Origin of the sequence: Azospirillum endophyticum (assembly GCF_016595245.1) — a bacterium.
GTDB classification, from domain to species: domain Bacteria; phylum Pseudomonadota; class Alphaproteobacteria; order Azospirillales; family Azospirillaceae; genus Azospirillum; species Azospirillum endophyticum.
In genome coordinates, this window is sequence record NZ_JAENHM010000086.1 from 1 (window position 1) to 43,381 (window position 43,381).

48 protein-coding genes are annotated in these 43,381 nt (G+C 68.6%); 28 read left to right on the top strand and 20 right to left on the bottom strand.

What is annotated here, in order from left to right:
- Both JHL17_RS36850 and JHL17_RS33725 read left to right on the top strand, forming a co-directional pair.
- On the top strand, nucleotides 1-252 hold a 252-nt coding region (locus JHL17_RS36850; RefSeq protein ID WP_211113671.1), incomplete at its 5' end, for a hypothetical protein.
- A 112-nt stretch (nucleotides 253-364) separates the two neighbouring features.
- Entirely contained in the window at nucleotides 365-1,747 is a 1,383-nt protein-coding gene (locus JHL17_RS33725) for a peptidoglycan DD-metalloendopeptidase family protein (RefSeq protein ID WP_200199036.1), read from the top strand.
- Nucleotides 1,748-1,794: 47 nt separating this feature from the next.
- Here JHL17_RS33725 and JHL17_RS33730 read toward each other — a convergent pair whose 3' ends face one another.
- The 4 genes from JHL17_RS33730 to JHL17_RS33745 all read right to left on the bottom strand — a co-directional run bounded on the left by JHL17_RS33730 (nucleotide 1,795) and on the right by JHL17_RS33745 (nucleotide 4,675).
- Nucleotides 1,795-1,968 carry a hypothetical protein gene (locus tag JHL17_RS33730; RefSeq protein WP_158281987.1) on the bottom strand — a complete coding sequence of 58 codons (174 nt, stop codon included), beginning with the start codon at nucleotides 1,966-1,968 and terminating at the stop codon, nucleotides 1,795-1,797.
- 88 nt (nucleotides 1,969-2,056) lie between these two features.
- Entirely contained in the window at nucleotides 2,057-3,016 is a 960-nt protein-coding gene (locus tag JHL17_RS33735; RefSeq protein WP_200199037.1) for a lipid II:glycine glycyltransferase FemX, read from the bottom strand.
- Nucleotides 3,017-3,060: 44 nt separating this feature from the next.
- A complete protein-coding gene (gene motA, locus JHL17_RS33740; RefSeq protein WP_200199038.1) occupies nucleotides 3,061-3,921 on the bottom strand; it encodes a flagellar motor stator protein MotA in 861 nt (286 codons plus the stop codon).
- Nucleotides 3,922-4,300: 379 nt separating this feature from the next.
- Entirely contained in the window at nucleotides 4,301-4,675 is a 375-nt protein-coding gene (locus JHL17_RS33745) for a hypothetical protein (RefSeq protein WP_247894018.1), read from the bottom strand.
- 199 nt (nucleotides 4,676-4,874) lie between these two features.
- Between JHL17_RS33745 and JHL17_RS37805 the strand changes: the two genes are divergently transcribed.
- Both JHL17_RS37805 and JHL17_RS33750 read left to right on the top strand, forming a co-directional pair.
- Nucleotides 4,875-5,000: a hypothetical protein gene (locus JHL17_RS37805; RefSeq protein ID WP_282189399.1), complete on the top strand. Its 126-nt coding sequence runs from the start codon at nucleotides 4,875-4,877 to the stop codon at nucleotides 4,998-5,000.
- Nucleotides 5,001-5,067: 67 nt separating this feature from the next.
- Complete coding sequence (locus JHL17_RS33750) at nucleotides 5,068-5,673, top strand: glutathione peroxidase (protein ID WP_200199039.1); 606 nt, start codon at nucleotides 5,068-5,070, stop codon at nucleotides 5,671-5,673.
- A gap of 17 nt (nucleotides 5,674-5,690) precedes the next feature.
- Here the strand turns inward: JHL17_RS33750 and ccmB are convergent, their stop codons facing one another.
- Nucleotides 5,691-6,356, bottom strand: coding sequence for a heme exporter protein CcmB (gene ccmB, locus JHL17_RS33755; RefSeq protein ID WP_200199040.1), 666 nt, complete (start codon nucleotides 6,354-6,356; stop codon nucleotides 5,691-5,693).
- Nucleotides 6,353-7,036 carry a heme ABC exporter ATP-binding protein CcmA gene (gene ccmA / locus JHL17_RS33760; protein ID WP_200199041.1) on the bottom strand — a complete coding sequence of 228 codons (684 nt, stop codon included), beginning with the start codon at nucleotides 7,034-7,036 and terminating at the stop codon, nucleotides 6,353-6,355. Before ccmA ends, ccmB begins: the two co-directional genes overlap by 4 nt.
- A gap of 561 nt (nucleotides 7,037-7,597) precedes the next feature.
- Between ccmA and JHL17_RS33765 the strand changes: the two genes are divergently transcribed.
- The 5 genes from JHL17_RS33765 to JHL17_RS33785 all read left to right on the top strand — a co-directional run bounded on the left by JHL17_RS33765 (nucleotide 7,598) and on the right by JHL17_RS33785 (nucleotide 12,726).
- On the top strand, nucleotides 7,598-9,277 hold the full coding sequence (locus tag JHL17_RS33765) for a putative transporter (RefSeq protein ID WP_247894019.1): 1,680 nt from the start codon (nucleotides 7,598-7,600) through the stop codon (nucleotides 9,275-9,277).
- 137 nt (nucleotides 9,278-9,414) lie between these two features.
- Complete coding sequence (locus JHL17_RS33770; RefSeq protein ID WP_200199042.1) at nucleotides 9,415-10,221, top strand: ABC transporter ATP-binding protein; 807 nt, start codon at nucleotides 9,415-9,417, stop codon at nucleotides 10,219-10,221.
- A gap of 80 nt (nucleotides 10,222-10,301) precedes the next feature.
- Nucleotides 10,302-11,156, top strand: coding sequence for a lysine/arginine/ornithine ABC transporter substrate-binding protein (locus JHL17_RS33775; protein WP_345773931.1), 855 nt, complete (start codon nucleotides 10,302-10,304; stop codon nucleotides 11,154-11,156).
- Nucleotides 11,157-11,327: 171 nt separating this feature from the next.
- Nucleotides 11,328-12,032, top strand: coding sequence for an ABC transporter permease (locus JHL17_RS33780; protein WP_200199044.1), 705 nt, complete (start codon nucleotides 11,328-11,330; stop codon nucleotides 12,030-12,032).
- A 4-nt stretch (nucleotides 12,033-12,036) separates the two neighbouring features.
- The gene (locus JHL17_RS33785; RefSeq protein WP_200199045.1) at nucleotides 12,037-12,726 is read left to right on the top strand and encodes an ABC transporter permease; all 690 of its coding nucleotides are present in this window, start codon (nucleotides 12,037-12,039) and stop codon (nucleotides 12,724-12,726) included.
- 197 nt (nucleotides 12,727-12,923) lie between these two features.
- Here the strand turns inward: JHL17_RS33785 and JHL17_RS33790 are convergent, their stop codons facing one another.
- Nucleotides 12,924-14,081, bottom strand: coding sequence for a penicillin-binding protein activator (locus JHL17_RS33790; RefSeq protein ID WP_345773932.1), 1,158 nt, complete (start codon nucleotides 14,079-14,081; stop codon nucleotides 12,924-12,926).
- Between the two features lie 206 nt (nucleotides 14,082-14,287).
- On the opposite strand from JHL17_RS33790, the gene rsmI reads away from it, so the two are divergent.
- The 4 genes from rsmI to gshB are packed head-to-tail and all read left to right on the top strand — an operon-like array spanning nucleotide 14,288 to nucleotide 17,355.
- On the top strand, nucleotides 14,288-15,115 hold the full coding sequence (gene rsmI, locus JHL17_RS33795) for a 16S rRNA (cytidine(1402)-2'-O)-methyltransferase (RefSeq protein WP_211113674.1): 828 nt from the start codon (nucleotides 14,288-14,290) through the stop codon (nucleotides 15,113-15,115).
- Nucleotides 15,112-15,480 (top strand): YraN family protein, encoded by a 369-nt coding sequence (locus JHL17_RS33800; RefSeq protein ID WP_109096902.1) that lies wholly within the window; start codon nucleotides 15,112-15,114, stop codon nucleotides 15,478-15,480. The genes rsmI and JHL17_RS33800 overlap by 4 nt, the downstream gene beginning before the upstream one ends.
- A gap of 55 nt (nucleotides 15,481-15,535) precedes the next feature.
- Nucleotides 15,536-16,378: a SirB1 family protein gene (locus tag JHL17_RS33805; RefSeq protein WP_200199048.1), complete on the top strand. Its 843-nt coding sequence runs from the start codon at nucleotides 15,536-15,538 to the stop codon at nucleotides 16,376-16,378.
- Nucleotides 16,379-16,407: 29 nt separating this feature from the next.
- Nucleotides 16,408-17,355 carry a glutathione synthase gene (gene gshB / locus JHL17_RS33810; RefSeq protein WP_200199049.1) on the top strand — a complete coding sequence of 316 codons (948 nt, stop codon included), beginning with the start codon at nucleotides 16,408-16,410 and terminating at the stop codon, nucleotides 17,353-17,355.
- 112 nt (nucleotides 17,356-17,467) lie between these two features.
- On the opposite strand, the gene JHL17_RS33815 is transcribed toward gshB, so the two are convergent.
- Nucleotides 17,468-18,337 carry a LysR family transcriptional regulator gene (locus JHL17_RS33815; RefSeq protein ID WP_200199050.1) on the bottom strand — a complete coding sequence of 290 codons (870 nt, stop codon included), beginning with the start codon at nucleotides 18,335-18,337 and terminating at the stop codon, nucleotides 17,468-17,470.
- Between the two features lie 113 nt (nucleotides 18,338-18,450).
- Between JHL17_RS33815 and JHL17_RS33820 the strand changes: the two genes are divergently transcribed.
- From JHL17_RS33820 to JHL17_RS33830, 3 genes are all read left to right on the top strand, one after another.
- Nucleotides 18,451-18,819, top strand: coding sequence for a cupin domain-containing protein (locus JHL17_RS33820; protein ID WP_200199051.1), 369 nt, complete (start codon nucleotides 18,451-18,453; stop codon nucleotides 18,817-18,819).
- 92 nt (nucleotides 18,820-18,911) lie between these two features.
- On the top strand, nucleotides 18,912-19,910 hold the full coding sequence (gene trpS / locus JHL17_RS33825) for a tryptophan--tRNA ligase (protein ID WP_200199052.1): 999 nt from the start codon (nucleotides 18,912-18,914) through the stop codon (nucleotides 19,908-19,910).
- Between the two features lie 13 nt (nucleotides 19,911-19,923).
- Nucleotides 19,924-20,586 carry a pyroglutamyl-peptidase I family protein gene (locus JHL17_RS33830; RefSeq protein ID WP_200199053.1) on the top strand — a complete coding sequence of 221 codons (663 nt, stop codon included), beginning with the start codon at nucleotides 19,924-19,926 and terminating at the stop codon, nucleotides 20,584-20,586.
- 9 nt (nucleotides 20,587-20,595) lie between these two features.
- Here the strand turns inward: JHL17_RS33830 and JHL17_RS33835 are convergent, their stop codons facing one another.
- On the bottom strand, nucleotides 20,596-20,970 hold the full coding sequence (locus tag JHL17_RS33835; RefSeq protein WP_045581268.1) for a MarR family winged helix-turn-helix transcriptional regulator: 375 nt from the start codon (nucleotides 20,968-20,970) through the stop codon (nucleotides 20,596-20,598).
- A 933-nt stretch (nucleotides 20,971-21,903) separates the two neighbouring features.
- Here JHL17_RS33835 and JHL17_RS33840 point away from each other — a divergent pair.
- Nucleotides 21,904-23,442, top strand: coding sequence for an alpha/beta fold hydrolase (locus tag JHL17_RS33840; protein ID WP_345773934.1), 1,539 nt, complete (start codon nucleotides 21,904-21,906; stop codon nucleotides 23,440-23,442).
- Nucleotides 23,443-23,464: 22 nt separating this feature from the next.
- On the opposite strand, the gene JHL17_RS33845 is transcribed toward JHL17_RS33840, so the two are convergent.
- A complete protein-coding gene (locus JHL17_RS33845; protein WP_200199054.1) occupies nucleotides 23,465-24,997 on the bottom strand; it encodes a YifB family Mg chelatase-like AAA ATPase in 1,533 nt (510 codons plus the stop codon).
- 208 nt (nucleotides 24,998-25,205) lie between these two features.
- Between JHL17_RS33845 and JHL17_RS33850 the strand changes: the two genes are divergently transcribed.
- From JHL17_RS33850 to JHL17_RS33865, 4 genes are all read left to right on the top strand, one after another.
- Nucleotides 25,206-25,952 carry a creatininase family protein gene (locus tag JHL17_RS33850; RefSeq protein WP_200199055.1) on the top strand — a complete coding sequence of 249 codons (747 nt, stop codon included), beginning with the start codon at nucleotides 25,206-25,208 and terminating at the stop codon, nucleotides 25,950-25,952.
- 155 nt (nucleotides 25,953-26,107) lie between these two features.
- Nucleotides 26,108-27,148, top strand: coding sequence for a heat-inducible transcriptional repressor HrcA (gene hrcA / locus JHL17_RS33855; RefSeq protein WP_200199056.1), 1,041 nt, complete (start codon nucleotides 26,108-26,110; stop codon nucleotides 27,146-27,148).
- Between the two features lie 55 nt (nucleotides 27,149-27,203).
- Nucleotides 27,204-27,806 (top strand): nucleotide exchange factor GrpE, encoded by a 603-nt coding sequence (gene grpE, locus JHL17_RS33860; RefSeq protein WP_200199057.1) that lies wholly within the window; start codon nucleotides 27,204-27,206, stop codon nucleotides 27,804-27,806.
- A gap of 158 nt (nucleotides 27,807-27,964) precedes the next feature.
- Entirely contained in the window at nucleotides 27,965-28,330 is a 366-nt protein-coding gene (locus tag JHL17_RS33865; protein ID WP_200199058.1) for a response regulator, read from the top strand.
- Nucleotides 28,331-28,344: 14 nt separating this feature from the next.
- Here the strand turns inward: JHL17_RS33865 and JHL17_RS33870 are convergent, their stop codons facing one another.
- The 6 genes from JHL17_RS33870 to JHL17_RS33895 all read right to left on the bottom strand — a co-directional run bounded on the left by JHL17_RS33870 (nucleotide 28,345) and on the right by JHL17_RS33895 (nucleotide 32,917).
- Nucleotides 28,345-29,214, bottom strand: coding sequence for a DUF1848 domain-containing protein (locus JHL17_RS33870; RefSeq protein ID WP_200199059.1), 870 nt, complete (start codon nucleotides 29,212-29,214; stop codon nucleotides 28,345-28,347).
- Nucleotides 29,215-29,278: 64 nt separating this feature from the next.
- Nucleotides 29,279-29,836, bottom strand: coding sequence for a NifU family protein (locus tag JHL17_RS33875; protein WP_200199060.1), 558 nt, complete (start codon nucleotides 29,834-29,836; stop codon nucleotides 29,279-29,281).
- A 163-nt stretch (nucleotides 29,837-29,999) separates the two neighbouring features.
- Nucleotides 30,000-30,524, bottom strand: a complete 525-nt coding sequence (locus tag JHL17_RS33880) for a universal stress protein (protein WP_200199061.1) — start codon at nucleotides 30,522-30,524, stop codon at nucleotides 30,000-30,002.
- Nucleotides 30,525-30,542: 18 nt separating this feature from the next.
- Entirely contained in the window at nucleotides 30,543-31,328 is a 786-nt protein-coding gene (locus JHL17_RS33885; protein WP_200199062.1) for a TIGR02186 family protein, read from the bottom strand.
- Nucleotides 31,325-32,242: a sulfite exporter TauE/SafE family protein gene (locus JHL17_RS33890; protein ID WP_200199063.1), complete on the bottom strand. Its 918-nt coding sequence runs from the start codon at nucleotides 32,240-32,242 to the stop codon at nucleotides 31,325-31,327. Before JHL17_RS33890 ends, JHL17_RS33885 begins: the two co-directional genes overlap by 4 nt.
- A 102-nt stretch (nucleotides 32,243-32,344) precedes the next feature.
- Nucleotides 32,345-32,917, bottom strand: a complete 573-nt coding sequence (locus JHL17_RS33895) for a hypothetical protein (RefSeq protein WP_345773935.1) — start codon at nucleotides 32,915-32,917, stop codon at nucleotides 32,345-32,347.
- Nucleotides 32,918-32,980: 63 nt separating this feature from the next.
- Here JHL17_RS33895 and JHL17_RS33900 point away from each other — a divergent pair, with 63 nt between their 5' ends.
- A complete protein-coding gene (locus tag JHL17_RS33900; RefSeq protein WP_200199064.1) occupies nucleotides 32,981-33,460 on the top strand; it encodes a hypothetical protein in 480 nt (159 codons plus the stop codon).
- Nucleotides 33,461-33,655: 195 nt separating this feature from the next.
- Here JHL17_RS33900 and JHL17_RS33905 read toward each other — a convergent pair whose 3' ends face one another.
- The gene (locus JHL17_RS33905) at nucleotides 33,656-34,666 is read right to left on the bottom strand and encodes an adenosine kinase (RefSeq protein WP_200199065.1); all 1,011 of its coding nucleotides are present in this window, start codon (nucleotides 34,664-34,666) and stop codon (nucleotides 33,656-33,658) included.
- 166 nt (nucleotides 34,667-34,832) lie between these two features.
- Between JHL17_RS33905 and JHL17_RS33910 the strand changes: the two genes are divergently transcribed.
- From JHL17_RS33910 to JHL17_RS33925, 4 genes are all read left to right on the top strand, one after another.
- A complete protein-coding gene (locus JHL17_RS33910; protein WP_200199066.1) occupies nucleotides 34,833-35,306 on the top strand; it encodes a winged helix-turn-helix transcriptional regulator in 474 nt (157 codons plus the stop codon).
- A complete protein-coding gene (fabF, locus tag JHL17_RS33915) occupies nucleotides 35,303-36,559 on the top strand; it encodes a beta-ketoacyl-ACP synthase II (protein WP_200199067.1) in 1,257 nt (418 codons plus the stop codon). The genes JHL17_RS33910 and fabF overlap by 4 nt, the downstream gene beginning before the upstream one ends.
- A gap of 109 nt (nucleotides 36,560-36,668) precedes the next feature.
- The gene (locus JHL17_RS33920) at nucleotides 36,669-37,364 is read left to right on the top strand and encodes an EI24 domain-containing protein (RefSeq protein WP_200199068.1); all 696 of its coding nucleotides are present in this window, start codon (nucleotides 36,669-36,671) and stop codon (nucleotides 37,362-37,364) included.
- Between the two features lie 136 nt (nucleotides 37,365-37,500).
- Nucleotides 37,501-38,355, top strand: a complete 855-nt coding sequence (locus JHL17_RS33925) for a bactofilin family protein (protein ID WP_200199069.1) — start codon at nucleotides 37,501-37,503, stop codon at nucleotides 38,353-38,355.
- 135 nt (nucleotides 38,356-38,490) lie between these two features.
- Here the strand turns inward: JHL17_RS33925 and nth are convergent, their stop codons facing one another.
- Nucleotides 38,491-39,126: an endonuclease III gene (gene nth / locus JHL17_RS33930; RefSeq protein ID WP_200199070.1), complete on the bottom strand. Its 636-nt coding sequence runs from the start codon at nucleotides 39,124-39,126 to the stop codon at nucleotides 38,491-38,493.
- A gap of 310 nt (nucleotides 39,127-39,436) precedes the next feature.
- Here nth and JHL17_RS33935 point away from each other — a divergent pair, with 310 nt between their 5' ends.
- Both JHL17_RS33935 and JHL17_RS33940 read left to right on the top strand, forming a co-directional pair.
- On the top strand, nucleotides 39,437-39,913 hold the full coding sequence (locus JHL17_RS33935; RefSeq protein ID WP_200199071.1) for a hypothetical protein: 477 nt from the start codon (nucleotides 39,437-39,439) through the stop codon (nucleotides 39,911-39,913).
- Nucleotides 39,914-39,966: 53 nt separating this feature from the next.
- Nucleotides 39,967-40,539, top strand: a complete 573-nt coding sequence (locus JHL17_RS33940) for a DUF2244 domain-containing protein (RefSeq protein ID WP_200199072.1) — start codon at nucleotides 39,967-39,969, stop codon at nucleotides 40,537-40,539.
- Between the two features lie 8 nt (nucleotides 40,540-40,547).
- On the opposite strand, the gene JHL17_RS33945 is transcribed toward JHL17_RS33940, so the two are convergent.
- Together JHL17_RS33945 and JHL17_RS33950 are read right to left on the bottom strand one after the other, a co-directional pair.
- Nucleotides 40,548-41,012: a low affinity iron permease family protein gene (locus tag JHL17_RS33945; protein ID WP_200199073.1), complete on the bottom strand. Its 465-nt coding sequence runs from the start codon at nucleotides 41,010-41,012 to the stop codon at nucleotides 40,548-40,550.
- Nucleotides 41,013-41,132: 120 nt separating this feature from the next.
- Nucleotides 41,133-43,381 (bottom strand): mechanosensitive ion channel domain-containing protein (locus JHL17_RS33950; RefSeq protein ID WP_200199074.1); only part of this gene is annotated, 2,249 nt, incomplete at its 5' end.

Here is a 43,381-nt window from a genome sequence, read left to right on the forward strand (position 1 = left end):
CCGCGCTTCGTTCTGCGCCCCGCCGTCGGTGGAGCGGTTTATAGGCGCCTCGCCCCGAACCACGCAAGCGCTTTTTTGCGCTTCGATGAAAAATTCCTGACGGTTCTTAATTTCACCGAAGCCGGTGACGGATTCAGTGTAAGGGAACGACCCACCAACCGCGGCGTGGCCGGCGACCGTCCGGACGCGTCAATCCATAGTGTTCCCATAGGGTTCACCCAGAGTTCACCCCTGCGGTCTTGTGTCGGTTGACAGGGTCGGACCGGTCCAGCATCGTCCGATCGATAGGCTTAACACCTTAATGGTGATGGCCATCGCCGACAGCCTGCTGGGCGGCCCCAGGGGTTACAGGAGGAGAACGACGGTGCGTTCGAGGCTTTCCCGCCTTCCCACGCTCGCCTTGCTTGCCATCATCACGGCCGGTGCCCTGACGCCTGCGACGGTCGTCGCACGCAGCACCGATGCGCCGAATGGCCGGGGCCCCCTCGCCTACAAACCGGCGGTGAAGCCGAACACCGGTGGGGAGGGTACCGCCGAAGCCAAGGACGATGCAGGGGATGGAGGTCCCGCCGCCGGACCGGTCGACCGTCAGACCCTCTCCATCGGCCGCGGCGACACGCTGATGGATTTGCTTGCGACGGCCAAGGTGCCGACCAACGACGCCCACGATGCCGTCGCCGCCCTGCGCGAGCTCTACAATCCGCGCCGCCTCCAGGTCGGCCAACATGTGACGGTCCTGTTCGAACCGCGCCGTGGCGGTGCCCGCAAATTCGTCGGCTTCGAATTCGCTCCGGATCCGCTGCGGTCGGTGTCGATCGCGCGCAAGGGCGATGCCGGCTTCACCTCCAGCCAGACCGAAAAGCCGGTGACGCGCAAGCCGGTGGCGGCCCAGGGCGTCATCCGTTCCAGCCTGTTCGAGGCGGGGGCACAGGCCGGTGTTCCGATCTCGGTCATGATGGCCTTCATCCAGAACTTCTCCTACGACGTCGATTTCCAGCGCGACCTGCAGCCGGGCGACCGCTTCGAAATCTTGTATGAGAAGCTGGTCACCGCCGAAGGCATCCAGGCCGGCGAAGGCGAGTTGCTGTATGCCTCGCTGACGCTGAGCGGCGACGACATGCCGATCTACCGCTTCAAGACCCGTGACGGGCGGATCGACTATTACAATGGCGACGGTGAAAGCATCCGCCGCGCCCTGCTGCGCACGCCCGTCGACGGCGCCCGCATCACTTCGGGTTTCGGCATGCGCCACCATCCGATCCTGGGCTTCAGCAAGATGCACAAGGGCGTGGATTTCGGGGCGCCGACCGGAACGCCGATCTATGCGGCCGGTCGCGGCACCATCGAGATCGCGGAACGCAGCAGCTCCTACGGCAATTACGTCCGTATCCGCCACAACACCGAGATCTCCACCGCCTACGCCCATATGAGCCGCTTCGCCAAGTCGATCCGGCGCGGCGGAAAGGTCGACCAGGGTGACGTCATCGGCTATGTCGGTACCACCGGCCGGTCCACCGGGCCGCACCTGCATTACGAAGTGCTGAAAGCCGGGCATCAGGTGAACCCGCGCTCCATCGATCTGCCCACCGGCGAAAAGCTGGAGGGACGGGAGCTCCAGGCCTTTCAGCAGGCGCGGCGGTCGATCGAGAAGATGTTCGAAGACAGCCGCGGCGGCCTGCAACTGGCGCGCACCCCGGCTCCGGCCTCGGCAGAGGAAAAGGGCTGCAACAAGGCGAGCAGCTGCTGACCGGCAGCTAGCTGACGTGGCGCCGGCGGCAGGGACCGCCGGCGCGCCTACTCCTTGTTCATCATGTTCCGGATGGCGCCGACGAACTGGCGGGCGGTGTTCTCGTCTTCCAGCATCTTCTGCAGCTTGTCGCGGATGATCATCGCCTTCGGCCGCTGCTGCATCGCGCGCTCGATGGCGACGTCGGCTTCGCCGGGCTTCAACGGTTCGAGGTCTGACATGGCGGACATCCCGTGCGGAAGAGCCGATTGAGGCGGCATCCAGGTAAGGATAGCCGGAAGCGCCCCGGCCATCATCAGGCAAAGCGTGTCAGCGGTATTGCCCGACGGTCTCCACCGCTTCGCCACCGGTGCCGAGCTTGAACTCGGTGACGCCGGGGGCGGTATCGGGGTTGATGCCGCCGAGATCGAGGGCACGGACGCCACGCCGCTTCAACTCCTGCATCGCCTTCCACAGCACCAGCCGGGTGGCGCCGTTCCTGCGCCCCGCCTCGCTGGCCCAGCTGACTTGGCTGGTGGCGCAGACGCCATGGCGGAAGAACAGCCAGCAGGCGACCGGCGTGCGCCCGTCGAGCGCCGTCACCATCACCGCTCCGTCGTTGCTGCTTCCACTTTTGACCATGGCATTGCGCAGGCGGACGGCCAGCGGCCCGGTCATGGCGCGGAAGCCTTTGTCGAGCGCCTGGTCATGTTCCAGCTTCATCAGCCAGGGAAGGTTGTCGGCCTTCCAATCGATATCCATGACGAGGCCGGCCTTCTCCGCCCCGCGCAGGCGCTTGCGCCAATCGCGGGCGAGGCCGGCATGCAGCGCCTCCTCGTCATGGGTGAGGTCGAGCCAGACCGTCCGGTAGCCGGGAGCGACCTTGCGGAAGCCGCAGCGGGCGAGCATCGCTTCGTTCTCCGGGCCGGCGGGGAGTTCCGGCAGCAGGCTGGCGCGGCTGAGCGGGTTGCGCGGGCAGGCGCGGCGCAGCAGACGGAACACCGCTTCCAGGGTGTCGATATCAGGGATCCTGCCGTCGAGCCACAGCGGGCCGCGGTAACACTGGCGGTCATGGAACAGCTTCAGCATGCGGCGGTCGAGCGTCTGGACGAGACCGAGCGGCTCGCCGGCGCGGCGGATCACGCCAAGGCGCGGAACATGGCCATAGCTGCGGCCCATGGCACGGCCGTAGGCGAAGCTCTGCAGCAGGGTGGACCGCGGAATGCGGGCGAACAGAGCGCCCCAGTCGCCGACCGTGCCTTCGTTCCAGGCAATGTCGATGTCCGGCATCGGCGTTCCCCAATGGATTTGGATGGGCGGATCAGATGGGCGGATCAGGCCGGCGGCAGGGCGGACGTCGCCTCTTCCACCTGGACGAAGGTCGGGCGGTATTCCGGTTCGAGCACATTGCGGGCGTATTCCACCGAAATGGCCGGTGCATATCCGGAAAGATGAGCGATCAGGCCGGTCTTCATCGCCTGATAGTATTTTCCTTCGGCGTGATAGACGTTCTTCAGACCGCTGGCGATCGGGGCAAGAAAGCCGTAGGCGACCAGAATGCCGGTGAAGGTGCCGACCAGCGCGCCGCCGATCAGCTTGCCCAGCACCTCCGGCGGCTCGGTGATCGAACCCATCGTGTGGATCACGCCCAGCACCGCCGCCACGATGCCCAGCGCCGGCACCGCGTCGGCCACCGCCTGGATGGCGTCGGCGATGCGCTGGTGTTCGTGGTGCATCGTCTCGATGTCCTCGTCCATCAGGTCGACCAGTTCGTGCGGGTTGTCCGCCCCCAGCGACATCAGACGAAGATAGGTGCAAAGGAAATCGATGGCATGATGGTCGCCGTAGAATTTCGGGAATTGCTGGAAGAGCGGCGAGTCTTCCGGCTTTTCGATATGCTGTTCCAGCGCCAGCAGGCCCTTGGTCTTCGCGATCTTGAAGACCTGGTACATCATGGTGAGGACCTCCAGGAAGTCCTCCTTCTTGTATTTCGGGCCTTTGAACAGGTGGCCCAGCTCCTTGCCGGTGTGGGTGACCACCGATTTCGGATTGGCGATGAAGAAGGCCCCGGCACCGGAGCCCAGGATGATCATGAACTCGAACGGCATCCACAGCACGCCCATATGGCCACCGCCGAGGATGTAGCCGCCGAACACACTGAAGATCACGATGCCGAAGCCGATCATCACGAACATTCGGTCTTTCCCTCCCCGATACCGACCACGGGCCGCAAGACGCTCCCGGCCGACAGATGGCCGGACATCGGTTGAGTTTCCGTGAATCACCCGAACGGCCTACCGCCTTCGCGACAGGCCGCGCGATCCTACCGGGGTGGGCCGGTCCTGTCACGAAAGGACTGCCAAATCAGGGTTTTCAACGGGTGCGCCATGGGTGGACGGTGCAGGAGCGGCCGGGTGCGAGGCCGGGGCAGGTCCGGCCGCGATCGGAATGCGAAAGAAGGGCACAGGATGGTCACAGCCTGGACAGGCCATGCCAGAATGCGAAACGCCCCGGCCGCCGGGTTCGACCGGATCGCCGGGGCGCTTGGAAGCCGATGATCGAAGCCGATGAGCGTCAGCGAAGCGGAATATTCATCTGGACGCTGACGCCCGGTTGCGGCGGCGGCGGGGCATAAATGACGGCGGGCGGTGCGTAGGAGGGAGCATAGACGACTCGCGGCGGGGGCGGCGGGGCGGGAACCACGACCACCGGCGGCGGCGCGCCATAGATGACGACCGGACCGTCGTCATGGCGATGATGCTTCTTGTGGTGGCCCCAGCCATGGCCACGGCCATGCTCGCCTGGGTCGGCCAGTGACGGCGTCGACAAAGCCGCGCCGAGAAGCAGGACGGCGGCGGCGGCACCGGCGGCTTTCGCGGCGGCACGGACCATCCGGTTCGCTGCCGTTCCCGGAATCCGGGGGTGCTGCATGGTGGCTCCGGCATTCATCGGCCTGTTCTCCTGGAAAGGACTTGCATCGGCGGCGGGAGCGGCGAAAACCGGACTGGCGGCCGCATACCCCTTTCGATAGGAAAGCTTTTTATGCTCAGGCTGAGGCTCGACCGGGTGGGACATATTTCGGACGCTGCGCGGTGGACAGGGACGGTTGAGGGGACGAGGGGCAAGGGATCGCCGCGCATCCTTGCTTATGAAGCTGTTGATCGGCCGGCGCCTTGACTACCCGTCCGAAGGGGTTAGGCCCGATGCGGTGAAGAACCGGCTGCTTCTTGATGATCCGGTGGGCGTCGATCCTCGTATCGGGCATCGTATGTAAGGATGCTGCCGATCCCAACTCGGAAACCTGAGTCCTCTCGGAATTCCATGTCCAATGAGCCGCGCAGATGACCGTTCGAACCAGCCTTCGTACCATCGCCCTGGCGGCGGTCTTCTCCATGACGGGAGCCGCCGGCACCATGGCCGCAGACAGCGCCGCCGCAAGCAACGCCCCCGCAAGCAACGCCTACGACTTCGCCTTCCGGGGCATCGACGGTCAGCCACTGCCGCTGTCGCAGTTCAAGGGCAAGGCGATCCTGGTGGTCAACACCGCCTCGCAATGCGGCTTCACCCCGCAATACAAGGGGCTGGAAGCGTTGTGGCAGCGCTACCGCGACCGCGGGCTCGTGGTGGTCGGCGTACCCTCCGACGATTTCGGCGGGCAGGAGCCGGGGAATGCCAGCCAGATCAAGGATTTCTGCGAGGTCAATTACAGCATCGATTTCCCGATGGCCGACAAGACGGTGGTCTCGGGCGACAACGCCCACCCCTTCTACCGCTGGGCGGCCGGCGAGTTGGGTTTCCTCGCCAAGCCGCGCTGGAACTTCCACAAATATCTGGTCGGGCCGGACGGCAGGCTCGTGTCCTGGTTCTCCACGATGACGGACCCCGAGTCGGACAAGGTGCGCGAAGCGATCGAGACGCTGCTGCCGGAGAAGGAGCGGAAGTCGTAAGGGGGTGATCCGACTCCCTACTCGACCGCCTGCCGCAAGGCCGCAGCCCCCGCCCAGGGGGCGAGCGGCAGGGCGGCGGCGAGGATGCCGGCGAGAAGCAGCAGGTGCGGGCGCGGAGTCAGCCCGTTGATGGCGGCGTCGATGGCACCGGCACCGAAGATCAGCACGGGGATGTAGAGCGGCAGGATCAGCAGCGACAGCAGCACGCCGCCGCGCCGCGCCCCCAGGGTCAGCGCTGCACCGATGGCGCCGATCAGGCTGAGGATCGGCGTGCCCAGGGTCAGCGTCAGCACCAGGACGCCGAACCCCTCCGCATCCATGTTCAGCAGGACGGCCAGCAGCGGCGCGGCGACGATCAGCGGCACGCCGGTGACCAGCCAGTGGGCCAGCGTCTTCGCCAGCACCGCCGCCTCCAGCGGCAGGGAGGACAGCGACAGCAGTTCCAGCGAGCCGTCCTCGTAATCGGTCTGGAACAGACGCTCCAGCGACAGCAGCGAGGCGAGCAGCGCCGCCACCCAGATCACGCCGGCGGCGATGCGGGCGAGGATGTTCGGCTCCGGCCCGACCCCAAAGGGGAACAGCACGACGCACAGAACGAAGAACATGACGGCGATGGTGGCGTCCGACCCCTGGCGCAGCGCCAGCCGCAGGTCGCGCGCGACCAGGCGCAGGAAACGGCTCATGGCACGGCCCCCTCTTCCTCATAATCCTCGCTGCCGGCCTCTTCGTCGTCGGCATAGGGGGTGAAGTCGTCCAGATGCAGTTCCTCGCCGCCGGGGGTGGCGATGTCGGTGTGGGTGGACAGCACCACCATGCCGCCCTGGGCACGGTGTTCGGCGATCAACCCTTCGAACAGGGCGATGGCGGCACGGTCGAGCGCCACGGTCGGCTCGTCCAGCAGCCACAGCGCCGCCGGTGCGGCAAGCAGCCGCGCCAGGTTCAGCCGGCGCTTCTGCCCGGCCGACAGGTAGCGGCCCGGCACGCCGGCGATGTGCGGCACCCCCAGCCGGTCGAGCGCCGCCCGCGCATTGGCGGCCGGGTCGGCGGCCCCGGCCAGCGCCGCCCAGAAAGCGAGGTTCTCCACCGCCGTCAGCACCGGCTTCACCGCGTCGAGGTGGCCGACATATTGCACCCGCGACCGGTGGAGGTCCGGATCCTCGGCGACCGCCACCCCGTCCCAGCCCAGAGTCCCGCGCAACGGCTTCAGCAGCCCGGCCATCACCCGCAGCAGGCTGGACTTGCCGCTGCCGTTGGGGCCGAGCAACACCAGCGCGCCGCCGGGGCCGATGCGAAACTCCAGCCCGGTGAAGACCAGCCGGTCGCCACGCAGGCAGGTCAGTTCTGATCCGGCGAAGACGGGCATGGGGAAAGGTCGCGATTCCGGTTGAGGGAGGCGCTGCTATAGCACAGGGGGACAGGAAAGCCGGAGCGAGAATGCTGCCGCCATCGTCGCAGCCGCCGATAGGAAATGAGCCGAAAGAAAAGGCCACCGCGAGGGGGTTCTCGCGATGGCCTTGCGTCCGGCCGGGTCCGGCCGGTCGATACCTTGTGGAACGGCTTCGTTCGTCGCTGCGGTGGCGCTAGGGGGAACGCCGGTGCGCGACCTGCGGGGCCGGTTGCTTGAGTTATCGTCTAAGGGAAGAAAGTGGCAAAATTTGGATGGAGTTCGAGGAATTGGACGCCATCCGGTGACCGGCCGCGGGCCTCGCAGCGCTGCACTCCCATGCGTGCACCGCAGCACCGGGTGCCGGGATTGTCAGGGCTAAAGGCCGGGCACTTGTTCTGAATCAACGCCTTGTCCCCCATCCTGCCCCATCGTGGCATCGTCATCCCCCCGATCGATCGGAGGGTCGCCGCCTCCATCCGAAGCTCTTTTCGACGGCGGCGGCGTCTGCCCAAATGTGTTCAGGAAGCGAGTTGTCCCATGTCGGCCTTCGCAGACATCCTCCAGGCCATGCCGCCGATCGCACGGGTGGTCCTCATGCTCGGCCTCGTGTCGGCGGCCGGCGTGGCGCTCGGCCATATCAGGATCCGCGGGGTCGGGCTCGGCATCGGCGGCGTGCTGTTCTCCGGCATCGCCGGCGGCCACGTCGCCAAGCAGGCGGGCATCGCCTTCAACCCGGAGATGATGGACTTCATCCGCGACTTCGGCCTGATCCTGTTCGTCTACACCATCGGCATCCAGGTCGGTCCCGGCTTCTTCGCGGCGCTGCGCCGCACCGGGCTGGCGCTGAACGGGCTGGCCCTGCTGATGGTCGGATCCAGCATCCTGCTGACGGCGCTGCTGGTGTCGTCGGGCGCGCTGTCGCTGGGGTCGTCGCTGGGCGTGTTCGCCGGCGCGGTGACCAACGCCCCGGCGCTCGCCGCCACCCAGCAGGTGCTGACGGAGGTCGGGGCCGACGCCGCGGTGATGGCCCTGCCCGGCCTCGCCTTCGCCGTCACCTACCCGTTCGGCATCGCCGGCAACCTGCTGGCGATGGCCGCCGTCCGCATCCTGTTCCGCATCGACCCGGAAGCCGAGGCCGCCCGCTTCGAGGACTGCCGCCGCGCCGAGGTGTCGAGACTGGAGACCATGGATCTCGCCGTGCGCAATCCGGAGCTTGCCGGCCGGCCGCTCGGCTCGATCGACCTGCTGTGTGGCCAGGGGGTGGTCGCCTCGCGCCTGCTGTGCGACGGCAAGCTCTGCGTCCCGCATGACGACACCCGCCTGAAGCTGGGCGACGTGCTGCATGTGGTCGGGCCGCGGCCGAAGCTGGAACAGGTGCGCTCCCTGCTGGGACACGAGTTCGACCGGCCGCTGACCACCAAGGGCACCGACCTGAAATGGGAGCGCATCGTCGTCACCAGCAACGCGGTGCTAGGCAAGTCGATCGCCGCGCTGAATTTGCAGGAGGCCCACGACGTGGTGGTCAGCCGGGTCAACCGGTCGGGCGTGGAACTGGTGCCGACCCCGGCGCTGAAGCTGCAATTCGGCGACATCCTGACGGTGATCGGCCGGCCGGACAGCCTCGCCGCCGTCGGGCAGGTCTTCGGCAACTCCGCCCGCAAGCTGCAGCAGGTGGAGATGATCCCGATGTTCCTGGGCATCGCGCTGGGGGCGGCGCTGGGCGCCATCCCGATCTTCCTGCCGGGAATGCCGGCGCCGCTGCGCCTCGGTCTTGCCGGCGGCCCGCTGATCGTGGCGCTGATCCTGGGCCGCGTCGGCCATGTCGGGCCGCTGGTCTGGTTCATGCCGCCGGCCGCCAACCTGGCGCTGCGCGAGATCGGCATCGTCCTGTTCCTCGCCGTGCTGGGCATCGCGTCGGGCGACCGCTTCGTCGCCACGCTGGCGAGCGGCGCCGGCTGGCCCTGGATGATGTGGGGCGTGCTGGTGACGCTGGTGCCGCTGCTGCTGGCCGGGCTGGTGGCACGCGGGGTGATGAGGCTGAATTTCCTGACGATCTGCGGCGTGCTGGCCGGGGCGCAGACCAATCCGCCGGGGCTGGCCTACGCCAACGCGCTGGTCGCGTCGGAGGCTCCGGCGCTGGCCTACGCCACCGTCTACCCGCTGGCGATGTGCCTGCGCATCCTGGGACCGCAGATCCTGGTACTATTGTTGTGGTAGCGCACCATTTTCCGACACAAGCGGCACAACGTGCGAAGTGTGTGAAATCCGCGTTGCGGAACCCCTGCACCCCGGTCTAGCCTATGCCGCAATGGTCAGGCCATGGCCAGTCCCCACAACCCAGCCGGTTCCTCCGCATGCATCGTCACCCGCCCGTCAGCGACTCCGCACCTGCCGCCGTCGTCGTGGAGGATCTGCACAAGCGGTTCGGTGAGCTGGAGGTGCTGAAAGGCGTGTCGCTGACCGCCCACGAAGGCGACGTCATCACCCTGATCGGCTCGTCCGGTTCGGGCAAGAGCACGCTGCTCCGCTGCATCAACATGCTGGAGATCCCGGACGACGGGCGCGTGGTCATCGGCGGCGAGGCGATCGCGCTGAAAAAGACGCGCGGCGGTGCCAGCGTTCCCGCCGATTCCCGGCAGGTGGAGCGCATGCGCACCCGGCTCGGCATGGTGTTCCAGAGCTTCAACCTCTGGACCCACATGACCATCCTGCAGAACGTGATCGAGGCGCCGGTCCATGTGCTGGGCGTGCCGAAGGCCGAAGCCGTCGACCGCGCCCGCATGCTGCTGGACAAGGTCGGCATCCTGGCCAAGGCCGACGCCTACCCGGTCCAGCTGTCGGGCGGCCAGCAGCAGCGCGCCGCCATCGCGCGGGCACTCGCCATGCAGCCCAAGGTGATGCTGTTCGACGAGCCGACCTCCGCGCTCGACCCCGAGTTGGTCGGCGAGGTCCTGCGCGTCATCCGCCAGCTGGCGGACGAAGGCAACACGATGATCCTGGTGACGCACGAGATGGGCTTCGCCCGCGAAGTGGCGTCCAAGGTGGTTTTCCTGCACCAGGGGCGGATCGAGGAGGAGGGGTCACCCGACAAGGTGCTGACCAACCCCGACTCGGACCGGGTGCGGCAGTTCCTCTCGCGCCATCTGTCCGGCGCGGCGTGAGGGGAAGAGGCAGAGGGCAGGACCGGACCTGACGGAACCAGAACCAGCCCGCGGCGAAAGCGGGCAAGGCGAACAGAGGAGTGTGTTCCTTGAAGAAGATCGTTTCGGCCCTGGCGCTCGGCGCCATGATGGCCGTCGCCGCTGCCGGCGCCGCCGGTGCGAAGGAATGGAAGACGGTCCGCATCGCCAGCGAGGGCGCCTATCCTCCGTGGAACGCCACCGACACCTCGGGCAAGCTGACCGGCTTCGAGGTCGATCTCGGCAACGACCTGTGCAAGCGCATGAAGGTGACTTGCGAGTTCGTCGCCCAGGATTGGGACGGCATCATCCCGGCCCTGCAGCAGGGCAAGTACGACGCCATCATGTCGGCGATGACCATCACCGACGAGCGCAAGAAGGTCATCGACTTCTCGGTTCCCTACGGCACCGAGCCGTCGGTCTTCGCCGTGCTGACCGACTCGCCGCTGGCCAAGGCCCTGAACCTCGGCGCCGAGCGCGTCGACCTGAACGACCAGGGCAAGGCCAAGCCGACCCTCGACAAGCTGGCCGACGTGCTGAAGGGCAAGTCGGTCGGCGTCCAGGTGTCGACCATCCAGGCCGACTTCATGGACAAGCATCTGCCGAAGGTGACCATGCGCACCTACGACAAGATCGACAATGCCGGCATCGACCTGGGCTCGGGCCGCGTCGACGCCATGCTGGGCGACCGTTCGGTCGTCGAGGCGGTGGTGAAGGCGACGCCGGGCAAGATGGTCATCGTCGGCCCGAACTTCATCGGCGGCGTGATCGGCGAAGGCATGGGCGTCGGCCTGCGCAAGGACACCGCCGACCTGAAGGCGATGTTCGACAAGGCCATCGGCGAGGCGCTGAAGGACGGCACCGTCAAGAAGCTGAGCACCCAGCATTTCGGCTACGACATCTCGCCCACCAAGTAAGGTGGCCAAGCAAACCGGCCAAGCAAGGCGGGCCTTCGGCCCTTCTGTCTGATCGGAACGGCGCCCGGCGGCCTTCACGGCAACCGGGCGCCAATCGTTCCCGATCACCGTCAGCTGCCCCCGCACGGCCGGCGTCCGCGCCGGATCCGGCGGGCCTTACCGGGCGTGCCAATGCTGGAACTCCTTTCCTTCGGTCCCAACGGCTGGGGCGGACAGCTTCTGATGGGCACCGCGATGACGGTCGCGGTCGCCGTGTCGGCCTTCGCCTTCGGCATCCTCGTCGGATCGCTCGGCGCCTCGGCCAAGCTCAGCCACTCCCTGGCGCTGAACGTCGTGGCCGACGTCTACACCACGATCGTCCGCGGCATCCCCGAACTGCTGGTGATCTATCTGCTGTTCTTCGGCGGCAGCGGGGTCGCCTCCTCCATCGCCGCCGCCTTCGGCTATGACGGGCGGGTCGACCTCAACGCCTTCACCATCGGCGTGCTGGCGGTCGGGCTGATCTCCGGCGCCTATTCGACCGAGGTGATCCGCGGCGCCGTGCAGTCGGTCCCCTTCGGCCAGATCGAGGCGGCGCGCGCCTGCGGCATGAGCCGCTGGCTGATCCTGCGCCGGGTGCTGGTGCCGCAGACCCTGCGCTTCGCCCTGCCCGGCCTCGGCAATGTCTGGCAGCTGACGCTGAAGGACACGGCGCTGGTGTCGGTGACGGCGCTCGCCGAGCTGATGCGGGTGACGCATCTGGCCGCGGGCGCCACGCGTCAGCCCTTCCTGTTCTACGGCACCGCCGCCGTGCTCTACCTGATGCTGACCACCGTTTCGACGGCGCTGTTCAACCGCGCCGAAATCTCCGCCAACCGCGGCGTCCGGAGGGCCTGAGGCCATGAACTGGCAACTGATGTGGGACAGCCTGCCCCGCATGCTCGGCGGTCTGTCGCTGACGCTGCAGCTGATCCTGGGGTCCCTGGCGCTGGGCGCGCTGGTGGCCTTCGCCGTGGCGTTGCTGCGGCTGTCGGGCAACCGCTTGGTCGAGAGGCTGGCCACGGCCTATGTCTTCGTCTTCCGCGGCACGCCGCTGCTGGTGCAGATCTTCCTGGTCTATTACGGGCTGGGCCAGTTCGAGTTCATCCGCGAAAGTTTTCTCTGGCCCTTCCTGCGCGAGCCCTACTGGTGCGCCATCCTGGCGCTGACGCTGAACACCGGCGCCTACACCAGCGAGGTGCTGCGCGGCGCCATCCTGTCGGTGCCCCAGGGGCAGGTGGAGGCGGCCCGCGCCTGCGGCATGTCGCGCGCGCTGGCCTTCCGCCGCATCGTCCTGCCGGTGGCGATCCGCCAGATGCTGCCGGCCTACGGCAACGAGGTGATCCTGATGGTCAAGGCGACCTCGCTCGCCAGCACGATCACGCTGATGGAGGTCACCGGCATCGCCCGGCGCATGATCGCCCAAACCTTCGCGGTCTTCGAGCTGTTCATCGTCGCCGGGGCGATCTACCTGGTGCTGAACTTCGTCGCCACCCGGCTGATCAAATTCGCCGAATGGCGTCTGACCCCGTATCTGCGGGTACGCGCGTAAGTAAGGATCACTTTCTCTCCCGCGACGATTTCCCCCTCTTTTCCTTGTAAAGAGGGGCGGGGCGAGGGGGCGCACGCTGACAATCCCCAGCTATCCTTACCTGAGATACGAAAACGCCGCGGCCCGTCCCGATGACGGCCGCGGCGTTTTCGCTTCTATCCTCACCTCTCTTCCCGGAGAGGAGAGGGAATGTTTCCTTACTGGCCCAGCATCTCGAACGACGGCGGCGCCGGGTCGACCACCCGCGATCCCGTCGGGGTGATTTCCATCACCGCCAGACCGCGTTCGACCAAGCCGTCGGTGCGCAGGCGGAACAGGCCGTCCAGCCCTTCGAAGCCGTTGGGGTTGGTCATCGCCATGCGGTCGAAGGGGACCGGGCCGCCGCTGCGGGTCAGGACCGCGGCGATCGAGGTCGCGTCATAGGCCAGCGTGGCGATGCGCGGCGGCTTGCGGCCATAGACCTGCTCGAACTGCGACTCGAAGCGGGCACGGGTCTGCGGCGCCGGAGCGGCGTAGAGCGCGCCGACCAGCGCCGGTTCCTGTCCCAGGGCGCCTTGCGACGTATCGTCCCACAGGCCGGTGCCCAGCAGCTTGACCTGCTGCGGCTGGACGCCGTTGGCGGCCAGCGCCTGGGCGATGCCCTGGGCGCGCTGCCCGCCTTCGGCCAGCATCACCGCCTGCGGCTGCGGGGTTTCCTGCGCCACCTGCTTGGCCGGGACCGACAGGTCGGTGACGGCCGGGTCGTAGCGCTCGACCTGCGTGGTCATGGTGCCCAATCGCGGGCCGATGGCCTGCAGGGCGTTGACCACCGCATCGCCGTAGGGCGAGCGCGGCGCCAGCACGGTGAAGCGCGTCGCCCCGCGCGAGCGGGCATAGCCGGCGACGCGGCTGACCTGATCGGCCGGAACGAAGCCCAGCACATAGGTGCCGTTGCCGGCCTGGGTGGCGTCGTTGGTGAAGGCCAGCACGTCGACTCCGGCATTCTGCGCGATCGGCCGCACCGCGGCGACGTCGGCGGCGAACAGCGGCCCGATGATCAGGCGGGCGCCTTCGGCCAGCGCCTGGCGCGCGGCGTCGGCGGCACCGCTCGGCGTGCCCTTGGTGTCGCGCGGCAGAAGCTGGAGCTGATCGCCGGCCATGTCGAACAGCGCCATCTGGGCGGCATCCAGCATCGCCTGTCCGATTGCCGCGCTCTGTCCGCTGAGGGGAACCAGCACGGCGACCTTGACCGGGCCCTGCGCGCCGGGCAGAGGAGCCACCGGAGCCGGGACCGGTTGCGGCGCTTGTGCCACCTGCGGCGGCGCGCTTACAGTCGAACAGGCCGACAACAGGCCGGCGACCAGCAAGGCTGCCACGCCGTGACGTTTCAGACCCTGTGAGAAAGCTGTTGCCAAGCGTGCCACCAATCGTCTCCACATCTGCTGAAACGGCCGCCGGAACCGACGGCGAAACCCAATCCATGGACCAGGGCATGGCCGGAGAAGGCATGGCCGAGGGCGGCGCCGCCCAAAGTGGCGCTCAAGGTAGCCCCCTCGCCGCCCCAAGTAAACTCGCGGCCGGTCTGCACGTGGTCGCTACCCCCATCGGAAACGCCGCGGACATCACGCTGCGCGCGCTCGACACGCTGAAGCGGGCCGACGCCATCGCCTGCGAGGACACGCGCGTCACCGCCAAGCTGATGGGCATCCACGGCATCCACACCCCCTTCGTCTCCTACCACGAACACAACGCCGCAAAGATGCGTCCGGTCCTGATCGGCCGCATGAAAAAGGGCGAGGCCATCGCGCTGGTCACCGACGCCGGCACGCCGCTGGTCTCCGACCCCGGCTACAAGCTGGTGCGGGAGTGCGTGGCGGAGGGAGTGGCGGTGACCACCCTGCCCGGCGCCTCGGCCCCGCTGGTGGCGCTGGTGCTGTCCGGCCTGCCGACCGACCGCTTCCTGTTCGCCGGCTTCCTGCCGAACAAGAGCAGCGCGCGGCGCGCCACCGCAGGCGAACTGAAAGGCGTGCCGGCCACGCTGATCTTCTTCGAATCGCCGCAGCGCCTGCCGGAGTCCTTGGCCGACCTCGCCGACATCCTGGGTCCGCGCGAGGCCGCCGTCGCCCGCGAGCTGACCAAGCTCTATGAGGAGGTGCGGCGCGGCACCCTGCCCGAACTGGCTGCCCATTATGCCGAGGCCGGCCCGCCGCGCGGCGAGGTCGTCCTCGTCATCGGCCCGCCGGGGGAGGAGGAGACGCCGGGCGAGGCCGATGTCGACGCCCTGCTGCGCGAGGCGCTGACCCGCCTGTCGGTGCGCGACGCCGCCGCCGACGTCGCCGCCCGCACCGGCCAGCACAAGCGCACCGTCTATGCCCGCGCGCTGGAATTGTCGCGGGAGGCGGGCAAATGACCGACCTGGATGCGCGGCGCCTGCGTGCCGAAAGCCTGGGCCGCCGGGCGGAGGCGCTGTGCCGCCTGTCGCTACGGCTGCGCGGCTACCGCATCCTGGCCAGCCGCCTGCGCACGCCGATGGGCGAGATCGACATCGTCGCCAGACGCGGCCGGACCATCGCCATCGTCGAGGTGAAGGCCAGAGGCGACTGGGACACCGCGAACGAGGCGTTGAACGCCCGCCAGCGCGGCCGGCTCGCCCGTGCCGCCCATGCCTTCCTGGGCGCCAACCCGCGCTACGCCGGCTATGTCTTGCGCTTCGACGTGATGCTGGTTACCCCTTGGGCCTGGCCCCGCCATCTGGTCGATGCCTGGCGTCTTTGACGGACGACTTCGATGGGCGACCTTGGCAAGGGGCGGAGATGAGAGGGCGACAGTCTTGAGCAACCGCGCGGAAGCCCGCGAAATCCTGCGCCGCATCGGCGACCAGCCGGACGACGAGATCGACCTGGCGGAAGCCGCCCTGGCACTGGGCGCGCTGGAACTGCCGAATGCCGACCTCGCCCCCTACCGCTCCCATATCGGGGCCATCGTCGGGGATCTGGCCGCCCGCATCGCGGCGCAGGATCCGGAGACCGACGGCCTGGAGGCACGCATCGCCCATCTTCATGCGGTGATCGGCGGTCGCCACGGCTATTCGGGCGACCACGACACTTATGACGACCTGCAGAACGCCAACCTGCTGCGGGTGATCGACCGCCGGCGCGGCCTGCCGGTGGCGCTGGGCATCCTCTATATGCATGCCGCCCGCTCCCAGGGCTGGCCGATGGTCGGCCTGAACTTCCCCGGCCATTTCCTGGTTCGCATCGAGAAGGACGGCGCCCGCGCCATCCTCGACCCCTTCAACGAGGGGCAGACCCGCAGCGTCGTCGATCTGCGCGACCTGTTGAAGGCCACCGCCGGCAGCGCCGCCGAGCTGGAGCCCGGCCATTACCAGCCGGTGTCGAACCGCGACGTGCTGCTGCGCCTGCAGAACAACATCAAGCTGCGCCACCTGTCGGCGCACGAGGTGCCGAAGGCGCTGGAGGTGCTGGAGGCGATGCGCCTGTTCGCCCCGCACGAGCCGGCGCTGTGGCGCGAGACCGGCCTTCTGGAGGCCCATGCCGGCAACCTGAAGGACGCCATCACCGCGCTGGAGACCTTCATGGCGCTGACCGGCGACGACCATCACCGGCACCAGACCGCCTCGCTGATCCAGCAGTTGAAGAATCGCCTGAACTGACCCCCGTTGCAGAGGTCTGGAGACCCGTCATGAGCCTCGCCGTCGCCTTCCAGATGGACCCCATCGAGTCGATCAACATCGACACCGATTCCAGCTTCATGATGGCGCTGGAGGCGCAGAAGCGCGGCCATCGCCTGTTCCACTACCACCCGCGCGACCTGATCCTGACCGGCAACCGGCTGACCGCCCGCGTGCGCGAGATGACGGTGGTGCGCCAGCGCGGTGCCCATTACACGCTGGGCGATCCGGTGCCGACCGATTTGTCGACGATGGACGTCATCCTGCTGCGGCAGGACCCGCCCTTCGACATGGCCTACATCACCTCCACCCACCTGCTGGAGCATGTCCAGCCCAAGGTGCTGGTGGTCAACGACCCGGCCGAGGTGCGCAACGCGCCGGAAAAGCTGTTCATCACCAAGTTCCCCGACCTGATGCCGCCGACGCTGATCACCAGCGACAAGCAGGCCATCCTCGACTTCCGGGCCGAGCACAAGGACATCATCGTCAAGCCGCTGTTCGGCAACGGCGGCGCCGGCGTCTTCCATTTGAAGCCGGACGACGAGAATCTGGGATCGCTGCTGGAGATGTTCACCCAGCTCTACCGCGAGCCGGTGATCGTCCAGCGCTACCTTCCGGAAATCCGCCAGGGCGACAAGCGCATCATCCTGATCGACGGCGAGCCGGCCGGTGCGGTCAGCCGCATGCCGCTGGAGGGCGAGGCCCGCGCCAACTTCCATGCCGGCGGCAGCGCCAGGAAGACCGAACTGACTGCGCGCGAGCGCGAGATGTGCGCCGCCATCGGCCCGGTGCTGCGCGAGAAGGGGCTGGTCTTCGTCGGCATCGACGTGATCGGCGACTACATGACCGAGATCAACGTCACCTCCCCCACCGGCATCCAGGAGATCAACCGCCTGGACGGGGTGCAGCTGGAAGCCCTGCTGTGGGACGCCATCGAGCGCCGCCGCGCGGGGAAATAAGAATGCGCCGCCGCGCAGGGAAATGAAAACGCACCGCCGCGCGAGGAGATAAGAATGCGCCGCCGCGCGGGCAAGTAAGGATACAGGCAACGCGGGAGCCGCCGGGCCGCCTTCAGGCGGCCGGGCGCTGCCGGGTGAAGGCGTCGCGGATATGCCGTGCCAGTTCGGCCGCTGCCGGCGTCGGCGGCCGGTCGGGCAGATGCAGCGTGACGGCGAAGGACGGCAGTTCCGGCAGGCCGCAGTCCGGCGGCAGGACATCGAGATCCGCCGGCACGGTAAAGGCCAGCCAAGCCGAAACCGCGAGGTCCATCCGCACGGTGGCGAATGTGGCATCGAGGCCGCCATTCTCGAAGACGGTTCGCCAATTCCGGCCTTGCCGCTGCAGGCTTGCCGTCACCGCCGGCTTGAAGATGCAGCTGTCCACCACCAGCGACAGCGGCAGCGGCGCCTTCGCATAGGCCGTGCCGCCCCTGGCACCGACCCAAACCAGCCGGTCGGCCATCAGGTGCTCGCCCCGCGCCGTCGCCACCGGCTCTTCGACCACCGCGAGGTCGAGTTCACCGCCGGCAAGCCGTTCGGCCAGTTCCGAAGACGATCCGCAGACCAGCGACAGGTCGACCTGCGGAAATGCCTCGGCGAACCTCTTCAGCACCGGAGAGATGCAAGGTCCGACCAGATCATAGGGAGCCCCGATCCGTACCGGCCCGTCCAGGACGCCGCCGTTGATGCCGGCCCAGATTTCGTCGTTCAACGACAACAGCTGCCGGACCTTGCCCAACAGCCGTTCTCCGGACGGCGTCAGGCGCAGGCTGCGGCGGTCGCGGATGAACAATGCCCCACCCGTCAATGCCTCCAACCGGGCGATCTGCTGACTGACCGCGCCCTGCGTCAGGTTCAGGGTCTGGCTTGCCGCCGTCATGCTGCCCAGGTCGGCGGCGACGGCGAAGCTGCGCAGAAGCGCGATGTCGAGATTCCGGGCCATGCATGCATTATGATCCCTAATGGACGGCTTCACTAGAATTGGTTTTCAGGATGGCAGGGAGTGCGCGATCCTGCGGCCGCGGTCCCGTCGGACCGGCGGAAAAGGGAGTGCACATGAGTCCGTCCATCAACATCGAGGCGGCCCTGGCCGGCGTCACCGAGCATTGGTCGCCCAAAGTGGTGGGGCGGGTGAACGACCAGTATGTGAAGGTCGCCAAACTTCTCGGCCAATTCGTCTGGCACAAGCATGACGATGAGGATGAACTGTTCCAGGTCATCCGTGGCCGCATGCGCATCCAGTTCGAGGACGGCAGCGAAACCGCGCTGGCACCCGGCGAGTTCTGCATCGTTCCCCGCGGCGTGATGCACAATCCGGTCGCCGACGAGGAATGCTGCATCCTGCTGATCGAAACGGTGACGACCAAGCACACCGGCGATGTCGAGACGCCGATGACCCGCTCCATCGCCGAACAGCTGGCTTGAAGGCGCATCCGGCTGCGGCGCGCCGCGCCTTGACCGGCGGACTTCGGGGGGCGATAACTGCCGCCTCCCAGAGTTTTCGAGCGAGACCACCCGTGAACCGCATCTTCTCCGGCATGCAGCCGACCCGGCAGCTTCACCTCGGCAACTATCTGGGGGCGCTGCGCAACTGGGTGGATCTGCAGAACAGCTACGAGTGCATCTTCTGCGTCGTCGACCTGCATGCGCTGACCATCGACCAGGACCCCGAAGTCCTGCGCAACAACATCCGCGAGGTCGCCGCGGCCTATATCGCCGCCGGCATCGACCCGGACAAGAACATCCTGTTCAACCAGTCGGTCGTCGCCGGCCATGCCGAACTGAGCTGGATCCTGTCCTGCCACACGCCGCTGGGCTGGCTGAACCGCATGACGCAGTTCAAGGAGAAGGCCGGCAAGCAGAAGGACATGGCCAACCTCGGCCTCTATGCCTACCCCACCCTGATGGCCGCCGACATCCTGCTGTACAAGGCGACCCATGTGCCGGTGGGCGAGGACCAGAAGCAGCATCTGGAACTGGCGCGCGATATCGCCGGCGCCTTCAACCGCCGCTATGAGACCGAATTCTTCCCGCTGCCCGAGCCGCAGATCCTGGGCGAGGCGACGCGGGTGATGAGCCTGCGCGACGGCAAGAAGAAGATGTCGAAATCGGACGAGTCCGAATATTCGCGCATCAACATGACCGACGACGCCGACACCATCGCGCAGAAGATCCGCAAGGCCAAGACCGACCCGGAACCCCTGCCGGAGACGGTGACCGAGCTGGAAGCCCGTCCGGAAGCCGACAACCTCGTCACCATCTACGGCGCGCTGGCCGGCCAGTCGCGCGAGCAGGTGCTGGCGCAGTTCGCGGGCGCCCAGTTCTCCGACTTCAAGAAGTCGCTGGTCGACCTGTCGGTGGACAAGCTGGCGCCGATCACCACCCGCATGAAGGAGCTGCTGGCCGACAAGGCGGAGATCGACCGGCTGCTGAAGAAGGGCGGCGAGCGCGCCGCCGCCATCGCCGAGAAGAACCTGAACGACGTCAAGGACATCATCGGCCTGTTGCGGCCGTAAGGATGTCTTGCCCGTGACGGCTCCCATCCTGCTCACCGGCTTCGCGCCGTTCGGGACCATCCCGGACGGCGAAGCGGGCCATCCCCCGGCGGAAGACCATCCCTGGACGGCCGATCCGACCGCCCTGCTGATGGCTCGGCTGGCGGGAGAGCCTGGGGTCGTCACCGCCACCCTGCCCCCCCTGTATGACGCCTGCGGCGAGGCCTTCGCCGAATTGCTGGCGGAACACCGGCCGCTGGCGGCACTCGGCTTCGCCTGTCTGGAAGCGAGCGATTACATCCGGCTGGAGCGGCTGGCCTGGAACCGCGACGAAAGCCCATTGGCCGACGCCGCCGGGACGGTGCGCGAGACCGCCGACATCCTGCCCGATGGGCCGACCGCCTATGGCAGCACCCTTCCGGTGCCGCGGGTGATGCGGGAATTGTCGATGGCCGGGCTGCCGGTGACCTTCGGCGACTTTTCCGGCGGCTTCCTCGGCAACCATCTGTTCTATCGGGCGCGGCACATCATCGAGAGTGCCGGGCTGGACGTGCCCTACGGCTTCTTCCACATGCCGCCGCTGCCGGAACGGGCGGCGGTTCTGCGCCGTTTCGGCGGCCTGGCGCTGGACCGGCAGGAATTGGCGGTGCGCACGCTGGTCGGAATGCTGCGCACGGCGCTGAACGGCGTCGCCTGAAAAACGGAATTAGGCGGTTCGGGCGGAACGGCGCTGGTCGGGCGGGTTCACGATGGCGCGCAGTGCGTCCAGGAACTCACGGCCCTTGTCGGTCAGGGTGACGATCTTGCGGCGACGCTCGCGCGGGTCTTCCTGCGCCTGCACCAGGTCGAGGCCGGCCTTGCCGAAGCTGTGCCAGCGGCTGAGCGCCGCGACGTTGCGCGACGCGGAGGATTGGGCGATGCCCAGGCGTTCCGCCAACTCGCCGATGGAGATGCCTTCGCTCTGCGCGATGGTCATGAAACTCAGCGCATACTGGATGGGCAGGTCGGGGTCGAGCTTGCGGAACGCCTCAAGCACCTGGACGACGGTAAGGACCTCGTCATGACGAACGCGGGCCGGCATTCAGCAGGTCTCCGCGGCGCCGCGCGCTATGCAGCGCGGGAGGGTGGTCCCCAGCGGGCCGGTGTGTAGATGATGTTCAGGCGTCCAAGCCATAGGATGACTTCCCCGTTTTCACGCCGCAGGTCGAAGGACCCGGCCGGCGATGCCCAGCGGGCGTGTTCAACGAAGAGACGGTGACCGCAAAAACCCAGAAAGACACACATGGGATCCTCTCGATATCCGGAATTCACGTTCGAAGGCTGCGGGACCGGGAAGGGCCGGTTGGGCATGGAGGGCGGCCGGGTTGCTGGCCATATGGGCGGCGTTGATGGCCGGATCGCCGGATCGGCGGGTCCAGGCAGTGGCTACGATGGCTTTCATCGAAACTCTCCAGAGGTTGGGTGATGCCGGCGTGAGAGGCCGGCAAATCCGGTATCGCCGGTCAGCGATACGGTTGCAAGGTCAAAAATGTCCGCGCGTCCGATAGGTTCCGACCGCGGATGTGAAAAGGTGAGTGACGGGTGCCGAGCGGAGGCTCATCGCCCTCCGCGGATGCACCGTCCGTCAATCCGATGTCGCGCCGCAGATGGTCGCACAGACGGCCCGGCCCGGAGGATGCTCCGGCATCGAGCCAGCGGCTCCGCAACGCCGTCCACAAGGTCGGCATGATCGTCTCCCCGATATGAGAGGCTCCGGCGGCCGGGCCCCTGACGGCGAAATAATTCCGTATTCGGATGTATTCCGTCAATCCGTCCATTCGAAGATGACGTGACCTTCACCGCGAGCCTGTTGCAAATCGGCACCGCTCGGGCGCCGTTTCGCCAACGGGCAGGATGGCGGCGAGGCCCTCTGGACAAGCGGACGCCCGTCGGTCAAACACGAAGCCGTTGCCGGACGCCGTCGGCGGTACTCCGTTCATCGGTTTCCTATCCATCAGTTCCAGGTCGCCCGTTCGTGTCCATCCTCCCTCCTCCCGCATGGCCGACAGTGGCGCGCTCCGCCCGTAAGCTGCGGGTGGCGGTGACGGCGACCGTCGTGGCGGTGGGGATGTCCTGGAGCCTGCCCGCGGCGGCAGAGGCGCGCTTCACCCCCGGCCCCTGCTGGTTCACCGTGCCCGACGGCGAAGCCGCACTGTGCGGAACGGTGGCGGTCCCGGAGCGGCGCGACCGCCCCAACAGCCGCAGCCTGCGCCTGCCGGTCGCCGTCCTGCTCAGCACCGCCCGCCAGCCCGCCCCCGATCCGGTGCTTTTCCTGGAAGGCGGACCCGGCGCCTCCCCCTTCGGCAGCGGCGAGGCGACGGAGGAGCGGATGGAAGTGTGGTGGGAGCTGTCGGCCCCCTTCCGCCGCACCCGAAACATGATCCTGTTCGACCCGCGCGGCGTCGGCCGGGCGGAACCGGACACCGATTGCCCGGAGCTGGACGCCGTCGGCGCCACCCGCGGCACCAAGCCGCTGACGCGCGAGCAGCGGACGGCGGCGGAACGGGCGGCGGTCGGCGCCTGCGCCGCACGGCTGGAGGCGGCCGGGCTGGACACCACGCAATTCTCCACCCCCGTCGCGGCGGAAGATGCGCTGGACATCGCCACGGCGCTGGGCGCCCAGCGGGTGAACCTGTTCGCGGTTTCCTACGGCACACGGGTCGGGTTGGAGATCCTGCGGCGGCAGGGCGGCCGCGTCCGCACCGCCGTCTTCGACAGCGTCTACCCGCCCGACGTCAACGCGCAGGAAGAGACGGCCTGGCTGGCCCAACGCGCCTATCGGCGGCTGTTCGACGATTGCGCCGCCAGCCGGACCTGCCGTTCCGCCTTTCCCGATCTGGAAAAGCGCTTCCTCGGCTTGGTCGAGCGGCTGGACCGCAACCCGGTCGACATCGTGGCCGGCGACCATGAGACGCGCCGTGTCCTCAGGATGACCGGCGGTGCCGTCATCGCCGCCGGGCTGGAGGCGATGGCGATCAGCGAGGCGGTGCCGGCGGTGCCGATCATGATCGACCGTGCCGCCCGCGGCCAATATGCCGCCCTCGCCGAATGGGCGCCGACCAACTGGCTGGGCGATCCGGAAATCGCCGACGGGTTGGCCTTCTCCGTCGAATGCCGCGAGTCGGTGAACACCGCCGACCCGCTGAAGCGCGCCGACACCGCCCGCCGCAATGCCCCCTACGGGCTGGTCGCCGTCGACGATCCCGGCCAGCGCGTCTGCCGGCTGTGGCCCGCCGGCCATCAGGACCTGGCCGAACGGCTGCCGGTCGCCAGCGCGGTACCGGCCCTGCTGCTGTCCGGCGCCTATGATCCGGTGACCCCACCCGAATGGGGCGACCGCGCCGCCGCCACCCTGCCCAAGAGCCGCCATCTGGTCTTCCGCGCCGCCAGCCACATCGTGACCTCCAGCGAGGATTGCGCCATGGCCGCCGCCGTGACCTTCGTCGAGCAGGAGTCGGTTCCGGCGACAGCCTGTCCGGGAGCGGCCAAGCCGCCGCTGTTCGAAGTGCCGTGAGCGCCGTCGCGACGAAGCCCCCTCACCGTCCCGGCGCGATCCGCCGATAGCTCAGCGCCTCCGCGATGTGCCGCCGCCTCACCCCTTCGGCCCCGTCCAGGTCGGCCAGAGTCCGTCCCACCCGCATCACCCGGTGGTAGCCGCGGGCGGACAGCTTCAGCCGCTCCGCCGCCTCGGTCAGCAGGGCGCGGCCGGACGCGTCGGGAGAGGCCACCTTCTCCAGCAGTTCGCCGTCGGCCTCGGCATTCGTCCGCACCGCCCGGCCGGCCGGGTAAGGACCGAAGCCGCCATAGCGCTCCGCCTGGATGGCGCGGGCGACGGCGACGCGGGCGGCGATGTCGGCGCTGCCCTCCGCCGGGGGCGGCAGGCTGAGATCGGCGGGGCTGACCGCCGGGACATCGATGTGCAGGTCGATGCGGTCGAACAGAGGGCCGCTGATCTTCGACTGGTAATCCGCGGCGCATTTCGGCGCACGGGCGCAGGCGAGCGAGGCGTCGTCGAGATGGCCGCAGCGGCAGGGATTCATCGCCGCCACCAGCTGCACCCGGGCCGGATAGGTCACATGGTGGTTGGCGCGGCTGACCACCGCCTTGCCGGTCTCCAGCGGCTGGCGCAACGCCTCCAGCAGCGCGCGGGGGAATTCGGGCAATTCGTCGAGGAAGAGAACGCCCTGGTGCGCCAGGGAGATCTCCCCCGGCCTGGCCCGCGTGCCGCCGCCGACCAGCGCCGGCAGGCTGGCGGACTGGTGCGGGGCGCGGTAGGGGCGCTGGCGCAGCAGGCGCCCCTCCTCCAGCAGCCCGCCGACGCTGTGGATCATCGACACCTCCAGCGCCTCCGCCGGGTCGAGCGGTGGCAGCAGGCCGGGCAGGCGGGCGGCCAGCATCGACTTGCCGGACCCGGGCGGGCCGACCATCAGCAGGTTGTGCGATCCGGCGGCGGCGACCTCCAGCGCCCGCTTGGCAGTCTCGTTGCCCTTCACGTCGCGCAGGTCGGGCGGCGGCGCATCCTGCTCCTGCAGCCGCGGCTTGGGCGGGGTCAGCACCTGGGTGCCCTTGAAATGGTTGATCAGGGCCAGCAAGTTGGCCGGCGCCAGCACGTCCAGTTCGGGACCGGCCCAGGCGGCTTCCCCGCCGCAAGCGGCCGGGCAGATCAGCCCGCGGTCGTTGGCCAGCGCGTCGATGGCGGCGGGCAGCACACCGGCCACCGGGGTCAGCGCGCCGTCCAGCGCCAGCTCGCCGAGCGCGACATAGCGGGCGATCTCCGCATCCGGCAGCACGCCCATCACCGTCAGCAGGCCGAGCGCGATGGGAAGGTCGAAATGGCTGCCCTCCTTCAGCACGTCGGCGGGGGCGAGGTTGACGGTGATGCGCTTGGCCGGCAGCGCCAGCCCCAGGGCGTGCAGGGCGGCGCGCACCCGCTCCCGGCTTTCGCCCACCGCCTTGTCGGGCAGGCCGACGACGGTGAAGGCGACGATTCCCCCGGACATCTGGACCTGGACGTCGATCCCCAGCACATCGATGCCCTGGAACGCCACCGTATTGACGCGCGCAACCACCACCACACCCCGGAACAGACGTCCATTCGGACCAATTACACGTGATTGTAGTCATGGAAGAAATATTCCGCCAGCGCCGGATGAGAATCGCCACTCTTCCGACCCCGTCATGCCGGCCCGGCGCAGGGAACGGTTGTCGCGGCCGGCCGCCCGCCTAACATGAGGGCAACCCATTTCCAGCCCGCATCGTCGAAAAGGATCCGCCACCGTGCAGCTTCACCTGAGCACCTGGGCCGAGGTCGAGAGCTACCTGAAGAGCTCCAAGGGCATCATCATGCCGATCGGCTCGACCGAGCAGCATGGGCCGAACGGGCTGGTCGGCACCGACGCCATCTGCGCCGAAGTCATTGCGAAGGGCGTCGGCGACGCCACCGGCGCGCTGGTCGGCCCGACGATCCCGGTCGGCATGGCCGTGCATCACATGGAATTCCCCGGCTCGATGACGCTGAAGCCGTCGACGCTGATCGCCGTGCTGCGCGACTATGTCGGCTCGCTGGCCGAACACGGGTTCGAGCGCTTCTTCTTCGTCAACGGCCATGGCGGCAACATCGCCACGCTGCGCGCCGCCTTCTACGAGATCCATGCGGAGAACCGGGCGCTGCGCGGCCGCGACGCGCCGGACCTGCGCTGCGCCCTGGTCAACTGGTGGGAGAACGGCGAGGTCGGCCGACTGTCGCGCGAGCTGTACCAGGGCAAGGAAGGATCGCACGCCACCCCCAGCGAGGTGTCGGTCACCCAGTACGCCTATCCCGACTCGATCAAGACCGTGGCGATGGAGCCGGAACAGGCGCCGGCCGGCGGCTTCCACGACGCCCGCGACTTCCGCCGCCGCTATCCGGACGGCCGCATCGGCTCGGCTCCCGGCTTGGCCCGCCCCGAGCACGGCCAGCGCCTGTACGAGGCGGCGGTCGGTGCCATCGCCACCCAGTACCGCGCCTTCATGGCGGAGCAGTAAGCGAGCCCCGGCAGTCGCCTCCGCGGTCGCAAGGCCGCAGGGCTTCTTCGTCCCGCACGTTGATTCGGCGGTCGGACCTGCCTAAATTCGGACCGGTTGCCGGAAATCCCGTTCCGCAGCCGTACAGCCCGAACAGAGCCCGGCCGCCCCAGTCCATGATCAACGAGCTGAATCAGCGATCGCGCGAAATCTTCCGGCTGATCGTCGACGCCTATGTGGCGTCCGGCGAGCCGGTCGGCTCGCGCACGATCTCCAGGCGGCTTGGCATGGCCCTGTCGCCTGCGACCATCCGCAACGTGATGGCCGACCTGGAGGAGCAGGGGCTGCTCTACGCCCCGCACGCCTCGGCCGGCCGCATCCCGACCGATGCCGGCCTGCGCATCTTCGTCGACGGCCTGCTGGAGATCGGATCGCTGACCGAGGACGAACGCGCCTCGATCGAAGCGAAATGCTCCGCCTCCGGCCGCGCCTTCGCCGACGTGCTGGGCGAGGCGTCGAGCATGCTGTCCGGCCTGTCGCACTGTGCCGGGCTGGTGGTGGCGCCCAAGACGGACCGGCCGCTGAAGCACATCGAGTTCGTCTCGCTCGGCCCCGGCCGCGCCCTGGTCGTCCTGGTGAACGAGGACGGGCTGGTCGAGAACCGGGTGATCGAGGTGCCGATGGGGGTCCCGACCTCCACCCTGCAGACGGTGTCGAACTTCCTCAGCGCCAAGCTGGCCGGCCGTACTCTGGACGAGGCCCGCCAGGAGGTCCTGCAGGAGATCGAACAGCAGAAGACCCAGCTGGACGAGCTGTCGCGCAAGGTGGTCTCCGCCGGCTTGGCGACCTGGGCCGGCAGCGGTGGCTCCAACGCCGGCCAGCTGATCGTCCGCGGCCAGTCCCGCCTGCTGGAGGACGTCACCGCCCTGTCCGACCTGGAGCGCGTGCGCGGCCTGTTCGAAGCGCTGGAAACCAAGGAGACGATGCTGCGCATGCTGGACGCCACCGGCCGCGGCGACGGCGTGCAGATCTTCATCGGTGCGGAGAATGTGCTGTTCAGCCACTCCGGCTGCTCGATGATCATCTCGCCCTTCCAGAACAGCCGCGAACAGGTGATCGGCGCCATCGGCGTGATCGGCCCGACCCGCCTCAATTACGCCCGCATCATTCCGCTGGTGGATTACACCGCCAAGGTGGTCAGCCGGCTGATCGGCTGAGCACCGCTCCCGTCCACTCCCTCCGCCTTTTGACGAAGCAAGAATTGAGAAAACCATGAGCGAAGAGCAGAACAAGCCCTCCGACGCCACGGTGGAGCCGAGCGAGGCCGCCGCCGATACCGCCGCCGCCAGCCAGACGGACGCCGGTTCGCCCGAGGACCGGGTCGCCAAGCTGGAGGCCGAAGTCGCCAGCCTGAAGGACCAGCTGCTGCGCGCCATGGCGGAAACGGAGAACACCCGGCGCCGTGCCCAGCGCGACCGCGAGGACGCCAGCAAGTTCGCCGTGTCCGGCTTCGCCAAGGAGCTGGTGTCGGTCGCCGACAACCTGCGCCGCGCCCTGGACGCCGTTCCGGCCGAGGGCCGCGAGCAGGACGAGATGCTGAAAGGCCTCGCCGTCGGCGTCGAGGCGACCGAACGCCAGCTCTTCGCCGCCTTCGATCGCGCCGGCATCAAGAAGATCGACCCGACCGGCGAGCCGTTCGACCCGAACTTCCATCAGGTGATGTTCGAGATCGAGAACACCGGCAAGTCCGCCGGCACCGTCGTCCAGGTCCTGCAGCCGGGCTACACCATCCATGGCCGCCTGCTGCGCGAGGCGATGGTCGGCGTCGCCAAGGGCGGTGAGGCCGGCGGCCAGCACGTCGATACGAAGGCGTAACCATATAGTCTCTGGAAAGCTCCCGGTTCCGCGGCGATGCCGCCGGGCCGGGGGCTTTCTGTTGTTTGGGATACGGGACACCCGCGGTTGACGGTCGGCGGGAAATTGCCTAGGCCTTTCCCTTATTCCTTTCGGCCGAGCAACCGGAGCCGCCTTCCATGCCCAAAAGCGTCCTGACCGTCGACGATTCCAAGACCATCCGCGACATGGTCGGCTTCACGCTGAAAGGCGCCGGCTATGAGGTGGCGGAGGCCGCGGACGGCAATGCCGGCCTGGCGCTGGTCAACCAGCGCAAGTTCGACTGCATCATCACCGACCTGAACATGCCGGGACTGGACGGGCTGGCGCTGACCCGCGCCATCCGCGCCTCGGGCACCAACCGGGCCACCCCGATCCTGCTGCTGACCACCGAAGCCGACCCCGCCAAGAAGACCGCCGGCCGGGAAGCCGGTGCCACCGGCTGGCTGGTGAAGCCCTTCAATCCGGAAAAGCTGGTCGAGACGGTGCGGAAGGTCTGTCCGTAAGGATTGGATTTCCTTCAACGGGCAACCAGGAACTCCCCGTCCGGATCGTGCGCGGCGAACCGCCGCTGCGCCATCCCACGGTCGGCGACGGCGTAGCAGTAGACGCACCCATGCGGGCAGCTGTCGTAGTCGCCGATGTCGCGGCTTTCCGCGCACAGGCAGCCGGGACGGTTGCCCTTCTCCCGCGCGGCAACGTCATAGCCGGCGACGTCCGACAGCCGGAGCGCATCGACGCAGCGCGCCGGCGCCGTGCCGGGCGTGCCCACCAGATCCGGCTGGGTGCAGAGCGTCAGCGCCATCCCCTGCCCCGCCGCGATGTCGGCCAAGTCCGCCAGCAATGCCCGTTTTTCCTCCGCCTCCGGATCGCGCCAGCCGATGCCGGCGGCAGCGAGGTTGCGGGCGGTCTTGCGGTAGGGCTGCAGGAAGGACGCCACCACCTCGTCGGTCACCCCATGCAGCGCACGGGCGATGCGGGCGAAGGTCTCGCGGTGCCGGTCCGGCGGTGTGGCGTCGGTCAGTACGATGGGGTCGTAGCGCCAGACCGCGGCCCGCGCACCCCAGCGCTCGCGCACCTGCGCCATATGGCCGACCGCCGTTTCCCAGGCGGGGACCGAGCGTTCCAGCGCGGTCGGCAGACCGGTCACGCTGTACTGCACGATGAAGGGAAAGCCCCGCTGCGCCACGCTGTCGAGCGCGTGCAGGAAGGGTCCGAGATTCTTGGTCCAGAAGATGAATCCGTCGACCGCCGGCCGGGTCAGGTCGATGCGGTAGGTCTGGCCGCCATAGGGATTGACCATCCGGCAATGGCCGGCGTCCAGGCGGTTCAGGAACCAGCGCCCGTAGAAGGCGGGAATGTCGGTCTTGTAGCTGGCGGAGATGATCATGCGACCAGCATGGGAATGCCGGCCCGCCGCATCAAGGGCAAGCCGGCATCGACCAGCGGCGATCTTACTGGACGGCGCGGACTTCGACCACTTCGGGGATGTAGTGGCGCAGCATGTTCTCGATGCCGTGCTTCAGCGTGGCGGTGGAACTGGGGCAGCCGGAGCAGGCCCCCTTCATCGCCAGATAGACGACGCCGCGCTCGAAGCCCTGGAAGGTGATGTCGCCGCCGTCCTGGGCGACCGACGGGCGGACGCGGGTGTCCAGCAGCTCCTTGATCTGCTCGACGATCTCCTCGTCGTCGGCGCTCGCCGCCGCGGCATGGCCGTCGCCGCCGTCCTCCAGCAGGACCGGGCGGTCGGCGGTGAAATGCTCCATGACGACGCCGAGGATCGACGGCTTCAGCAGGAACCAGTCGCGCGCGTCGGTCTTGGTGATGGTGATGAAGTCGGCGCCCAGGAAGACGCCGACGACGCCCTCGATCTCGAACAGGCGCTGGGCGAGCGGCGACCGGGCGGCATCCTCGCGGCTGGTGAAGTCGGCGGTGCCGCGTCCGAGCACGTCACGCCCCGGCAGGAACTTGAGAGTCGCCGGGTTGGGCGTCTGCTCGGTCTGTATGAACATGGTCTGGTCCTCCATCGGCGGCGGAATAGAACCGCCGGCGCGCCCGGGATCGGGACGCGGAACGATTGGGGGAAATCTGGGCCGAAACGCCGGACGGATCAAGGACCCGGGTTGTGTGGGTATTCGGTGTCCGGCATGCGCCGTCCGTCTTCGGCGCCCATCCTTACGTGATCGCGTCCAGCTCCTCATTGCTGAGGCCGCCGGGGACGATGGTCAGCGGAATGTGCAGCCGCCCCAGGCCGCGGCCGGTGTAATAGGAGATCAGCGGGCCGGGGCCTTCCGGGTCGGTGCCGGCGGCCAGCACCAGGATGGAGATGCTCGGCTCCTCCCCGATCAGGGCCAGCACCTCCTCGGTGCGGTTGCCTTCGCGGACATAGAGCGCCGGCAGGGTGCCGGTCAGCTGGTTGACCTCGCGCGCCAGCTTCTGGAGCATCTGCTCCGCCTCGGCGCGCTGCTCCTCGCGGATCAGGTTCTCCACCGCCAGCCAGTGCTGCATCTCGCCCTTTTCCAGGACGGTCAGCAGCGCCACCTTGCCGCCCGACTTGCGGGCGCGCAGGCAGGCGTAGCGGAGCGCCACCTTCAGCTCCGGGCTGTCGTCGACCACCACCAGGAAGATGCGCACCGGCTTGGGAGGCTGCGGCGGTTGGGCGGAGGTTTCCGGTGTCGTGGACTGCGTCGCGTCGGTCATCTCGATAACCCTCTCGGCTTAGACCCGGCGGAATGCGGCGCCGGCCGCCCAGCCGGCCGCGATGGCGCCGAGGACGGCGGCCACCCCGTAGATGACCGGGCGGTTGCGGGCGAAGTCCGACACTTCGGCGCTGAACCCGATCTTGGAAACCACCAGCGGCGTGGTCTGGGCGCTGACCACGTCGCCATCCCGAATCAGCAAGGCTTCGACATTGTACAGCCCGGTCGGGACATTGGCCGGGAAATAGATGTTGGTGCGGAACAGCCGTTCGCCCAGGAAGGCGACCTGCCCCATGGAGATGGCGTACAGGCCCTGGCGCTGCTTGTTGCGGATCAGCGCGCTGCGGTAGGCGGCGAGCTCTTCCGGCGGCAGGGTGGCGTCGACCGGCAACTGCAGTTGCGGCAGGCCCAGTTGCTGGCGTTCCAGCACCGGACGGCCGACCAGCTGGTCGAGCGGCCGGCTGACCGCCACGGTGTAGAAGCTGGGCACCTGGTCGAAGCGCACGCTGTCGGTGTTCATCCACATGCCGGCCACCCGCTGCTTGCGGCGGACGGTGACGGGCGCGCGCGGACCGGTGACGACGATGGCGACGTCGCCCGGCCCGTCGGTGGTGCCGAACAGCACGACCTCCGTTCCCGTGAAGCCGGTGGTGATGGCGATCAGGTGGCTGGACAGGTCGGCGACCAGCTGCTGTGCCCACACCGTCGCCGCCACCGTGCCGCCCAGCAGCAGCCCGGCCAGCGCCGCGGCCCCCTGCACCGCCAAGCGCCTGGTTGGCCGGCATTTGGTCCAGGCGGCCATCATCGCACCCCCATGGTCAGGGTGAACAGGTCGTCGGGACGCGAGAACAGGTCCCAGGCCAGCTTCAGCGCCACCGCCACCACGATCGTCGACAGCGCCAGCCGGGCGGTCTCGCCGCGCAGGCGGCTGCTGGCCCTGGTGCCGAACTGCGCGCCGATGACGCCGCCGATCAGCAGCAGGAGCGCCAGCATGGCGTCCACCGTCTGGTTGGTGGCGGCCTGCAGCAGGGTGGCCGCCGCGGTGGTGAAGATGATCTGGAACAGCGAGGTGCCGGCGACCAGCCCGGCCGGCATGTTCAGCAGATAGATCATCGCCGGCACCAGGAGGAAGCCGCCGCCGATGCCCATGATCGCCACCAGCATGCCGCCGACCGCGCCGATCCCCGCCGGCAGCAGGGCGGAGATGTACAGCTTCGATCGCTGGAACCGCATCTTGAAGGGCAGGCCGTGCAGCCAGATGTGGCGATGCAGCTTGCCGCGCTTGGCCGTCGGCGCGCGGCGGCGCAGGATGGCGCGGCTGCTTTCCACCAGCATCATGCCGCCGATGGTGCCGAGAAAGAAGACGTAGGACAGGGTGATGGCGATGTCGATCTGGCCCAGCCGCTGCAGGATGCCGAAGATCCACACCCCCACCGCGGTGCCGACCACGCCGCCCGCCAGCATCACCACGCCCAGCTTGACGTCGACGTTGCCGCGCCGCCAATGGGCCAGGACGCCCGACACGCTGGCCGCGACCAGCTGGTTGGCCTGGGTGCCGACGGCGATGGCGGGAGGAACGCCGATGAAGATCAGAAGCGGCGTCATCAGGAAGCCGCCGCCGACGCCGAACATCCCGGACAGGAACCCGACGAGCCAGCCCATGCCGAGCACCAGCAGCGCGTTGACCGACATCTCGGCAATCGGCAGATAGACTTGCATGGAGGAGCGATCTGTCGGCAGGGGCGGGAGCGGCAGCTTACCCGAGCCTGCAGGGTGGCGGAAGACGGCAAACCCGGCTTTTGGGGTTAGGCAAGGCGACGGTCAGTGCACCGGCGCGTGGAAGAAGACCTGATAGCCCCCTTTCTGCGGAAAGACATGCTCCGCCTCGCGCCGGGCCGACGAAAGGTCCATCGCACGCACCACCACGCGGTTGTCGTAGCGCCAGGCCGGGTTCACCGGCTTGCCGGCGGCACGGGCGGCAGCGGCGACGGTGGAGTCGAGCTGCACCTCGGCCCGGAAACCGCGCCGGATGGTGCCGGATGTCCCGAGGATATGCAGGAAGACCGGCGGCTCCTTGTCCAGCGCGTCGATCTGGCGCTGGAGATGCTGGACCCGCAATTCGGCGGCGGACAGCCGGCCCTGCGCCTCTTCCAGGCGGCAGACCAGATCGGCGAGCGCTTCGGTCTCCGCGCGTCGGCGCTCCTTCAGCGGCAGCACCGATTGCCGCAATCGGTCCAGCCCAGCCACCCGTTCCCAACTGCGCCGGATTCCGACCCAGCACAGATGGCACAGCAGCGCTGGCGCCGCCACCAGCGGGACCGCCGAGTCGAGGATCGTCCGCACCGCCTCCATCACCGCACCGCTCTCCTCTTCTCCCGCACCTGCCCTTGGCACGCCCGTTGCTGGTTTGCGGACGCACGCAGCAAGGCGCGTGCCGGAGAGGCGGGAAACGGGACGATGAACGCACAGACGCCGCTGCTGCTCGAGTTGGAGTTGGTGAGTCTGATGGCTTGCCTCGGCTGGATCGCCGTATCGATCCTGCGCATCGGCAAGCGGATCGCCGCCGTCCAGTGCCGCCGGTCGCAGCTGCATCACGCACGCACGGAACTGACCCGGATCACCGACTCCCTGCGCCGCGACCTGCGCCGCCAGGAAACCGAACTGCACCAGCTCGAAGAGGCGATCGCCGTCCGCAACGCGCAGGCGGCGGAGCTGCAGGCCAAGCTGAACGGGCTTCGCCGCCAGGGTCCGCGGGAATACACGCTTTTCAGCGAACGCTTCGGCGAGAAGGACCGGCTGTGGCTGATGACCGTCCCGCGGCCCGACCGGCCGGAGCGCTGGGCGGTGGCCGCCCCCGACGGCGGGACGGCGATGGCGCTGCTGTGCGCCAGGACCACGGTGCCGGAACGGCCGGTGGTGGACGATCAGCTCACTTGATATCGGCGGCTTTCGATCCTGACCTGCCTGGATCAAAAACTTCGGCGGCATGGATACCGGCGGTCACGGTCAATGAAGGCTGGGTCGATGAACGCCGGTATCGGATCGGAAAACAGAACCGGCCGCAGTTGCAGAATGCAATGCGGCCGGCAATCCTCTCGCGAAGTGAGGCGCAAATCGCGGCCGGATCGAGCCCTACGCCAGGATGCCCTTGGCAGCGACCAGCTCGCGCAGGTTCATCTCCGGACGGGCACCGACATGGCTGATGATCTCCGCCGCGGCGACGGCACCCAGGCGGCCGCAGACCGCCGGGGTCAGGCCGCGGGTGAAGCCGAACAGGAAGCCGGCGGCATAGAGATCGCCGGCGCCGGTGGTGTCGACCACCCGCTCCACCGGCTCGGCCGCCACCTCGACCACTTCGCCGGCCGACACGATGACCGCGCCCTTCTCGCTGCGCGTCAGCGCCGCGGTCTTGCCCAGCCGCTTCACCGCCGCCAGCGCGTCCTCGAAGCGGTCGGTGCCGTAGAGGGCGCCGATCTCGTGCTCGTTGGCGAACAGGATGTCGACGTGGCGCTCCACCAGATCGACGAACTCGGCATGGTGGCGGTGGACGCAGAAGCTGTCGGACAGCGACAGCGACACTTTGCGGCCGGCGGCATGCGCGATTTCCGCCGCCTTGCGGAAGGCTTCCTTGGCGCGGGGCGGATCCCACAGATAGCCTTCCAGATAGGTCACCTGCGACCCGGCGATCAGCGCCTCGTCGATGTCCTCCGGCCCCAGCTCGACGCAGGCGCCGAGATAGGTGTTCATCGAGCGCTGGGCGTCCGGCGTGACCAGGATCAGGCAGCGGGCGGTCGGCGCCCCGGCCACCAGCGGCGCGCTGTCGAAGGCGACCCCCGATGCCCGGATGTCGTGGCGGAAGACGTCGCCCAACTGGTCCTTGGCGACCTTGCCGATATAGGCGCCCCGGCCGCCCAGCATGGCGATGCCCGCCATGGTGTTGCCGGCCGACCCGCCGGAGACCTCGACGCCCGGTCCCATCCGGCCGTACAGTTCTTCCGCCCGGGCGGCGTCGATCAGCGTCATCGCCCCCTTCTCGATGGTGTTGGCGGCGAGAAAGGCGTCGTCGGCGTGGGCGATCACGTCCACGATGGCATTGCCGATGCCGGTGACGTCGTAGGCGGCATCGTGGATGGACGTGACCATGGGCTCTCCTGACAGATCAAGCGGGGAAGGCGAATTCGCGGCGCGAGTATAGCCACCGCCGCCCGCATCACAAGCGTGGCTCCTGGAAGCACTCCCGATGTTCCCTGGCCGCGATGGAGCCGGCAGTTGCTTGCATGATGAAAGTAACCATGCGACAGTCGCCGCCATGCGACGCACCCGGCTGACCGACGTCCCCTGCCCGATCGCGCGCGGCCTCGACGAGGTCGGCGAATGGTGGTCCCTGCTGATCCTGCGCGACGCGATGTTCGGCCTGACCCGCTTCGACGAGTTCCAGCGCAGCATCGGGCTGGCCACCAACATGCTGACCCGCCGCCTGCACGCCCTGGTCGAGGCCGGGCTGCTGGAAAGACGGCCCTACCAGGACCGCCCGCCGCGCCATGGCTATCACCTGACCGACAAGGGACGGGATTTCCTGCCGGTGCTGATCGCCTTGGCCGACTGGGGCGGCCGCTGGCTGCGGTCCGGAGAGGCGTTCCACATCGTCGACCGCGACACCGGGCTGCCGGTCGACCCGGTGCTGATCGACCGGCATAGTGGCGAAGCGGTCCGGCCGGAACGGTTGCGGCCGGAATTCATCCTCCCTGTAAAGACGACATCGGCAAAGGACGACATGCAATGAGACGAGTCGTGGTCACCGGTCTGGGCGCGGTCACCCCGCTCGGGGCCGGCGTGGCGCCGAGCTGGCGCGCCGTGCTGGACGGGCGCAGCGGCATCCGTGCGGTCAGCGGCGTCGATGCCGCCGACCTGCCCTGCCGCATCGCCGGCCAGTTGCCGGATAGCGGCGACGCGGCCTTCGACGCCGATGCGGTGGTGCCGCCGAAGGACCAGCGCAAGATGGACCGCTTCATCCTGCTGGCGCTCGCCGCGGCGGAAGAGGCGGTGGCCGATTCCGGCTGGCGCCCGACGGACGCGGAGGCGCAGGAGCGCACCGGCGTGATGATCGGTTCCGGCATCGGCGGCCTGCCCGGTCTGGCCGACGCGGCGCTGACCCTGCGCGACAAGGGGGCGCGCCGCATCTCGCCCTTCTTCGTGCCGTCGAACCTGATCAACCTGGCGTCGGGCCATGTCTCGATCCGCTTCGGCTTCCGCGGGCCGAACCATGCCGTCGTGACCGCCTGCGCCACCGGCGCGCACGCCATCGGCGACGCCGCCCGGCTGATCGCCATGGACGACGCCGACGTCATGCTGGCCGGCGGCAGCGAGGCGACGGTCTGCCGTCTCGCCATCGCCGGCTTCTGCGCCGCCCGTGCCATGTCCAGCGGCTTCAACGACGACCCGGCCCGCGCGTCGCGCCCCTGGGACCGCGACCGCGACGGCTTCGTGATGGGCGAAGGGGCCGGCGTGCTGGTGCTGGAGGAGCTGGAGCACGCCAAGCGCCGCGGGGCGACGATCTATGCCGAGGTCACCGGCTATGGCCTGTCGGGCGACGCCTACCACATCACCTCGCCGGCGGAGGATGGCAACGGCGCCTTCCGCGCCATGCGCGCAGCGCTGAAGCGGGCGGGACTGGCGCCGGAGGAGGTCGATTACGTCAACGCCCATGCCACCTCGACCCCGGCCGGCGACCCGGTGGAGATCGTCGCGGTCAAGCGCCTGTTCGGTGCGGCGGCGGGCGGGCTTTCGATGTCCTCGACCAAATCGGCGACCGGCCACCTGCTGGGGGCGGCGGGGGCCGTCGAGGCGATCTTCGCCATCCTGGCGATGCGCGACCAGGTGGCGCCGCCGACCCTGAACCTGGAAGCGCCGTCGGAAGGCTGCGACCTGGACCTCGTGCCGCTGCGGCCGAAGGAACGGCGCATCCGCCACGTCCTGTCGAACAGCTTCGGCTTCGGCGGAACCAACGCGGCGCTGGTGTTCAGCCCGGCACCGTAACGGGTACGGTCCGAGAGGGGGCGGCACGGGGGGCTGGAACCCGGCGCCCGGCCGCCGTAGATATGCGGACGGCCGTCGCCGCCATCCCCCACCGCCCTACGGACCGCCGATGATCCGCGCCCTTCTGCTTGCCTTCGCCCAGCTGTCCGACCCGCGCGTGCGCCGCGTGGTGTGGATCGGGGTGTTCGTCTCGGTGATCGCCTACGCCCTGCTGGCGGCCGGCGCGTCGTGGGCATTGTCGGCGACGCCGCTGACCGGCTATGGCTGGGTCGACGCCACCATCGACGTGCTGGGCGGGCTGGGGGTGCTGGTGCTGGCGTGGCTGCTGTTCCCGGCCACCGTCGGCACGGTGTCGAGCTTCTTCCTGGACGAGGTGGTGGAGCGGGTGGAGGCGCGGCACTATCCAGCCCTGCCCGCCCCGCGCCAGACCGGCTGGCTTGAAGAGCTGGCGACGGCGCTGCGCTTCCTGCTGCTGGTGCTGGCGGTCAACCTGCTGGCGCTGCCGATCTACCTCTTCGCGCCGGGCCTGAACCTGATCGTCTTCTACACCGTCAACGGCTATCTGCTGGGACGGGAATATTTCGAGATGGTCGCGCACCGGCGGCTGGACCGCGCCACCGCCCGGGCGATGCGGCGTGCCAGACCGCTGAAACCTTTTTTGGCCGGGGTCGTCATTGCCTTCCTTTCCACCATCCCCTTCGTCAATTTGCTCGTCCCGGTCGTCGCCAGCGCTTTCATGGTTCATGTCCTACAGTCCATGTCGGCTCCCCTTGCGGCGGGCCGGACGACCGTGATACGCCGCTAGGCGGCACGGCCGAACACCGTCGCCTGTCCGGAAGCCGGCTGCGGCGACCGCCTTCCCGGCGGCGCGCTTCCGGCACCGGACCTCTCGACTTCCAGGCCATCCCGCCACCCGCAAGTCCAGATTGGGGGAACCGCTCATGCTGTTCGGACGAAAGACACCGCCCGCCGCTCCCAAGGCCGACATCCCAGTCCCGCCGCAGCCGGGTGTCCGTCCGTACACCCCGGGCGAGCCCGGAGCCGTCTCGTCGCCGCTCGCCTCCCTCAACAATCCGGTGCCGGGCGGCAATCCGGTATCCGCCGCAGCAGCCCACGCATCGGGCATGGCCCCCAGCATGGCTCACGCCCTGGCCGACACGCAGCACGCCTCTCCGGCCTATCCCGACATGCCTTCCGCCTCGAAGGGACCCGACATGAACAGCATTCCCAAGCCCCCGACCGCACCGTCCGTGCCGGGTGCCGGCTTCAAGCCCGACGTGCCGCGCCGGGTCGTCGACATGCCCGGCTCCGCTCCGCGCCAGCCGTCGATTCCCGTCGCCACCCCGGCGGCGGCACCCATCGCCCAGGCGCCCGTCCAGGCCCCCATCGCCCCGGCCATGCCGGAACAGCGCCGCCTGACCGTCGGCCGCGACATCTCGCTGACCGGCGAGATCGGCTCCTGCGACGTGCTGGTGGTCGAAGGCACGGTCGAGGCCAAGCTGCGCGAAGGCCGCTCGGTCGAGATCGCCGAGAGCGGCCTGTTCAAGGGCTCCGTCGAGATCGAGGAGGCCGACATCGCCGGCCGGTTCGAAGGCGACATCTCCGTCCGCGGCCGCCTGACCGTGCGCTCCACCGGCAAGATCACCGGCTCGATCCGCTTCGGCGAGCTGGCCGTCGAGGCCGGCGGCCAGCTGGTCGGCGACATCCAGCTCTACAGCGCAGGCTCCAAGCCCGCCGCCGCTCCGATCCACGTCCAGGCGCCGATCGAGCAGGTTCCGGCGGCCGAGGCGGTCTGACCCTCGCTTCCGACCGGTACGGAACGCAAAGCAACGCCCGGCTGGCTTCCGCCATGCCGGGCGTTTTGCGTCCGGAGGGTCGTCCGGCGTCCGGTCCGCGGCTTGGGTCCGCAAGGGGCGGGCAGCCTGAGGGGGTCAGGCGATGATCTTGTCCTTGAAAGCGCAGAGATCGGCGACCGGGCAGAGCGGGCAGTCGGGCTTGCGCGCCTTGCAGACATAGCGGCCATGCAGGATCAGCCAGTGATGGGCATGGCGGCGGTAGAGCTTCGGCACCGCCTTCAGCAGTTTCGCCTCCACCGCGTCCGGCGTCTTGCCGGGGGCGAGGCCGGTGCGGTTGCCGACCCGGAAGATGTGGGTGTCGACCGCGATGGTCTCCTCCCCGAAGGCGACGTTCAGGACGACGTTGGCGGTCTTGCGGCCGACGCCGGGAAGCTGTTCCAGCGCCTCGCGGTCGCGCGGCACCTCGCCGCCATGCCGCTCGATCAGCAGTTCCGACAGGCGGATGACGTTCTTGGCCTTGGTGTTGAACAGGCCGATGGTCTTGATGTAGCCGCGCAGCCCCTCCTCGCCCAGCGCCACCATCTGCCGGGGCGTGGTCACGACCTGGAACAGCGGACCGGTCGCCTTGTTCACCCCGACGTCGGTCGCCTGGGCCGACAGCACCACGGCGACCAGCAGCGTGTAAGGATTGACGTATTCCAGCTCGCTCCGGGGTTCCGGGTTGGCGGCGGACAGGCGGCGGAAGAATTCCTGGACGGCGGCGGGCTTCATGGCCGCCACCATAGCCGCAACGGCCCCGCTTGCGCCAGAGGCGGAGAACGCCGTGACGGCCAAGGCCGGACCGACTTGGCCCGGCGCGACGCCTGATCGGATGTCCAAACTGAAGCGTTGCGTCGCAAATTGCGACAAAATTTCGAATAAGTGGCGGTAATCCAACAGAATTGGTCGCAGGATTACCGCTTTCCGGCTCCTTCGGTCGTGGCGTATGATTTGCTTACTGCCAGGACACCGTTTGAATGCCTGCAATTGAACCAGGGAATTTCCTGGCTGTGGCGTTTGGATCGGATAGGGGTGTTTCGAAATGACCGCGTCTTACTTTGTGGAACTGAAGACCTGGGGACTGCATGTCCGATTGCAGGGCACCCTGTCGATCGAGCAGCGCGACGCCATCGCCCGCCAGGTGGAGGTGCACTGCGCCTCCCTGGGGGCCCGCGGCACGCCCTGGTGCAGCCTTGTCGAGTTCGACCATTTCGAAGCCGACGGGTTGCGGCCGGAAATCCTCGTCGCCCTGATGAGGCTGGCACGGCGCTGCGGACATCAGCGCAGCGCGGTGGTGATGACGGACTGGCACTGGGCTTCGGCGATGGCCGACGCGATGATCGCGGCCTGCATCGACGATCAGGCGCGGATCTTCGTCCAGGCCGAGGGGCTGCAAGCCGAAAGCGGGCTGGATGCGGAGATCGAAGGCCGGCCGGCCGGCGATTTCGCCGGAATGGACAGTGCCATGGCCTGGGTGCTGAACGGCGGCGTGGTGCCGATGGTGTCGAAGGCGGCATAACCCCACCTTCCTCGCGGTTTCCTGCCGGGCGCCGCCGGTTTAGGATGGCCGCCATGCCCATCGACATCAGCGGCCCGCAATCCAACGGTTCCCCCTCCGCGGAGAGCGGCGACGCAGGCGCGTCGGTGCGTGTGTTCTTCGACGCCATCCTCCATCCGCACCGCAGCCTGGGCCGCAACGGCTTCCGGGTGCTGATGGGCGTGGTGGTGGCGATGAACCTGATCGTCGCCGGCATCTTCGTCGCCCATGGCGCTTGGCCGGTGGTGCCCTTCTGCGGGCTGGACGTGCTGGCACTGTGGCTGGCCTTTCGCGTCAGCTACCGCTCCGCCCGCCACTATGAGCGGGTGCGATTGACCGAAAGCGCCCTGACCGTCCAGCGGGTCCACTGGAAGGCGCCGGAACGTCGCTGGTCCTTCCACCCCCATTGGCTGCGGATCACCCACAGCGAGCCTGCCGAGCATGAGCGCAACGGCCCGGCCGGGCAGGTCACGCTGAGTTCGCACGGCCAGTCGGTCGGGGTCGGGGCCTTCCTGTCGCCGGACGAACGCTCCAGCTTCGCCCGGGCCCTGGGCGACGCGCTGCGCGCGTGGCGCCGCCCGCCCTGCCCGCCGGCACCCGCCGGATAACGCCGGGCTTAGCGCCGGTCCGCCGGATCGGGCACGCCGCGTTCGTCCAGCTCCTCGTCCACCTCGCGCTCGACCGCCCGCTCCACCTTCTCGTCGATGCGGTGGTCCAGGCATTCGGCGGTCCGGGCGAGGCGCTCGAAGCTGCTCTTCACCTTCGCCAGCTCGGTTTCCGACATCTCCTCCAGGTCGATCATGCCGTTGCGCGCGGTGTGGGTGGCGCGGATCAGCTCGTCCAGCTTCAGGTGGATGGCCTGGGTGTCGCGGTTCTGGGCGTTCTGGATGATGAACACCATCAGGAAGGTGACGATGGTGGTGCCGGTGTTGATCACCAGCTGCCATGTGTCGGAAAAGTGGAACAGCGGCCCTGTCAGCCCCCAGACCAGAACGACGGCGAAGGCGGTGACGAAGGCGCCCGGACGGCCGGACTGACGTTCCATCCAGCGGGCAAAACGGGAAAAGGCATCACTGACCATTCTGCGGCAGGCTCCCGCTCATCGGACGTACAGGACGTACATAAGGAAAACGCCCGGCAAGGCCGGGCGTTCCCTATCCGTAAGGTCTGGGCCGCTGCCTGCGGGCAGTACCCCCGGCAGTCAGGATCCCTGGCTGAGCGCTTCCGCCAGCGCGCGGTCCTGTGGGTTATGGCCGACGACCAGCTGCATCGACTGGGTCGGCATGGCGATGCCAAGCTCGTCGAACTTCTTCTTCAGCAGGCGGTTGAACTCGCGGGTCACGCCCCACTGGCGGGTCGGGCGCGTCTTGAACTGGGCCAGGATGTTGATCCCGGTGTCGGACAGCTTGTCGACGCCCAGCACCTCCAGCGGGTTCAGGATGTCGGCGGCGAATTGCGGCTGGGCCTGCACCTCGGCCCCCGTCTCCTTCAGCACGGCGATGATGCGGTCGGGGTCCTCGCGGTTGGACACCATGATGTTGAACAGGGTGACCGAGAAGTCCTTGCTCATGTTCTTCACGGTGGTGACGGCGCTGAAGGGCACGGAATGGACGGCCCCGGCCCCGTCGCGCAGGCGGATGGAGCGGATGGAGATCGCCTCCACCGTGCCGGAATGGCCGCCGCCGACATCCACCACGTCGCCGACCGACACCGTGTCCTCGAACAGGATGAACAGGCCGGTGATGATGTCCTTGACCAGCGTCTGCGAGCCGAAACCGATGGCGAGGCCGACGACGCCGGCACCGGCCAGCAGCGGCGCGATGTTCACGCCCAGTTCCGACAGGGTGATCAGCGACACCATCGTCACCAGCAGGATCAGGAAGGCGTTGCGCAGCAGCGGCAGCAGCGTGCGCATGCGGGCGCTGCGTTCGATGCGGGTGCCGTTGCGGTCGGTGGTGCGCAGGAAATGCTCGATCAGCGCGCTCACCACCTCCCAGGCGACGATGGCGCCGGCCAGCAGCAGGCCGATGGAGATGACGCTGCCGACGATGCGGCGGCCGGCGGCCGTCTCGACCATCCCCAGCGTGTCGATGCCCCAGCCGTTCAGCGCCGCCCCCAGCGCCACCAGCCAGATGATGGCCTTGCCGATGCGCTGGACGATGGGGAGATAGTGGAAGGCGCGGGTGTGCAGCTGCGGCAGGTTGCCGGCCAGCTCGCGGTTCATCGTCAGGCCGCGGCGCAGGGTCCGGTTCAGCCCACCCACCAGCAGCCGCGCCACCACCACCGCCACGACGGTCACGGCGGTGCCGCGGGCGAGGAATTCGAACCCGCCATAGACGTTCAGCACCCAGACGCCCAGCGTCACCACGACATAGAGGATGGCGAGCACGTGCCAGATCTCGGCGAAGCGGCGCCGCGCGGTGCGCAGGACTGCGCCCTGCCCTTCCGCCTCGCGCCGGGCGGTCGCCAGCGGGTCGCCGTCGCCCGACAGCGGGTTGCCGCGCATCCAGTCGGCGACGCCGACGCGGTTCTGCAGGATCAGCGCGATCAGCATGGCGGCGATCACCACGCCCAGCAGCTTCAGCAGCGCACCGTAGGCGCCCAGCGGCAGGCCCAGCACATAGGCGCCTTCCGCCAGGAAATAGCCGTAGACCGCCACCGCGATCAGCCGGCGCGACCAGATGTAGCAGCGCCGCGCCCCGGCCTCGCTGGTGTGGACCAGCCGCAGGTTGGGAGCGTCGGGGGCGAACAGCATGCGCACCACGACCAGGAGCGCCTGGGTGATGACGGTGGCGTTGACCACCGCCAGCGCCACCAGCCGCACGCGCGGCGCCGGTTCGGTCACCGACAGGATCGTGTAGGCGACGACGATGAATCCCAGGATCGGCGCCAGGTCCAGCACCGCCCGGCCGAGCAGCATCGGGATGCGCAGCAGGGTGGAACCGACGGGACGGGCGGCCATCGCGTGGCGCGGCCGGCTGAGCAGCCAGGCGATGCCGCGGGCGGCCACCGCGCCGATGCCGAGGATCATCGCCAGCTGGATGCCGATCTGGACCCAGCGTTCGCGGGCGGTATCGTCCTGCGCCTGCCGCTGGACCCAGGACAGCGCCCCCGGCAGGTCGGAGAAGACGTTGGCGACCTGCACCAGCTGGCGGCTGACCACGTCCATCCGCGCCGCCAGGAAGGCCAGCGCGCGGGCGCCGAGGGTCTGCGGCAGCGCCGACTCGCCCTCCGCCTCCTTGGCTTGGGCGAGGCCGCGCTGGGCGGTGATCAGGTTGCGCAGCTGGGTGACCAGCTGGGTGCGCGCATCCTGGTTCTCCAGCGTGCCGACCAGCGCCTCCAGCTGCTGGACGGTCGCCTCGTCGACCACCACCGGCGCGGCGGCGGGGGCGGCACCAGCGGCCGGGGCGGCGGGGGCGGCACCAGCGGCCGGGGCGGCGGGAGCGGCGG

Coding starts and splice junctions, on each gene's coding strand:
- JHL17_RS33730 (WP_158281987.1), bottom strand. CDS start 1,968: ATGTCAGACCTCGAACCGTTGAAGCCCGGCGAAGCCGACGTCGCCATC.
- JHL17_RS33735 (WP_200199037.1), bottom strand. CDS start 3,016: ATGCCGGACATCGACATTGCCTGGAACGAAGGCACGGTCGGCGACTGG.
- motA (WP_200199038.1), bottom strand. CDS start 3,921: ATGTTCGTGATGATCGGCTTCGGCATCGTGATCTTCAGTGTGTTCGGC.
- JHL17_RS33745 (WP_247894018.1), bottom strand. CDS start 4,675: ATGAATGCCGGAGCCACCATGCAGCACCCCCGGATTCCGGGAACGGCA.
- JHL17_RS37805 (WP_282189399.1), top strand. CDS start 4,875: ATGAAGCTGTTGATCGGCCGGCGCCTTGACTACCCGTCCGAAGGGGTT.
- JHL17_RS33750 (WP_200199039.1), top strand. CDS start 5,068: ATGACCGTTCGAACCAGCCTTCGTACCATCGCCCTGGCGGCGGTCTTC.
- ccmB (WP_200199040.1), bottom strand. CDS start 6,356: ATGAGCCGTTTCCTGCGCCTGGTCGCGCGCGACCTGCGGCTGGCGCTG.
- ccmA (WP_200199041.1), bottom strand. CDS start 7,036: ATGCCCGTCTTCGCCGGATCAGAACTGACCTGCCTGCGTGGCGACCGG.
- JHL17_RS33765 (WP_247894019.1), top strand. CDS start 7,598: ATGTCGGCCTTCGCAGACATCCTCCAGGCCATGCCGCCGATCGCACGG.
- JHL17_RS33770 (WP_200199042.1), top strand. CDS start 9,415: ATGCATCGTCACCCGCCCGTCAGCGACTCCGCACCTGCCGCCGTCGTC.
- JHL17_RS33780 (WP_200199044.1), top strand. CDS start 11,328: ATGCTGGAACTCCTTTCCTTCGGTCCCAACGGCTGGGGCGGACAGCTT.
- JHL17_RS33785 (WP_200199045.1), top strand. CDS start 12,037: ATGAACTGGCAACTGATGTGGGACAGCCTGCCCCGCATGCTCGGCGGT.
- JHL17_RS33800 (WP_109096902.1), top strand. CDS start 15,112: ATGACCGACCTGGATGCGCGGCGCCTGCGTGCCGAAAGCCTGGGCCGC.
- gshB (WP_200199049.1), top strand. CDS start 16,408: ATGAGCCTCGCCGTCGCCTTCCAGATGGACCCCATCGAGTCGATCAAC.
- JHL17_RS33815 (WP_200199050.1), bottom strand. CDS start 18,337: ATGGCCCGGAATCTCGACATCGCGCTTCTGCGCAGCTTCGCCGTCGCC.
- JHL17_RS33820 (WP_200199051.1), top strand. CDS start 18,451: ATGAGTCCGTCCATCAACATCGAGGCGGCCCTGGCCGGCGTCACCGAG.
- JHL17_RS33835 (WP_045581268.1), bottom strand. CDS start 20,970: ATGCCGGCCCGCGTTCGTCATGACGAGGTCCTTACCGTCGTCCAGGTG.
- hrcA (WP_200199056.1), top strand. CDS start 26,108: ATGATCAACGAGCTGAATCAGCGATCGCGCGAAATCTTCCGGCTGATC.
- grpE (WP_200199057.1), top strand. CDS start 27,204: ATGAGCGAAGAGCAGAACAAGCCCTCCGACGCCACGGTGGAGCCGAGC.
- JHL17_RS33865 (WP_200199058.1), top strand. CDS start 27,965: ATGCCCAAAAGCGTCCTGACCGTCGACGATTCCAAGACCATCCGCGAC.
- JHL17_RS33870 (WP_200199059.1), bottom strand. CDS start 29,214: ATGATCATCTCCGCCAGCTACAAGACCGACATTCCCGCCTTCTACGGG.
- JHL17_RS33875 (WP_200199060.1), bottom strand. CDS start 29,836: ATGTTCATACAGACCGAGCAGACGCCCAACCCGGCGACTCTCAAGTTC.
- JHL17_RS33880 (WP_200199061.1), bottom strand. CDS start 30,524: ATGACCGACGCGACGCAGTCCACGACACCGGAAACCTCCGCCCAACCG.
- JHL17_RS33885 (WP_200199062.1), bottom strand. CDS start 31,328: ATGATGGCCGCCTGGACCAAATGCCGGCCAACCAGGCGCTTGGCGGTG.
- JHL17_RS33890 (WP_200199063.1), bottom strand. CDS start 32,242: ATGCAAGTCTATCTGCCGATTGCCGAGATGTCGGTCAACGCGCTGCTG.
- JHL17_RS33900 (WP_200199064.1), top strand. CDS start 32,981: ATGAACGCACAGACGCCGCTGCTGCTCGAGTTGGAGTTGGTGAGTCTG.
- JHL17_RS33905 (WP_200199065.1), bottom strand. CDS start 34,666: ATGGTCACGTCCATCCACGATGCCGCCTACGACGTCACCGGCATCGGC.
- JHL17_RS33910 (WP_200199066.1), top strand. CDS start 34,833: ATGCGACGCACCCGGCTGACCGACGTCCCCTGCCCGATCGCGCGCGGC.
- fabF (WP_200199067.1), top strand. CDS start 35,303: ATGAGACGAGTCGTGGTCACCGGTCTGGGCGCGGTCACCCCGCTCGGG.
- JHL17_RS33920 (WP_200199068.1), top strand. CDS start 36,669: ATGATCCGCGCCCTTCTGCTTGCCTTCGCCCAGCTGTCCGACCCGCGC.
- JHL17_RS33925 (WP_200199069.1), top strand. CDS start 37,501: ATGCTGTTCGGACGAAAGACACCGCCCGCCGCTCCCAAGGCCGACATC.
- nth (WP_200199070.1), bottom strand. CDS start 39,126: ATGAAGCCCGCCGCCGTCCAGGAATTCTTCCGCCGCCTGTCCGCCGCC.
- JHL17_RS33935 (WP_200199071.1), top strand. CDS start 39,437: ATGACCGCGTCTTACTTTGTGGAACTGAAGACCTGGGGACTGCATGTC.
- JHL17_RS33940 (WP_200199072.1), top strand. CDS start 39,967: ATGCCCATCGACATCAGCGGCCCGCAATCCAACGGTTCCCCCTCCGCG.
- JHL17_RS33945 (WP_200199073.1), bottom strand. CDS start 41,012: ATGGTCAGTGATGCCTTTTCCCGTTTTGCCCGCTGGATGGAACGTCAG.